At 35.1% G+C, this 57,671-nt stretch carries 57 protein-coding genes and 2 pseudogenes (1 of these 59 running past the window's edge); 19 read left to right on the forward strand and 40 right to left on the reverse strand.

From position 1 onward, the window contains the following. Positions 1-49 precede the first annotated feature (49 nt). A complete protein-coding gene (locus EK417_RS09215; RefSeq protein ID WP_136522010.1) occupies positions 50-418 on the forward strand; it encodes an iron chaperone in 369 nt (122 codons plus the stop codon). Between the two features lie 43 nt (positions 419-461). Here the strand turns inward: EK417_RS09215 and EK417_RS09220 are convergent, their stop codons facing one another. The 4 genes from EK417_RS09220 to EK417_RS09235 form a co-directional block, all read right to left on the reverse strand. Next, entirely contained in the window at positions 462-764 is a 303-nt protein-coding gene (locus tag EK417_RS09220) for a hypothetical protein (protein ID WP_136522011.1), read from the reverse strand. A gap of 239 nt (positions 765-1,003) precedes the next feature. Continuing rightward, positions 1,004-1,492: a YkgJ family cysteine cluster protein gene (locus tag EK417_RS09225; protein WP_076596486.1), complete on the reverse strand. Its 489-nt coding sequence runs from the start codon at positions 1,490-1,492 to the stop codon at positions 1,004-1,006. Further along, positions 1,493-2,464 (reverse strand): ion channel, encoded by a 972-nt coding sequence (locus EK417_RS09230; protein ID WP_110366583.1) that lies wholly within the window; start codon positions 2,462-2,464, stop codon positions 1,493-1,495. A gap of 282 nt (positions 2,465-2,746) precedes the next feature. Beyond that, positions 2,747-3,739, reverse strand: coding sequence for a hypothetical protein (locus tag EK417_RS09235; RefSeq protein ID WP_136522012.1), 993 nt, complete (start codon positions 3,737-3,739; stop codon positions 2,747-2,749). A 211-nt stretch (positions 3,740-3,950) separates the two neighbouring features. Between EK417_RS09235 and EK417_RS09240 the strand changes: the two genes are divergently transcribed. Next, positions 3,951-4,331 carry a group III truncated hemoglobin gene (locus EK417_RS09240; protein WP_076596489.1) on the forward strand — a complete coding sequence of 127 codons (381 nt, stop codon included), beginning with the start codon at positions 3,951-3,953 and terminating at the stop codon, positions 4,329-4,331. A gap of 64 nt (positions 4,332-4,395) precedes the next feature. Here EK417_RS09240 and EK417_RS09245 read toward each other — a convergent pair whose 3' ends face one another. From EK417_RS09245 to hflX, 9 genes are all read right to left on the reverse strand, one after another. Continuing rightward, positions 4,396-5,466, reverse strand: a complete 1,071-nt coding sequence (locus EK417_RS09245; RefSeq protein WP_110366585.1) for a calcium:cation antiporter — start codon at positions 5,464-5,466, stop codon at positions 4,396-4,398. Between the two features lie 66 nt (positions 5,467-5,532). After that, positions 5,533-5,871, reverse strand: a complete 339-nt coding sequence (locus EK417_RS09250; protein WP_076596491.1) for a DUF6122 family protein — start codon at positions 5,869-5,871, stop codon at positions 5,533-5,535. Between the two features lie 28 nt (positions 5,872-5,899). After that, a complete protein-coding gene (locus EK417_RS09255) occupies positions 5,900-7,138 on the reverse strand; it encodes a hypothetical protein (RefSeq protein ID WP_136522013.1) in 1,239 nt (412 codons plus the stop codon). Then, positions 7,139-9,157: a hypothetical protein gene (locus EK417_RS09260; protein WP_136522014.1), complete on the reverse strand. Its 2,019-nt coding sequence runs from the start codon at positions 9,155-9,157 to the stop codon at positions 7,139-7,141. A gap of 17 nt (positions 9,158-9,174) precedes the next feature. Further along, positions 9,175-9,843 carry a hypothetical protein gene (locus EK417_RS09265; RefSeq protein WP_110366588.1) on the reverse strand — a complete coding sequence of 223 codons (669 nt, stop codon included), beginning with the start codon at positions 9,841-9,843 and terminating at the stop codon, positions 9,175-9,177. A gap of 133 nt (positions 9,844-9,976) precedes the next feature. Further along, a complete protein-coding gene (locus tag EK417_RS09270; protein WP_136522015.1) occupies positions 9,977-10,693 on the reverse strand; it encodes a DNA alkylation repair protein in 717 nt (238 codons plus the stop codon). Between the two features lie 6 nt (positions 10,694-10,699). Further along, complete coding sequence (locus EK417_RS09275) at positions 10,700-11,986, reverse strand: cation:proton antiporter (RefSeq protein ID WP_136522016.1); 1,287 nt, start codon at positions 11,984-11,986, stop codon at positions 10,700-10,702. 20 nt (positions 11,987-12,006) lie between these two features. Next, a complete protein-coding gene (locus EK417_RS09280) occupies positions 12,007-12,642 on the reverse strand; it encodes a DUF4919 domain-containing protein (RefSeq protein ID WP_110366591.1) in 636 nt (211 codons plus the stop codon). After that, on the reverse strand, positions 12,642-13,865 hold the full coding sequence (hflX, locus tag EK417_RS09285; protein WP_110366592.1) for a GTPase HflX: 1,224 nt from the start codon (positions 13,863-13,865) through the stop codon (positions 12,642-12,644). The genes EK417_RS09280 and hflX overlap by 1 nt, the downstream gene beginning before the upstream one ends. Positions 13,866-14,060: 195 nt before the next feature. Between hflX and EK417_RS09290 the strand changes: the two genes are divergently transcribed. Both EK417_RS09290 and EK417_RS21310 read left to right on the forward strand, forming a co-directional pair. Next, a complete protein-coding gene (locus EK417_RS09290) occupies positions 14,061-14,768 on the forward strand; it encodes a LytR/AlgR family response regulator transcription factor (protein WP_076596499.1) in 708 nt (235 codons plus the stop codon). A 147-nt stretch (positions 14,769-14,915) separates the two neighbouring features. Then, positions 14,916-15,218 carry a hypothetical protein gene (locus tag EK417_RS21310; RefSeq protein WP_181446074.1) on the forward strand — a complete coding sequence of 101 codons (303 nt, stop codon included), beginning with the start codon at positions 14,916-14,918 and terminating at the stop codon, positions 15,216-15,218. 187 nt (positions 15,219-15,405) lie between these two features. Here the strand turns inward: EK417_RS21310 and EK417_RS09305 are convergent, their stop codons facing one another. Further along, positions 15,406-15,840, reverse strand: coding sequence for an META domain-containing protein (locus tag EK417_RS09305; protein ID WP_136522017.1), 435 nt, complete (start codon positions 15,838-15,840; stop codon positions 15,406-15,408). An 86-nt stretch (positions 15,841-15,926) separates the two neighbouring features. Here EK417_RS09305 and EK417_RS09310 point away from each other — a divergent pair, with 86 nt between their 5' ends. Beyond that, positions 15,927-18,131: a S46 family peptidase gene (locus tag EK417_RS09310; protein ID WP_110366593.1), complete on the forward strand. Its 2,205-nt coding sequence runs from the start codon at positions 15,927-15,929 to the stop codon at positions 18,129-18,131. 218 nt (positions 18,132-18,349) lie between these two features. On the opposite strand, the gene EK417_RS09315 is transcribed toward EK417_RS09310, so the two are convergent. After that, positions 18,350-18,964 carry a GNAT family N-acetyltransferase gene (locus EK417_RS09315; protein ID WP_076596501.1) on the reverse strand — a complete coding sequence of 205 codons (615 nt, stop codon included), beginning with the start codon at positions 18,962-18,964 and terminating at the stop codon, positions 18,350-18,352. Positions 18,965-19,027: 63 nt separating this feature from the next. After that, on the reverse strand, positions 19,028-19,900 hold the full coding sequence (locus EK417_RS09320; protein WP_136522018.1) for a DMT family transporter: 873 nt from the start codon (positions 19,898-19,900) through the stop codon (positions 19,028-19,030). A 68-nt stretch (positions 19,901-19,968) separates the two neighbouring features. Between EK417_RS09320 and EK417_RS09325 the strand changes: the two genes are divergently transcribed. Next, complete coding sequence (locus EK417_RS09325) at positions 19,969-20,826, forward strand: LysR family transcriptional regulator (RefSeq protein ID WP_136522019.1); 858 nt, start codon at positions 19,969-19,971, stop codon at positions 20,824-20,826. A gap of 7 nt (positions 20,827-20,833) precedes the next feature. Here the strand turns inward: EK417_RS09325 and EK417_RS09330 are convergent, their stop codons facing one another. Next, on the reverse strand, positions 20,834-21,235 hold the full coding sequence (locus EK417_RS09330) for a GNAT family N-acetyltransferase (RefSeq protein WP_228402570.1): 402 nt from the start codon (positions 21,233-21,235) through the stop codon (positions 20,834-20,836). 498 nt (positions 21,236-21,733) lie between these two features. Here EK417_RS09330 and EK417_RS09335 point away from each other — a divergent pair, with 498 nt between their 5' ends. Next, a complete protein-coding gene (locus EK417_RS09335) occupies positions 21,734-22,960 on the forward strand; it encodes a spondin domain-containing protein (protein WP_110368453.1) in 1,227 nt (408 codons plus the stop codon). A gap of 300 nt (positions 22,961-23,260) precedes the next feature. Here the strand turns inward: EK417_RS09335 and EK417_RS09340 are convergent. Further along, a pseudogene (locus tag EK417_RS09340) lies at positions 23,261-23,959 on the reverse strand (YifB family Mg chelatase-like AAA ATPase); the annotation flags it as partial. 127 nt (positions 23,960-24,086) lie between these two features. Between EK417_RS09340 and EK417_RS21535 the strand changes: the two are divergent. Next, positions 24,087-24,212, forward strand: a complete 126-nt coding sequence (locus tag EK417_RS21535; RefSeq protein WP_262709819.1) for a hypothetical protein — start codon at positions 24,087-24,089, stop codon at positions 24,210-24,212. Next, the gene (locus tag EK417_RS09345; RefSeq protein ID WP_136522020.1) at positions 24,202-25,128 is read left to right on the forward strand and encodes a hypothetical protein; all 927 of its coding nucleotides are present in this window, start codon (positions 24,202-24,204) and stop codon (positions 25,126-25,128) included. Before EK417_RS21535 ends, EK417_RS09345 begins: the two co-directional genes overlap by 11 nt. 92 nt (positions 25,129-25,220) lie before the next feature. Here EK417_RS09345 and EK417_RS09350 read toward each other — a convergent pair whose 3' ends face one another. The 11 genes from EK417_RS09350 to EK417_RS09400 all read right to left on the reverse strand — a co-directional run bounded on the left by EK417_RS09350 (position 25,221) and on the right by EK417_RS09400 (position 34,799). Then, positions 25,221-27,212 (reverse strand): hypothetical protein, encoded by a 1,992-nt coding sequence (locus EK417_RS09350; RefSeq protein ID WP_136522021.1) that lies wholly within the window; start codon positions 27,210-27,212, stop codon positions 25,221-25,223. 94 nt (positions 27,213-27,306) lie between these two features. Beyond that, positions 27,307-28,365: a hypothetical protein gene (locus EK417_RS09355; RefSeq protein WP_136522022.1), complete on the reverse strand. Its 1,059-nt coding sequence runs from the start codon at positions 28,363-28,365 to the stop codon at positions 27,307-27,309. Between the two features lie 9 nt (positions 28,366-28,374). Then, positions 28,375-28,809, reverse strand: a complete 435-nt coding sequence (locus EK417_RS09360; RefSeq protein WP_136522023.1) for a hypothetical protein — start codon at positions 28,807-28,809, stop codon at positions 28,375-28,377. 13 nt (positions 28,810-28,822) lie between these two features. Continuing rightward, a complete protein-coding gene (locus EK417_RS21315; protein ID WP_181446075.1) occupies positions 28,823-29,986 on the reverse strand; it encodes an RHS repeat domain-containing protein in 1,164 nt (387 codons plus the stop codon). A gap of 57 nt (positions 29,987-30,043) precedes the next feature. Continuing rightward, positions 30,044-31,516: a hypothetical protein gene (locus tag EK417_RS09370; protein WP_136522024.1), complete on the reverse strand. Its 1,473-nt coding sequence runs from the start codon at positions 31,514-31,516 to the stop codon at positions 30,044-30,046. A gap of 127 nt (positions 31,517-31,643) precedes the next feature. Continuing rightward, a complete protein-coding gene (locus EK417_RS09375) occupies positions 31,644-31,865 on the reverse strand; it encodes a hypothetical protein (protein ID WP_136522025.1) in 222 nt (73 codons plus the stop codon). Between the two features lie 8 nt (positions 31,866-31,873). Next, positions 31,874-32,482 carry a hypothetical protein gene (locus EK417_RS09380; RefSeq protein WP_136522026.1) on the reverse strand — a complete coding sequence of 203 codons (609 nt, stop codon included), beginning with the start codon at positions 32,480-32,482 and terminating at the stop codon, positions 31,874-31,876. Further along, positions 32,482-32,841, reverse strand: coding sequence for a hypothetical protein (locus EK417_RS09385; protein ID WP_136522027.1), 360 nt, complete (start codon positions 32,839-32,841; stop codon positions 32,482-32,484). The genes EK417_RS09380 and EK417_RS09385 overlap by 1 nt, the downstream gene beginning before the upstream one ends. Positions 32,842-32,848: 7 nt before the next feature. After that, on the reverse strand, positions 32,849-33,271 hold the full coding sequence (locus EK417_RS09390; protein WP_136522028.1) for a hypothetical protein: 423 nt from the start codon (positions 33,269-33,271) through the stop codon (positions 32,849-32,851). Between the two features lie 338 nt (positions 33,272-33,609). Continuing rightward, the gene (locus EK417_RS09395; protein ID WP_136522029.1) at positions 33,610-34,293 is read right to left on the reverse strand and encodes an AbiU2 domain-containing protein; all 684 of its coding nucleotides are present in this window, start codon (positions 34,291-34,293) and stop codon (positions 33,610-33,612) included. Between the two features lie 143 nt (positions 34,294-34,436). Next, positions 34,437-34,799: a hypothetical protein gene (locus EK417_RS09400; protein WP_136522030.1), complete on the reverse strand. Its 363-nt coding sequence runs from the start codon at positions 34,797-34,799 to the stop codon at positions 34,437-34,439. 734 nt (positions 34,800-35,533) lie between these two features. On the opposite strand from EK417_RS09400, the gene EK417_RS09405 reads away from it, so the two are divergent. Then, complete coding sequence (locus EK417_RS09405; RefSeq protein ID WP_136522031.1) at positions 35,534-36,076, forward strand: antirestriction protein ArdA; 543 nt, start codon at positions 35,534-35,536, stop codon at positions 36,074-36,076. A 50-nt stretch (positions 36,077-36,126) separates the two neighbouring features. Further along, positions 36,127-36,720 carry a recombinase family protein gene (locus EK417_RS09410; protein ID WP_136522032.1) on the forward strand — a complete coding sequence of 198 codons (594 nt, stop codon included), beginning with the start codon at positions 36,127-36,129 and terminating at the stop codon, positions 36,718-36,720. Here the strand turns inward: EK417_RS09410 and EK417_RS09415 are convergent. The 9 genes and pseudogenes from EK417_RS09415 to EK417_RS09455 all read right to left on the reverse strand — a co-directional run bounded on the left by EK417_RS09415 (position 36,674) and on the right by EK417_RS09455 (position 49,555). Next, the gene (locus tag EK417_RS09415) at positions 36,674-38,632 is read right to left on the reverse strand and encodes a recombinase family protein (protein WP_136522033.1); all 1,959 of its coding nucleotides are present in this window, start codon (positions 38,630-38,632) and stop codon (positions 36,674-36,676) included. The two genes, EK417_RS09410 and EK417_RS09415, sit on opposite strands and share 47 nt — an antisense overlap. A 47-nt stretch (positions 38,633-38,679) precedes the next feature. Next, positions 38,680-39,525, reverse strand: a pseudogene (locus EK417_RS09420) (YifB family Mg chelatase-like AAA ATPase); the annotation flags it as partial. 421 nt (positions 39,526-39,946) lie between these two features. Further along, entirely contained in the window at positions 39,947-40,909 is a 963-nt protein-coding gene (locus EK417_RS09425) for a T9SS type A sorting domain-containing protein (RefSeq protein WP_136522035.1), read from the reverse strand. Positions 40,910-40,949: 40 nt separating this feature from the next. Further along, positions 40,950-42,347 (reverse strand): porin family protein, encoded by a 1,398-nt coding sequence (locus tag EK417_RS09430; RefSeq protein ID WP_136522036.1) that lies wholly within the window; start codon positions 42,345-42,347, stop codon positions 40,950-40,952. After that, on the reverse strand, positions 42,340-42,906 hold the full coding sequence (locus EK417_RS09435) for an RNA polymerase sigma factor (RefSeq protein WP_110368450.1): 567 nt from the start codon (positions 42,904-42,906) through the stop codon (positions 42,340-42,342). The genes EK417_RS09430 and EK417_RS09435 overlap by 8 nt, the downstream gene beginning before the upstream one ends. 106 nt (positions 42,907-43,012) lie before the next feature. Beyond that, on the reverse strand, positions 43,013-43,591 hold the full coding sequence (locus EK417_RS09440; protein WP_136522037.1) for a DUF4840 domain-containing protein: 579 nt from the start codon (positions 43,589-43,591) through the stop codon (positions 43,013-43,015). Between the two features lie 252 nt (positions 43,592-43,843). Then, positions 43,844-45,259, reverse strand: coding sequence for an efflux transporter outer membrane subunit (locus EK417_RS09445; protein WP_136522038.1), 1,416 nt, complete (start codon positions 45,257-45,259; stop codon positions 43,844-43,846). After that, on the reverse strand, positions 45,246-48,404 hold the full coding sequence (locus EK417_RS09450) for an efflux RND transporter permease subunit (protein WP_136522039.1): 3,159 nt from the start codon (positions 48,402-48,404) through the stop codon (positions 45,246-45,248). Before EK417_RS09450 ends, EK417_RS09445 begins: the two co-directional genes overlap by 14 nt. Before the next feature lie 29 nt (positions 48,405-48,433). Continuing rightward, positions 48,434-49,555, reverse strand: coding sequence for an efflux RND transporter periplasmic adaptor subunit (locus tag EK417_RS09455; RefSeq protein WP_136522040.1), 1,122 nt, complete (start codon positions 49,553-49,555; stop codon positions 48,434-48,436). Positions 49,556-49,599: 44 nt separating this feature from the next. Between EK417_RS09455 and EK417_RS21540 the strand changes: the two genes are divergently transcribed. Next, positions 49,600-49,731, forward strand: a complete 132-nt coding sequence (locus tag EK417_RS21540; protein WP_262484559.1) for a hypothetical protein — start codon at positions 49,600-49,602, stop codon at positions 49,729-49,731. A gap of 224 nt (positions 49,732-49,955) precedes the next feature. On the opposite strand, the gene EK417_RS09460 is transcribed toward EK417_RS21540, so the two are convergent. Continuing rightward, the gene (locus tag EK417_RS09460) at positions 49,956-50,720 is read right to left on the reverse strand and encodes a LytR/AlgR family response regulator transcription factor (protein ID WP_136522041.1); all 765 of its coding nucleotides are present in this window, start codon (positions 50,718-50,720) and stop codon (positions 49,956-49,958) included. Further along, positions 50,717-51,835: a sensor histidine kinase gene (locus EK417_RS09465; protein WP_136522042.1), complete on the reverse strand. Its 1,119-nt coding sequence runs from the start codon at positions 51,833-51,835 to the stop codon at positions 50,717-50,719. Before EK417_RS09465 ends, EK417_RS09460 begins: the two co-directional genes overlap by 4 nt. Positions 51,836-52,064: 229 nt before the next feature. Here EK417_RS09465 and EK417_RS09470 point away from each other — a divergent pair, with 229 nt between their 5' ends. From EK417_RS09470 to EK417_RS09500, 7 genes are all read left to right on the forward strand, one after another. Beyond that, positions 52,065-52,889, forward strand: coding sequence for a universal stress protein (locus tag EK417_RS09470; protein ID WP_136522043.1), 825 nt, complete (start codon positions 52,065-52,067; stop codon positions 52,887-52,889). Positions 52,890-53,191: 302 nt separating this feature from the next. Then, on the forward strand, positions 53,192-53,746 hold the full coding sequence (locus EK417_RS09475) for a hypothetical protein (protein WP_136522044.1): 555 nt from the start codon (positions 53,192-53,194) through the stop codon (positions 53,744-53,746). Between the two features lie 12 nt (positions 53,747-53,758). Beyond that, positions 53,759-54,403, forward strand: coding sequence for a hypothetical protein (locus EK417_RS09480; protein WP_136522045.1), 645 nt, complete (start codon positions 53,759-53,761; stop codon positions 54,401-54,403). 11 nt (positions 54,404-54,414) lie between these two features. After that, the gene (locus tag EK417_RS09485) at positions 54,415-55,185 is read left to right on the forward strand and encodes a sensor histidine kinase (RefSeq protein ID WP_110368443.1); all 771 of its coding nucleotides are present in this window, start codon (positions 54,415-54,417) and stop codon (positions 55,183-55,185) included. Next, entirely contained in the window at positions 55,182-55,826 is a 645-nt protein-coding gene (locus EK417_RS09490) for a response regulator transcription factor (protein ID WP_076595095.1), read from the forward strand. Before EK417_RS09485 ends, EK417_RS09490 begins: the two co-directional genes overlap by 4 nt. A gap of 263 nt (positions 55,827-56,089) precedes the next feature. Further along, entirely contained in the window at positions 56,090-56,935 is an 846-nt protein-coding gene (locus tag EK417_RS09495; RefSeq protein ID WP_136522046.1) for a caspase family protein, read from the forward strand. 73 nt (positions 56,936-57,008) lie between these two features. Continuing rightward, on the forward strand, positions 57,009-57,671 hold the 5' portion of the coding sequence (locus tag EK417_RS09500) for a trypsin-like serine peptidase (protein WP_076595097.1). The gene runs 348 nt beyond the window's last position; the window shows 663 of its 1,011 coding nt (coding positions 1-663); the start codon lies at positions 57,009-57,011; the stop codon falls past the right edge of the window.

Consider the following 57,671-nt stretch of genomic DNA (forward strand, 5'->3'; position numbering starts at 1 on the left):
AAATATTGTCTAATTTTATGTCAACCTATTTTAGGACTAGTCATATATCATGCAAAGCACGTTTACAAATATTGATGAATACATTTTCCTGTTTTCGGTAGAAATACAGGAAAAGCTTCAAGAACTTAGGAAAGCAATTCATTTACAGGTTCCGGATCTTGAAGAATATATTGGATATCAGATGCCTGCCTTCCGGTACAAAGCAAAACCGTTGATTTATTTTGCGGGTTACAAAAAGCATATCGGATTCTATCCGGGAGCTGAAGGTATCCGGAATTTTGAGACAGATTTTAAGGAAAGAAAATATAAGTTTTCTAAAGGCGCTGTCCAATTTCCAATTCATGAAGATCTTCCACTGGATCTCATTACTAAGATCCTGCTGTTCAGAGTGGAAGAAATTGAACAAAAAAAATCCTGAAATACAAGATTTCAGGATTCCGGCTGGTGTTTGCTAAAGTGCTTTACTTTTTCTTCTTTTTGTCTTTCTTCTCTTCTTTAGGAGCATCTGCAGGTTTAGTAGCATCAGTAGGCGTTGTACTTACTGATGGATCCGTTGCAGGTGCAGTTTCCATTGTAGTTGCAGGTGATTTTTCCTGTTGATTCTTTGGATCCGAATGACTTGTAGTCTGAGTATTCGGTTGTTGAGTTTGAGTTGTCGCAGGGTTATTAGTAGAAGTATCGGCCGGCTTTTGTGGTGTTGATTGTGCTGATACTCCGATTACTCCGACTAATGTAAACGCTGCCGTTAAAAATAACTTTTTCATAATATAATATTTAAATGATTGTTTAACTAAAACGAAGCATCATTTGTGAAATTATATGTAAAAAGCTTATTTAACGGACTTTATAATTATTTAAGAGGAATTTGCAAAAAATAAGTTCGGGTGATTTGGTTGGAAGACTGATGCCGGAAGCTGGAAGTTTATTCCGGTTAAAAGACTTTAATTAAACCGTTTTACTCTCAAAACTTCCCTCTCCCTCCTCCTGCTTCCATCCTTGAAATCTACTTCTCTATATTCTTCATCATTTTTTCTACAAATTCAAATGCTGCAGGACAGATAACCGTATTTTTAAGCATCAAATTATTGATCTGGTAAATCTTCTTACGGTCTGTATGGGGATATTCCCGACAAGCTTTTGGTCTTACGTCATAGATAGAGCATGTATTATCACCATTCAGAAAAAAACACGGAAGATTTTGCAGAACTTTATCATTATCTTCATCCACTCTTAAAAACTTTGCTTCAAAGTCTGCAGACTTCATTCGGAGATGTTTGGCAATTCGCTCAATATCTTTTTCAGTATAGAGAGGACCGGTTGTTTTGCAGCAATTAGCACATTGCAGACAGTCTATTTCTTCAAAAACTTCATCATGGGTTTCCTGTACTGCATAGTCGAGGTTTTTGGGTGGTTTCTTTTTTAATCCGTCCAGAAATTTCTTATGCTCTTTCTGCTTTTGTATCGCTTGTTTTTTATAAAAATCTAAATCCATTTATCCTTTGTTTATCACTGAATCCGGGAGTTCTTCTTTCTTATATTCATTGATTTTATCCAGATCCAGTACCGTTGAAAGATTTTCTTTGTTTGGATAATACATCGGAACAAATTTAGCTCCATATACAATTTCTCCTGTAGTATACGAAGACCTTTGAACCACCGTATTTGAAAACACTTCATCAAACGCGCGTACCTGTACGATAAGTTCCATATCCGTATTTTTAAAATCTTCCTCAGAAAATCCGTAAAACGGAGAGTTTTCATCAATTTTATGCACCACAGTCCAGTTGAGAGCCAGCGTATTGATTTTGCTCATCTGTGTCGTAAGCCCGTAAAAATTACTTTTGGCTACTCCGTTTTCTATCACCTCAATGGCTACAGATACAATAACGTCTGCATCCGTCAGCGCATTATTCTTATAGGGAGCAAGCCTGAACATTAATGCCGAAGATTCCTGAAAAGGAGCAATAACGGCTATATCAGAAAACCTAAGATAGGCACGGGGCCTTGAAAATCTTCCGTAAAAAAGCCCTGTTGCAATGGCAAAGGTAAGCAATCCCAGAAAAGCTTCAAAAGTAGCCACAAGACTTGCCAGAAAACCTACAGGAGCGATTCTTCCATATCCAACCGTAGTAAATGTCTGAGAGCTGAAGAAAAAAACATCAATAAATTCATTAAGCGGATCACTCTTATCAATCCCGGTAAGATGTTCTACACCAATAAGATAATAGATCATAGCAAACAAAAGATTAATGATGATATAAGCAATAACCAGATAAGATATAAAACGGAATGAAGAGAGATTCAGCATGGTGTGATACCAGCTTAGCCTGTTAAAAACGTTCACTCCTCTTCTCTGAACATTCGGGAGACCATCTTTATTGATAAACCTTCCTGAGGCATTGGTTCCGAAACCACTGTTCTCCGCATTTTTCTGACGGATCTTTTTTCTGAGTCCTCCTGTCATTTGTTAATCATTTTGACTTTGTTATATTATAATTTTCCTCTATCAGTAAGCCATCTGATGATCAGCTCTTTTTTCAACTTACAGATATTTAAAAAGCAAAGTTAAGAATAGAATCCATTAAGATATCAATGCTTTTTAGGAATCATCCTTTAATATTCATCATTCATATGACAGATTGCTTTATCAAAGGGCTTTATTGAACTTTCATTCAAAAGAACTAAAACAAAAAAACAGCAGAAATTTTGAATATCTGCTGTTTATACAATCTTTATTAAAATAGTTTTATATAGGTTGTGCCGGTGATTCCATTACCGTAACACTTACATTGCTGACAGATTTTACAATCCCCGATTCTCCATGTATATTGGCAAGAAAATCAGGAAAGCTTTCGATAGGAAAGGCCCAATAATAATGTCCATCTACAGGAGAAGGAAAGTTGGCTTGCAATCTTCCGGTTAATTTCATAGGTACAAAGTATTCAACAGATGATCCTTTCAGTTTCGTAAGGACAGAAATAGACTTTTTAGAATGGGCAGGAACGATGGTCTTGTAGCTGCTGGTCTCCGTAATTTCTTCAGAGTTTTCTGTTCCTTCCGTTGTATCTCCTCCCACCACAACTTTTGTGCTTGCCGAAGCTTTTGCCACTAACGGAATATCAACGGATACTGATGCTGCCACTTCAAATGAACCTGAGACAGTACGTTTCCAGGAGGTAGAATATCCTTTTTTATAAGAATAGGTTACCGTAATTTCACTTTCTCTGTCGCCATTATTAATCGCCTCCGTGGTATAGGCATTATCCGGTAAATCCACCCCATCTGTTTTTATGGATACCTCAGGAGTTCCCAGAACAATGGAAACATTAGGATTAGGAGCTGTATTCCGTGTATCTCCATCTACAGAAAGGTCAGGATTAAAAATAATTCCATCCGGAACCTGACCAGAGTAAGCAAAAACATTTTTCAACCTCGTTCTTTCTCCGGAATAACTAATATCATATCCCATATCTTTCAGATGATTGGGCCTGAATGGAATTTCACGCTCTTCATTAGATGAACGATAGCGGGCACTCAGTCCATTATTACCTGACAATTTAAACTCATCTACAATTTTCCAGCCTTGCTGAAGCATTTTCGCCTCTGTAAGCTGCGAATTCTTTACTTCAGAATAATTCACTTTTTCTGAATCATCATTAATAGTACTCACTTCATCCCTTGAACATGACACCGAAAACATCAGTAAGAGAATACAAATAGAATTGATTTTTTTAGTCATTTTAATAATTTTTTAGTGTTTAATAATTAAATTTACAAAAAATGGATTCTTTTAAGGTGTTTTTTTGCGAATTAATCAAATTTTAATCTTTCCCAATTTTTTCATTTTATACTTCTATATTTTTACAGCACGGGTTGTAAAATACTGTCTATATGAAATTTATCAATTTCGGGACTGGAATTTTTAATGTGAATTATATTAAATTTGAACTATGAAAAAGCTTGAATCAAGAGAAGATATTGAATACCTTGTCAATTCATTTTACAACAAAGTTGTTAAAGATGAAACCATTGGATTCTTTTTTAATGATATTGCTAAGGTAGACTGGGATCAGCATCTTCCTAAAATGTATTCTTTCTGGGAGTCTATTCTTTTCGGGCAGATGACCTATAAAGGAAATCCAATGGGTGTACACTTCCCGATTAACGAGATACAGGCGATGGAACAAAAGCATTTTGACAGATGGCTGCTGCTTTGGCGCACTACTATTGAGGAAAACTTTGTAGGAGAAAATGCAGACATGGCAATCTACAAATCCGAAAATATAGCCAAACTTATGGCTTTCAAAATGGAGCTGGCCAGAAGGCTCTAAGTGCTTTGAGTTCCGGTTTTGAAGTTTTCGGGAATTGATTTCAAATGGAATTCTTTTTGCTTTTTTAAGGAACTATTACTGTAAAGATATAAGCTGCCAGATTTACCAACAGAACAGTACCATAAAGAACATTTGTCTTACCGCGACTTAAAGATAACATTACAATAAATACGGATAAAGAAAGCAGAATAATGTCTTTTTTGTCCAAACCTAATACAAGTGGAATATCATACATAATGCATACCGCTGAAACTGCTGGAATAGTAAGACCAATACTTGCCAGTGCAGAGCCTAATGCCAGATTTAAGCTGGACTGGATTTGATTGGCTCTTGCTGCACGGATCGCAGCAACCCCTTCAGGAAGAAGAACTACGGCAGCAATAATTACCCCAACCAGGGATTTTGGAGCTCCAAGACTCTGTACCATACCTTCTATGGTATCTGATAATCCTTTCGCCATCAGTACGACAATAACAAGACAAATCACCAGAAAAATAAAGCTGATAAGCGTTTTTGGTAAAGAAGGTATATAATGTTCTTCAGGATGCTCATCAGGAACAATAAAGTAGCTTCTGTGACGAACCGTCTGTACCATCAGGAAAACCCCGTAAATGACAAGACATGCTATGGATATAAAAATAAGCTGTGCTTCGTTATAGAATGGTCCGTTGACACTTGATGTAAAATTGGGAAGAACAAGGGTAAGTATCAGAATGGAAACAATACTCACCAGATAAGTAGTTGCTGAGGTTCTTGCGAAGAACTGCTCATGATATTTAAAGCCGCCTGCCAAAATACATATTCCGAGAATTCCATTAAGAATAAGCATTACAGCAGCAAAAACCGTATCTCTGGCCAGCGTGATCGCCTGATCTCCGCCGGCAACCATCAGCGAGATGATGAGTGCCACTTCAATAATGGTGATGCAAAGAGCCAGAATGATGGTCCCAAAAGGCTCTCCTACTTTATGAGCTACAACTTCAGCATGATGTACTGCTGATAAAACACTTCCGATCAATAAAATACCGGCAAGAATATCATTAAAGACACCGCTTCCCATAAAACCGGAAAAATAGTACCCTACTGCCAGAATAGGAAAAATATAGGTATAATGTAAAAGTTCTTTTAGTCTCATATCGTGACTACAAAATACAAAAAATCTATAATAATTTCAATATTAAAAGAAAATATTAATAATATTTTAATGAGGCCAGAAGTTAAAATCCTGATAATCTGTGAACATATGAAACAGAAGCCCTATTCCTATAATCCTGATATTTCCTTTGAAGAACAACAGCAAAAAATACACCGCAATGGCGTAATAAGAATGTAAAAAATGAAAACCTATGCTTTCTCTTGAAGGATCAAAAACAGGATTGGCAAAAAGATGGTCAAGATCTACCAGCATCGTAGCGAGAAGAATGAAATATGCCTTTTTCCAGTTTTTACGATAAAAAATCAATGCGATAAAAACAGGAAAAACAAGATGCAAAAAATAATGCGTAAAAGTTTTGAGCAATGCGATGTCTGATGAAGCCATTTATGAAAATTTTATTCGGGTTCTTTGCTTACCACCGTAAAATTAAGGGTAATTCTCCTTTCTTTGCTTTTATTTTTATCCAATAATGACCGGATTGATTTCCGTACAATACATAATCGATATCTGAGATGATTCTTTTTTCAGTGATACTCAGTGTTTTCAAAGAAGAATACAACAACGCATTATTTCTGATTACAATATAGTTTTCATTTAATCGGGGCGGCATTGCTATCGGATTTCGGGTTGATTTTATCGTAACACCGTTATCATGCTGAATGATTTTATTAGGTTGAAAAGGAATTGCTGTGAATTGATTTTCGTTGTTGATCCATTTTTCGGACTGGAAATACTGCCAGGTTTTCTCAGGATCATTACTCAGAATATCGACCATATAGCTGGGCTGGATGATCTTTTGAACCGTCTTTTTTTCAACTTCATTAAAATTATCATCATATTCATACGTGACGATGGTATCATTGATCTGTCTAAGATCTGCAGCAGCCTTTAAAGATGTTATCTGTGAAGAATCTGCTATACTTTTTTTGAAAAAACGGGTAAAATTTCTGATGTTTTCTTTGTCTAATTCAAGTTCTAGAAAATGATTTCCTTTCTCAGCTTTTGAAGCAATCGTATTAAGAATCTCCGGATTTGAATTATTATTGATTTCAATTTCATCCTCATTTAGCTCAATGGAAAAGTTTCGGATCTTATGTCCTGAAATGAATGAAATGCTTCCCAGTGTATTTTGAATAAATTTATCTGCATCCCAAACATGATATAGAGAACTCTGTAGAAGTTTTTTCTGAATAGTTTCAAAAGCATGATCTGAAGTTCCCGCAATGCAATAATTTCCTTCTATCATAAAGAATAACTGATCCTTCTGAAAGCTGTTCTTTCCTTTATATTCAACCTTTTGACTTTTTAAAAAACCAATAAACTTCTGTGGGTCTTTAAGTTCCAAAACCGTGTACCATTCGGACAGCCTGGTGTTTTTAATATGGAAGACCTGCAGGAAATCCGGTATTCTGATCCCTGAATATTTTACTGATCCTGAACTTTTACTCTTTCTTTTACTTCCGGACCATTTTGAAGGATGAGTTACTAAACTGAAGAGGTACTGTCCCGTTAATTTCTTCGTGTCAATTAAGACCACTGCATCTGCATTATCAGGAATATATTGAAGGCTTTTATCTTTGTGAAAAGCTACAAAATATACTGCAACAGCCAGCAATAAAAATAACGGGATAATAATCTTCCTTTTTTTCATCTATAAAATTTGAGGCTTCTTGTCTGTTTCCTTTGTTTTAAAAATCTGATCGAATATATCAAAGAAATACATTAAGCTGTTTTCCGAAGAATCTTTGATGTTATAATTCATCTCAGTCTGGATACTTTCTCCTTTTACTTCTGTTTTATAATACAATTCTCCAACATTTTTTTTGATCGCCTCCAATGTTTTTCTCTCTTTCGGACTTTTGAATTCTTTATCTAATCCTGTTAAAAGTTTCCGGATATCCAGTCTTCCCGACAAAGGATATTTCGCTGAATCTTTTGCCCATTTTCTGGAAATATCAGATTGGTCTACCGGCAGAATATTATCTGCTGAACTCATAAGATACACTACTCCATCTTTCACGCTAAAGAATAGCTGATCCACATAGCCTCCATTTTTTTCTTCCTTAAATGTGTACAAATCTCCTTTTTTAGAGAATCTTTTAGAAAGCTTTTTATTAGTCGTCAGCATATCAAAAATACGGTTCCAGTAGCCTTCGTTCTCTGTTGCAAAAGCGAAAGTGAAGTTGGGAACAGCAATCTCTTTGGTTTTCTTTACTTCTTTTTCATTGAAATCTGCATCGTATTCATAATCGGTGTATTCTACTGTTTTAGATTTCAATTCGTTTAAAACAAAGATTCCGTTTCCGGGTGCAATTTTGGTAATTGCTTCTTCATCCAGTACAATTTTCATGGTTTCCATGATCAGCTCCATTTCTTTTTTGTACTCATTTTCTCCGGAATTCTGAAGAAGGCTGTACATCATGTCAAAACATTTTGCCCCGTTAACATTCATGGCATAGTAACCGACACTTTTTTCATTGATCAGTTGCAGCAGCTTTTTGTTTTTCTTTCCTTTATAAATGGCAGAGATATTCTTTTGAATGTCATTATTTCTGTGCTGATAATTATTCACCAGTCTTACTTTGTCTTTATCAAAATACAGATTGTATGTATAGTTGGAGTTGTACATGTTTTTGAAAAACTGTCCGTAGCCGTAATACTTCGTCATTTTTCCGTAGATACCTTCATTTACAATTCTTCCATAATCTGTGTACACAAAAACATCGGAATTGGCATCTCTGAATGTAAGCATCTCTTTTGGAACTTCAATTTCTAAATTTGAACTGAAATATTGGTCAAAACGATCTTCAGCGTTCTTTTTAACAACCTTAAAGTTTTCTCTTCGGATAGAGTCCTGTTCTTTCTGATAGGCTTTTTCTTCTTCCTCATCATATTCTGCATCAGGCATTTCCTCTCCATTTTCAGAATTCTCAGCACTTTCTTTCTCTGCAGGATATTTATGGTGTTTCTCCAGGTATTTGATATCTTTCTGGATTCTTGCGATCTCGTTATTATTATCTTTAATACTTTCTTTCAGATACTTGATATCTTCCTTCAGGCTTTTGATTTCTTCTTTGTAATCAAACGGCTTTTCCGGCTCTTCGGTATACACTGTATCTCCCGGCTCTGCGTAAGCGGAGTCCACCACTGCAACTGCTGTACTGTCTGCAACTGCTTCCTCTGCCCAAAGATCCTTATACGGTTTTGTATAGCTGATCATGCTGAGAACAGCACGGCTTCCGTTCCATGCTACAAAAATATCATCATTGATATCTACATAAGAATAGTTCTTTCTGCTGGAAACTTCCTGTCCTTTTTTCTTTACAGAATTAATAAACTCCTGAAATTTTTCCCTATTATCAATGATAAAATGGGTATTATAAGCTTTAATCGAGTCATTAAAACTTGCATAGTGATATTGAACAGCATCATATTTGATTCCTGTTTTGGAATAATCTGTCCATGAAAGGTTTTCTTTGCTCTTTTTGCTGAGCTCATGCAGCAAAGGGTTCAGTTTATTCCAGTTGATTTTATTATTAAGCTGTTTTCCGTTAACTTCCATATAAAATACGGCATCGGAAGGAATTTTCATGCTGTTTTGAGCTAAACCCCATGTAAAGCCAAAGAGAACGAAAATAATGGTTTGCGTTTTTAATAAGATAGATTTCATGACTATAGTTTAGAAATTTATTGAAAAAGAATGGTGTTTTGAATTTGTTTTTTTTGAAGGATCAGATCCAGAATATCAGCCTCCAGCTTGAGTGCTTTTTTATTGGGAGAAAGCACATACGTATTATTCGTTTGTGATTTCACCGTGCTTTCAAACTGCATAATGGAAGTATATTTCGCATCGTTAAAAACCTCCTTATCAGCCTTACTCATCTTGTCATAATCTGTTTTGAAGGTATTTACTTTATTCCTTGTTAATATCTTTTTTTCAAGATTTTGGCTGTATACTTGTGTTGGAACCACTTTGCCCAATATTTTCTGAGCCTTTAGTTTTTCCAGACCGGCATTGATATTTTCTATTTTCTTGAAATTGCAGCTCAGTTTGATGATGTAATTATCAAAATCCATGGAGGTTTTCACATTGCTGATTCCCGGAGTTGCTTTAAAAATTCTGGCAGCTTCATTGATTTTATTTTCAATTTCTGACTTTTTAGGAACTTTTTTTCCGTTGATGGTTTCCATCTTGGAAATTGAAGCCAGCCGTGTTTTGCTTTTACTGGCATTAAGAATAATAGTATATTCTCCTGTACCATCTGCTTTTACGTTCACCTTATCCAGAATATCGAAACAGCTTGTTAAAAATAACAGGGGAAGCAGAACAAGAAATAGTTTTAATATTTTTTTCATGATTAGGTTTAAAACCACAAAATTACTTAATTCTGACCTTAAATCCTTATAATCTTTGATTTTTTGGACATAAATAGCTGTTTCCCGGTACTTTTTCAGGGAAAAATACGGTACTTTTTCCGTTTATTATTTTTTAAATACGTCCTTTAAGGTAGTCCTGACGAAGATCTTCATCCAGTTTTTCAATAGCATACCGAAGGCAGGTTCTGGGCATTTCTTTATAATACTGATTCAGATAACGGATCAGCGCTCCTTCATTTTTATTTCCCATTTCCCTTAGCAGCCATCCATTTGCTTTGTGCATCAGATCATGTGGATGTTTCAGATTTCTGGTGACGAATTCTTTTGTCAGCTCAAATGACCCTTTTTTTATATAATGCATTGTTCCGACAACAGCAATCCTTTTATGCCACATCTCATCAGATTCTGAAAGATCTCTAAGAAGATTTTCTTTCTGATTTTCAAAAGCATATCTGCCTAAAATTTTATAACAGGTTGAATCTACCAGATCCCAGTTATTAACATAGGGAAGATGATCCAGATAAAAAGCGATCACTTCTTCTTTTACTGCTTTATCTTTTGTTTTTTCGAACTTTGAAATCAGCATAAAAAGAGCCGTCAGTCTGTGCTCATGATATTTTGAAGAAAGTAAGGTGCTGAGTTCTTGTAAATTTATTTTCGAGTAATATTCTTTGGCTACAGAGCGTTGATCCGGAACTTTTACCCCCAGAAAAAAATCACCCTCACCATATTCTCCTTTTCCCGTTTTGAAAAATCTTGGAAAAAATTCTGCCTTTTCAGGAATGGATAAAACAGCAAGTGCTTCCTGTATTTCTTTAACAATACTCATAATAAATTAAGCTTTCTCTTCTAAAGCAATATTTTCCTGCTCTCCCTCCTCTTCTGCAATCTGTTTAGGGTTCGCCACTTTTGCAATAGTAAGCCCTTGAACAATGATCGAGAATACTACTACACAATAAGTTATACTTAAAATAATCTCACTGTATTCACTTTTAGGAACAGACATCGCCAATGCGATGGAAACTCCTCCGCGGATTCCGCCCCAAACGAGAACTTTTACCGTCTGTGGACTGAAACTTCTTCTCAGAGAAGTAAATTTTGTAGGTCCCCAAATAGAAATAAATCTTGCAAACAGAACTACCACAATGGCAACTAAGCCGGGAATCATGAAATGTCTGAGATCTTTAATCATCAAAAGTTCAAAACCGATGAACAGGAATAGTACAGCATTCAGAATTTCATCAATCAGCTCCCAGAATTTAATCAGATAGTCCTGCGTCACTGATTTCATTTTGAAACTTCTGTTGAAGTTCCCCATAAACAATCCTGCGGCCACCATTGTCAATGGTCCTGAAATATGCATCTGACGGGCAATAAGATACCCTCCCATTACAACAGAAAGTGTCACCAACACAGAGATAATATAATCATCCACTTCACGCATCAATCTTGAAGTAACCCATCCTAACAGAACCCCGAGTAAAAGACCTCCTCCGGCTTCTTTAAGCAGAAGCAATCCGATGGTTTCAACACCCAGATCAACTTCTTTTCCGACCGCCAGCTGTAAGATCACCGTAAATACTACAACCGCCATACCGTCATTAAAAAGAGATTCTCCGGCCACTTTTGTTTCCAGTGATTTGGATACATTGGCTTGTTTCAGTACACTCAGAACCGCTACCGGATCGGTAGGAGAAATCAAAGCACCAAAAACAAGACAGTAGATAAAAGGAAGCTTTATTCCTACATAAGGAAGCAGATAAAACATTCCGAATCCTACAACAAAGGTAGAAATCACAACACCTACCGTGGAAAATATCACTACAGGTCTGAACTGTTCTTTCAGATCATTAATATTAATATGAATTCCTCCTGCAAAGAGCAGAAAATTAAGCATGGCCCCCATCAAAACTTCTGTAAAATCTATGCCGTTCATCAGTTTATGAAGATGTCCGAAAGTTCTGGGAAGAACCGTTTCTCCGAACAGGACCAGAAAAATAGAAACCACAATGGCAATGACCATAATTCCGATGGTACTCGGAAGTTTTAAAAATCTGTAGTTAAGATAGGCAAATATTGATGCTAATACGATTAATGCTGAAAATGAATAATATAATTCCACTAAGTGTTTTTATTTTAAGATTAGTTAGTGAGTTCCAAATACAGTATTTTGATATAAATCTGCTTCCCATCCTTTTCCCATATATCAAACATCGCATCTTTAGAAGCTTTTGAACTCCTGGTATAATCCTGTCCTATATTCAGAATATTGAGAAGAATATACTCATCTCCCACGGAATTAACGATATAAGCTGTTTTCTCAGATTTTCCGTCTCCTGAACTTCTTATTCCTTCAGTAAGGGTACGGAACTGGTTCAGATGATGGATAAAGTTATTTCCATCTTTTACAGAATCATAAGCCCTAAGAAGAATTAACAGAATATCCAGATTGGTCGGATCTTTACCATACAAAGCTTTCCCCTGTTTGATACAGTCTGCAAAATTATTTTGCTTAAAAGCTTCTACAAGACTTTTAAAGCTGTCATCTGATGTACTTATTTTATCGTTCCTAAAATTTCTTCCGTAATATAGATATTGAGCTTCTATACTGTCCAGAGACTTTGGATATCCTTTAAATTTGAAAATAAGTTTTTCGTAATTGTACGGAGAGTCGGAAGTCCTGAGACTTTTCTCAATAGCTTTTAAATCAATTTTTGATTTCTGGCTGAACCCAAAAACCGAAAACAAGATGAATAAAAGGAAAAAGTAATACTTCATTAATTGTTGCTTTCTTCCTCATCATTGTCGAAATATTCGAAAAGGAAATCGTTGTATGGGAATCTGGAAATATGAATCTTCATAACCTCATCATAGATCATTTTCTTCATTTCCGGGAAGTTTTCTTTCGTTAGTGCAGAGATGAATACAGTTGGATATTTTGATTTTGCCATCCACGTCTTTTTCCATTCCTCAAGAGAAATATTTTTACGGGTTGAAGGCGTAAGATCATCTTCATCCTTTTTCTCATAGCTGAAATCATCAATTTTATTAAAAACCATAATCATCGGCTTCTGATGAGCGTTAATTTCCATCAGGATATGATTAACAGATTCTATATGGTCTTCAAAGCTTTCGTGAGAAATATCCACCACGTGGATTAAAAGATCAGCTTCGCGAACCTCATCCAATGTAGACTTGAATGATTCTACAAGCTGAGTGGGTAATTTTCTGATAAATCCTACGGTGTCTGTCAACAGAAAAGGTAAATTTCCAATTACCACTTTTCTTACTGTGGTATCCAGTGTAGCGAATAATTTATTTTCAGCAAAAACTTCAGATTTTGAAATGGAATTCATCAGGGTAGATTTCCCTACGTTGGTATATCCTACCAAAGCTGCACGAACAACTTTCCCTCGGTTATTACGCTGGGTAGCCATTTGCTTGTCGATGGTCTTCAGTTTCTCTTTCAGCAATGTAATTCTGTCACGGATAATACGACGGTCAGTTTCAATCTCTGTTTCTCCGGGACCTCTCATTCCAATTCCCCCTTTCTGACGTTCAAGGTGGGTCCACATTCTTGTCAGACGTGGCAAAAGATATTGATATTGTGCCAGTTCCACCTGGGTTCTTGCATATGAAGTTTGTGCTCTTTGGGCAAAAATATCAAGAATAAGATTGGTACGGTCCAGGATTTTCACTTCCATATCTCTTTCCAGGTTTTTAAGCTGCGAAGGAGAGAGTTCATCATCGAAAATTACGGTTCCGATCTCGTTTTCTTTTACATATTCTTTTATCTCAATAGCTTTACCGCTACCGATAAAGGTTTTGGAATCAGGCTGAGTTAGTTTTTGGGTAAAACGCTTTTGTACGGTTGCTCCTGCTGTGAAAGCTAAAAACTCCAGTTCATCTAAATACTCCGTCAGCTTTTCTTCATCCTGATTCTGCGTGATAACACCCACCAGGACCGCTTTCTCATAGTTATGTTCTTTCTTTTCTAACATTAAGGTCTGTCTATGTTTATGATTTTTACAAGTTAATATTTTTCGGAAAAAAAACAAAATCAATTTTTATTTAATAATATATTTTAATATAAATTTAAGTTTGCCAGTGAGTTATATTCCAAAAAAATCAATAGCTTTATATAATAAATTTCTGATTTTTAATTATTTAAATCAAAAGCTAATTTCCGGAATATCATGATTATCCCTATCAGATGTATGATTATTGATGATGATGAACTGGACAGGCTGGTTCTTCAGCATTACATCAGGCAATATCAAAACATTGAAATTGTCGCTACTTTCGATGCTGCAGAAAAGGCAGTTCCCTACCTTGATATTCCTGTTGATCTCCTGATTACTGAAACCAATTTAAAAGGAATGAGCGGTTTTGAATTCCGTAAACTGGCTCATAAAATACCCGCCTGTATTTTCGTAAGCTCACATCCGGAGCTGGCGGCCGGAGCCTTTGAGATTAATACTTTAGATTTTATTACCAAACCTCTTACTGCAGAACGCTTTCATTATTCTATGGAAAAACTTTTTGATTTTCTTGAAGTAAAAGAAAAATGTGAATGCTATGACGCTATGCTGGGAGAAAACTGTATCAAAATAAAAGAAGGAGGTCATGTTTTTCAGATTAAAATGAAAGATATTCTTTATCTGGAAGCTCTGAAAGATTACACCAGGATTATCACTCTTGAAAAAAATTACTGTATTTTAAATTCACTGGGAAATCTTCTGCAAAAAAATTTTTTTGATTCTTTTATCAGAATACACAGAAGCTATGCTGTTCCACGCCATCTTATCCGCGGAAAAAGCTGTCACGAAATAGAGCTTGCACATCACATCAAGCTTCCTATTGGCCGAACCTATAAGGATAATCTTTCTTTTTTCAATCCTTAAAAAATATATTCGTGATTTACAAGATGCCATTGGTCTATTATTTCTGCCGTTGGTCTATAATCCTGTCATTCAATGGAGATAGTTGGTAACTTAGTCTTCCCAAATTCCTCAGGAAAACACATCTATTAATTACCAAAACTGTTATCCATGGAAAGAACATCTATTTATTGTATCATTCTGTCTGTCTTTTTCATCCCCATACTGCACACACAATCTGCAATTTTGGAAGCCGGACCGGATGCATCAGGAGCGAATGGTTTTGTTTGGTACAGCGTAGGTCAGACAACCTATCTGGAAAAAGGAACAGGAAATGTCGTTACTGCCAATGCAGAAGGAAGCGGATACAGAGAGAAAGCAAAAGCAGCGGCAGACAATTCAGAAAAACATCTCACTAATACAGCAGACATAAAAAAACAATTCCCAACAGACAGGCATATCATAATACTATAAATTCTAGGAACACAAAATGAATGTTACCAGGCTGCCCAACACAGCAACCCTGGAAGAAATAAAAAAACCATTCCCAAAAACTAATGACTCTCAAAAACTGGTAACCTTAAAAAGCTGATAACCAAACTAGATTTTTCAAACAAAGAAGTCCGCTATAAGGCGGACTTTTGTATGATAAGAGAAAACTTTAATCCCAATCAGCAGCTACAAATTTCATTGAATTTCCTTGATCATCGGATAAGGTAAGAAAATGTCCCTCAATAGAATAATTAGTCATGGTCTCTACTTTTTTCTGAAAAGAAGTTTCAAGATTCATATCCTGGCAGGCTTTCATTGTGCTTACTCCTTTTGAAATGCTTACTCTTCCACCTTTTTTAAATTCCGAAACAAAAGACATCCTGTTACATCCCATATAAACACGTGCCTGAATTTTACCCCTTACCTTATTGGCGGTCAGATTCATTTCAGCATTATTGGCTGTTAATTGATCTTTTGAAAAGCCATCAAAAGAAATAAGCATCCATTGCCTTTGAAGAAAGGGATCCCTGGTGGGCACTGAGGAACAATTTAAAACGAGTCCTAAAAGCAAAACGGCAAAAAGTGGTAATAGTATCTTTTTCATGCGGATTATCATCCCATTTTCATACCAATCCGGGACAGAATCTCGTAAAAATTAGTAAATTAGCGACACAAAAATTATTTTATAAAATGAAAAGACTATTTCTACTATTCACTTTCTTGCTGGGCTTTGCTCAGATGAGGGCGGATGAGGGGATGTGGCTGCTAATGCTCATCAAAAGACTTAACGGTGTTGATATGCAAAAAGAGGGTCTACATCTTACGCCTGAAGAAATTTATTCCGTGAACAATTCAAGCTTAAAAGATGCTATCGTAAGTTTCGGTGGTTTCTGTACAGGTGAAATTGTTTCGGATAAAGGACTTATATTTACCAACCACCACTGTGGTTACGGTGCTGTTGCTGCGGCTTCTACACCGGAAAAAGATTATTTGAAGAACGGTTTCTGGGCAATGAAACAGAAAGACGAATTCAATGCAAAGGATCTTTATGTAAGATTTTTAGTGAGAATGGATGATGCTACACAAAGAATCAATTCTAAACTAAACAACAATATGACCGGAGCAGAGAGAAAAGCTGTTATTGATGCTGAAACTAAAGCCATCCAGACAGAAAACTCTGAAAACGGGAAATATACTGTTGTAGTAAAAGATTTCTTCAACGGAAATGAATTCTACTATTTCGTATACCAGGATTATAAAGATATCAGATTGGTAGGTGCTCCGCCTTCATCATTAGGAAAATTCGGAGGAGACACAGATAACTGGGAATGGCCAAGACACACTGCAGACTTCACCGTTTTCAGAGTATATGCTGATGCTGCAGGTAACCCTGCTGAATATTCTCCAAGCAATACTCCTTTGAAACCTAAGCATTTCCTTCCGGTTTCTCTTAAAGGAATTAAGCCTGGTGATTTCTCAATGATCTTAGGTTATCCTGGAAGAACGAACCGTTATCTGACTTCTTACGGAATTCAGCAGATGGTAACTAAAGATTACCCGGCATGGGTGGAAGCTTCTAAGCTGGCTATGGATGTCATGAAAAAGTACATGGACAAGGATAAAGCAACTCAGCTTAACTATGCTTCTCAATATGCTTCTGTAGCCAACTACTGGAAAAACAGACAAGGGACTATCGATGCAGTAGAGAAAAACGGAACTATTGCTGATAAACAAAAAACTGAAGACATTTTCAGACAATGGTCTATTAAGTCTGGAAATGAAGCTTATGATGGTATTCTGGAAGATATTGCAATGTACTATAAGCAGGTTTCTGAGAGAAATGTTGAAAGAAACTATGCTACTCAGTTTTCAAGAAATGCAAAATATATTACCCTTGCATTACAGCTAGGATCTGCTCTTAAAACATATGCTGCTCAGGACATGCAGGGAAGATTAGCGATGAAAGCTAAAACTGAAGCGGCAATCAAAGCGGCTTATGAAAACTTCAACCCGTCTTTGGAAGGAGAAATGCTTTCTTCTATGGTAAACCTATACCAGATGAGAGTTACTAATAAAGAAATTGCTTCTGCTACCATTTTAGGATTAGATGCTAAAACAATTTCTAACCTGGCCTACTCTTCTATCTTCGCCAACAAAACTTCTGCAACGAATTTCTTATTGCACCCTGATGCCTTGAAGCTTGATGCTGATCCGCTTTGGAAAGCGGCCAACGGGATTGTTGCTGATCAAAAAATGAGTACCGAAAGATATGCTAACGTAGACGACAATTTTGCAAAAAAGAATCGTATGTTCTTAGCTGGTTTAATGAAAGCTATGCCTGAAAAGAAATTCTACCCGGACGCAAACTCTACTATGAGATTAACTTACGGTACAGTAGATAAATTACCTATCAGAAATGACAGAAACTATTTCGGAATTACTGATAATTATTATACAGATATGACTGGTCTTGTTGGAAAATACAAGAAAGGGGATGAAGAATTTGATCTTCCTCAAAGAGTGATTGATCTTTACAACCTTAAAGATTTCGGTCAGTATGCTGATGCTGCAGGTTATATGCCTGTAAACTTCCTTTCTAACAACGATATTACAGGCGGTAACTCTGGTTCTCCGGTAATTGATGGAGACGGAAATCTTATTGGTATCGCTTTCGACGGAAACAGCGAAGCATTAAGCGGTGATATCGTATTCGAGCCTGAATGGCAGAAAACGATCAATGTAGACGTTCGTTTTGTTCTTTGGACAATCGATAAGTTTGCTGGAGCCAGAAGATTAGTGGATGAATTGAAGCTTGTAAGAGATGAAAACACTCCGGCTGACACAAAAACTAAAAACTCAGGTACTACAACAACACCTAAGAAAGTTAAAAAGTAATCTTAACTGATATATTTTGAAACCGTGAAAGTAAATTTCACGGTTTTTTCATTTTTGACACTTAAAAACATTTCATGATTCCTGAAGCTATTATCCAACAAAACGAGGAAATACAACAATGTTATCATTTACATGATCTTCCAAATTATATTTTTCAAGCAAAAATTTACTTTCTTTCACTTTCCGAGAACAAAAAGTTATCAGGTCATACCTATAAATTAGTTCCTGACAATTGGAACATGAGCTGCAGAATCGGTGGATAAATGCCCTGATAAGCGTGGGTCAGGATGGACTTCAACTTTTACAGCATAGGGTTTAAATCCATTCCTTAAATAAAATTTCAGTGCATCGGGATGATCAAAACTGCAGGTATGCAGCCACATACGTTCAATTCCGGAAGACCATGCAATCTGAAGGGCCTTATTCATCAAAATACGTCCCAACCCGTTACCCGTTACACTTGAATCAAGACCCAGGAATACAAGCTCACAGGTATGCTTCTCACTAAAATCAAGCTCAAGCAATCCTATTTCAACTCCGTTTTGCTTTACTACAAAAATTTTTGTGCTCTCCCTGTTAAGAATATCATATAACTCTTCATCAGATATAATAAGGCGGGAAAACCACAGCCAATCAGCGCCGATTTTACGGAATAACTCCCTGTATGCGCTGAGATCAGGATTCTTTAATAAGTCAAGAGAGATACCTTCCGGCATTAAAAGATCGGAAAGGACTGGTCTTTTTGTCATTTCCAGACAAGTTACAATGCTTGCTATATGGCCTGGTTCAACATTTGAAAGACCAAGCGGAAGGGTGTATGATTTTGAATTCATTTTAAACTGTTTTATATGATTGATATATTAATGTGAGAAAGCGGATTAAAAGTATTATTCAGGCTATTCTAAATCGATTTTTCTGAATTTTATTTCCAATAGTACAGTAGCTGCTAAAATGAGACTGCCCCCTACCACCAATCGCAAGGAAAAGCCTTCATTCATAATAAAAAATGATGCGATGGCTGCAAAAACGGGTTCAAATAAATAGATTAAAGCTACCTTCTCTGCACTGATATAGTTTTGTGAGATATTGGAAACAGAATACACGTAGGCAGTGGAAAAAAGACCACAATAAATGATACCCAGCCAAAATTCATTTTTTACTGGGAACCAGTTTGCTGTACTATCAAATAGTGAAATGACAAGCATTATAAAGGCAACCGTCCAAAACATAGGAATAAGTGAAGACACGATATTTCTTTCCCTGGCCAAATATTCCACTTTAATTAAGTAAAAGGCAAATCCCAGCGTACCGGTTAAAACATAGAGATTAGCTGTACTAAATGTAATTTCTTTTGTTATTGAAATTACAAACAGTCCTGATAATGCTACAAACCCAGCCAGCCAAGTTTTTAAATCTATTTTTGTTTTGTACAATACAAGTTTCAAGAGCGGAACAAGGACAACGCTCATCCCCGCTATAAATGAACACTCTGAGGCAGAGGTATGTTTTACCAGCCCCAACGTTTGAAAATGAATACCAAATGCCAGAGGAAGAGCTAAGGTAACCCCTGCTTTAACAGATGAAAGACTTATACTTCTTAAGTTTTTAAAGAATATTAATGTTATAGCAAGGGCGGCTACAGCAAAACGATAAAACAGAAACGTTGATTGCGAAAAACTACCGATTGAAAATTTAGTAACCGGAAATGAGATTCCCCAGAACGCAACGCCCAGAATCAGCAGAAGTATAAAAGTATTTTTTTTGCTCATAATATTAGAATTTTAATAAAATGTAATGAGTTGATTCATTCATTTAAATCATTAAATTTGTTTGATTTATGGATTTACATCAGTTTAAATATTTCTTAGCCTTATCAAAAGAATTGCATTTTTGGAATACAGCTTCAAAAATGCACATCACGCAGTCTGCACTGAGCCGTCAAATCCAGTCTTTGGAAAATGAGCTCGGATTACAACTTTTCTACAGGGATAAGCGGAATGTCAAATTAACACCTGCAGGAAAATTTTTACAGGAAAAATGGGAAATAGAATTAAATCATTTAAATTCTTTACACCAGCTTGCTAAGCAGATTCATCTGGGTGAAAGTGGTTCCATAAGATTAGCTTACCCTGATTCCATCTCCTCTTCTGTACTTCCTGAATTCATTAAAAAAATAGTTCATCTTTATCCTAAACTTAAAGTTGAATTACTTCAGTTGACCACAGAGAATGAAGAGGAATACCTTAAAAACTATAAGGTTGATATTGTGTTTACACGGGATTTAACCTCATCTCCTACTATTAACCACAAGAAACTTAATCATGAAAACCTTTCATTTGTAGTTCCTGACCATCATGTTTTCAGATCTTTAGAGGATATAACAGAACAATCTCTGAAAAAAGAAAAATTAATTCTTACAACACAAGATCATAATAGCAGTTATAATGATATTGTTAAAGAAATTATTACGTCTTATAATATGCAACCAGACTCTTCCATACAATGCGAGTTTGGCTCAACAGTGATTTCTCTTATAAAAAATGGTTTGGGCATTTCGATTTTACCCTACTCCTACAGCTTACATCAATATGTGGGAATACGATTTATTCCACTCCCTTTTGTCACCGCACTTTATATCAACTGGCGAAACGATGATCCTAATCCGATTCTCAAAAATATACTCAATCTGATCTAATCCTTAATTAAGGACATACCATCTCAATATGAAGTATTCCATCTTCTTCGTATAGATCTCCTTCTTTTTTAAAACCTAATGATGTATAAAATTCACACAGATAGCTTTGTGCACTGATACGAATTGGGGATTTAGTAAAAAACTTTCCGCAGCCATCAATTGATTTTCGCACCAACGCTCTTCCCAGACCCAATCTCCTGTATGACAATCCAATAACAATTCTCCCAATGGATGCATCATCATAAGAAACTCCCGGAGGAATAAGTCTGGTATACCCCGCAATATCACCATTAACTATGCACATGAGATGATAACTCTCCAAATCTTTATTATCAATATCCTGATATACACAATTCTGTTCAACGATGAAGACCTGATTTCTAAGTTTCAATATTTGATATAGCTCCATAGAATTCAGTTCTTGAAAAGATTTAATTACATGCTTTACTTCCATATTACTGACTGGTAAAAATTATAGGGGCAAAATTAACCCAACTTGTAATACCGAAAAATGCTGTTTTTTGATAAACTAATTCGATTTTAGCATTAAACGAGGTGAAAATACCTCTAAAAAATCTGATCTGTTTTGAAACCATGAAATTTGCTTTCGCAGTTTTTTATTTTTGATGTGTAGAAACATTTATTTGATGCAATGAGCTACACACAAAGGAATACATCCGCTGGATAGAAGAAGCTAAGAAACCTGAAACTATGGAAAACAGAAAAAATAAAAATGATCCAGACGATTCTGGATGGGAAAAAGGGAAATAAATCACCCTTATTTTTCACTCTTAAAAGCTGTACAACAAAAAAATTGAATCAAGAAAATATTATTTTGTCAGGATCTCAAAAAGTAGCCGACTATAGTTACAGATATCAATTTATAACTATAAAAAAAATTACTTTTATGAACAGGTTTATTTTCAGAACATCATTTTTAGCAGCAGCAACTGTAGCCGCATTTACTCTTTCTTCATGCCGTGATTCGGATGACGACATGATGATGAATTCCTCTTTCCAAAGAACCATTACTTTTGAAAATGTGGTAACTCCGAAAGATTTTGTAGAAAGCGGAAGTTTTCAGGGAACAGGAACTCCTCCCATTATTTTACCGGGACAATCTGTTTCTGTAAAATTCAGTGCAGGAAAAGCACAGGCTTTAATGTTCGCAACGATGTACGGAGCTTCAAAAGATTGGTTTTTTGCCTCCCAACAGCCGGGTATCAAATTGTTTGACAACAATGGAAACGCTATTACCGGTGATGTTTCTTCAAGTGTCCGATTATGGGACAACGGTACAAAAGATGATACAACAGGACAGGTAGAAAGCAAACCAATTATGCAGGTTTCTGGTGTCAATGCATCTCAGCTTATGAAACTCAACCTCGCTTACAATGATGTAAAATCAGAGTTTACCCTCACTATTACCAATACCTCTGGTGGAACTGCCAATGAAACTCCTTTTTCTCCCGGTGTATGGGCAGTTTCCAATTATAATGGATCTCAGCTTCTAAACAATGCTCCGTTCTTTACTCCGAACGCTTTATCAAATCCGGAAATCACAGATATTGCTCAAATGGGAAATATCAGTAAAATGATGACAAAACTAAATGCCAATACAGGAATTATGACGGGTCTTTCTCCTGCCCTGGTAGTTGTTTACCATGGTGATAAAAATCCAATTTACGAATTGGGTAAATTAGACAATGGTATGGGTCTGAAAGATATTGCACAGTTTGGAAATGCAGCCAAGCTTCAAAACAGTTTAAAATCTTTACCTAATGTAAAAGGGGTATATATTGCCGGAAATGCTCCTGTAGCTCCGGGAAGTAAGGTTACAACAAATTTTAATGCTGAGCCAGGTGATAAAATTGCCTATGCAACAATGTTTGGTTTTTCCAATGACTGGTTCTATGCCAATGAACAAAATATTGATGCCAATACCACGGGAGATCTTAGTTTGAAAACTTCATTATTTGATTCCGGAACGGGTATTGATCAATATCCGGGTGCTGGAAATCATCAGGCTTTGTTTGGGGGAACTCCACAAAGTGAAAATATGATTATTTCAAAAGTGGGAACCCAATATCCTGTTCCTGCTGTACAGAATGTGATTAAAGTAACTGTTAATTAATCTTCAGATAAAGAAAAGGTCAGACAATACTGTTTGACCTTTTTCAATTATTCAATACTATTTATATTCATGACATTCGAAAGGAAGGAAGAAGCATAAAATATACTTTTCGGCACTTGGATATATTTTTATTCTGTATTTAAAAATTTGATTTTTATAATTTAATATTTTAAGTAATCCGGCAATCAAATTTAACATAATAATTTAAATTACACGTTACATGGTTGCTCAGTTTATCCTGGTTAAACTTATAAAAGACAGCGTTATATTTATTTTAAAATCAACTAAATAACAACAAAATCAGCCATTCCAAAACTCACGGTCTAAACTTCTGTACTGTATGGCTTCGGAAATATGATGAGACAGGATATTTTCAGATCCTTCAAGATCCGCTATCGTTCTGGCGACTTTAAGGATTCTATCATAAGCTCTTGCCGAAAGATTAAGTTTCTCCATAGCTAATTTGATGAGACTGAAGGAAGTTTCATCCAGTTCACAATATGCCTCAATTTCTTTAGGCCCTATTTGGGCATTACTGCTGATATTGAGATTCTCATATCTTTTATTCTGAATATCTCTTGCTTTGAGAACGCGGTCTCTGATTTCTTTACTTTTTTCTCCTTTTCTTTTTTCGGAAAGCTGTTCAAATTCTACTTTCTGCACTTCGATATGGATGTCTATTCTATCTAAAAGCGGCCCTGAGAGTTTGCTCATGTACCGTTGCATTTCGTAAACAGATGATGTATTATTAGGATCATCGGGGAAAAAACCGCTTGGGCTTGGGTTCATAGAAGCAACCAACATAAAACTTGCCGGATAGTTGACCGTAAACCGGGCTCTTGAAATCGTTACTTCACGATCTTCCAAAGGCTGTCTCATTACTTCGAGTACTGTTCTTTTAAATTCCGGCATTTCGTCCAGAAACAGAACTCCGTTATGAGCAAGAGAGATTTCTCCAGGTTGCGGGTAACTTCCTCCTCCTACGAGAGCAACATCAGTTGTTTTACTAAATGTAGGGGTATATTAATAAACACATAACTTATTGTGAAACAGAACAATAAATCAAAAGCATTAAAATAATTTTAACATTTTTTGTCATTCCAAAATCGCTCACTAAAATTGCTAAATGAAGACAAAGAAAAACAAAGAAATGCTAAAAAACGAGGAACAATTTTATTTCAAAAATAAAGGTTGGAAAAGTAATCAACAATTATTCTCTGTTAAACCTAAAAAAAGAAGCTATGCAGGATAATTTGAGAGTTTATTTTAAAGACAAAATACATTTTGAAAGTCTAATTAAGAAAAATAGAAAATTTAATTGTACTATTGACAGTGAGGATCTAAAAAACGATAACCCAGATGCCCCTTATTATCCGATTAAAGGAAAAATTGGATCATTAGTGTATGTCATAAACCCTCAAAGTGCTTATATTGAAAATTCTATACATAAATATCATAATTTAATTACTTCAGGGAAAGAATATAATTATAATGATTTTTCTTATTGTGATCTGGTGCAAACATTAGATGAATTATTAAATGAGTTTCCTGAATATGATTTCTTAGATACTAAAATTACATCATTGGAATTTGGGTTCAATCTTGCAGTGGATATAAATGTAAAGGATCTGATTGAAAAAAATGTTTTATTATATAATTTTAAACCTCATTACGTTTTTGAAGGTAACAAAAATTTTGTGCTTAAAAAATTTAAATCAGGAAATCATATCTTTAAAATTTATGATAAAGGCAGACAAAATAAGTTAGATTATGAACTATTAAGAATCGAATTGAAATATAACACTAAGGAGCTAAAAAAATTAGGTATAATTAATTTTTTTGATTTATACGACCCTCATAAAAACTTGGGGCTATTTAATGATTTTATGAAAAAATTTGAAGATCTTATTATTATTGATGATAGATTTACTGAGGGACTCTCTCAAGAAGAAATTGCAAATCTTGGCAATAAATTGGAATATTCATATTGGAAAAGAAAAGATTTTTCAGAATCTACTAAAAGTAGACATAAAAAGAAATTGTTGAAGTTTATTGAAGATAAAAAAATGGATAAGAAATTTATATATATAAAAAATATGATTATTCAGAAATTTAACCAGTTATTTGAAGATTGTAATAAATCTTACCCTGTATCTATAAGTTATTAAAACTAAAAATGAAGGGTTTTACTATAGTGATATGGATAGTAAAACCCTTCATATATCATGTTAAATGTTAAACATATATTGATTTATTCAATTTAGACAGTTGGTAAGTTAAGTTTCTCAAAAAGGACTTTATTTCTGTTCTTAGAATCTCTTATCAATTTATCAAAACTGATTATTTCTACATATAAATAATAATTCCTATTGTAATTAAAATAACCATCATTATCAGGCAGAACAGTGAAGTTTTGATCCTCCGCAAATTTTCTCATATTAGGTGTTAAGTCACAAACTATATATGCATATATCGGCGTTTTATCCTTAATATCAAAGGGTCTTCCATCCTTATCCAATACCTTATTATTAATAATTTCCCTAACATAAGTATTTATCTGGTTTATTGGATTTTCACTATCTGTATAATCATTCCTCATTGGTCTTTTAAACTCCACGATAATTATTGATGAATATGGTTTTTCATCGTCAGTTAGCAAGTGAGCCTTGTTAAAAATTAATAAATCCGTTTCCTTAGTAGATTTTGATTCGGTACGTTCATTTGATTTAAAGGTCTTATCAGATGCTAAATAATCGTGAAAAGACAATTTATCATCAATCACCCATAAATTGTGTTCATCAAGGGAAATTTCATCCGAGGTTTTACGAAGTGGAAATATTAAGTTATGTATAACTTCTTCAGTAGAATATTTATTTTCTTTTTTTCTTAAATTTAGTTCAAGTAGATCCAAAATATGTTTTCTATGTAAAATATATTCTGAAAGTTTAGCATTCCCAACATCCAAAATTTTTTCATACAAACCATCATTCATTTTATCCTCTTTATTTTCAATACCTTGTAGCTCAACTTTCGTTTCATTTAAAACCTCTAATTCAAGTTTTTGTTGAATTTTAAATAATTCTACTTCAAGTTTTGAATCATCATTTGAATTAGATATTTTGAGAATATCATTGGGCTTATATTTCAATAAATGTCTATATCTTGGATGAGAAGTAACAAAGGTTCTAACCCTATTAAATTTTTTCTCGGAAAACTCAACCAAATGATCTTTGAAATGTTCTCTAATGATTTCTGCTACTCCATCTTTTAGGTCTTGAAATGTCACAGCTTCTTCAAACATACTTTCTTCATTATCAAAAATAATTGCTGTTCTTTCTTCATTCACCCTCCCATTTTCGTCAAAATAATCTCCAGACACATATATGCTTATTGAAAATTTTTGTCCAATTTCATCAACAAAATAATCAGGAATTTCAGGAATTGTATCTGAAATCGGGTAATTTATAACTTCTCTTTTATGTGCAAGTAAATGTACTTTATTATCTGTTTTTGTGTTATATAATTTAACGATATCAAGATCAAACTTGTTTGTATTAATAGTAAATGGTTTTCCTTCAACTGCTTTATTTATATACATTGAAAAATAATCATTTACCACAATAGGTTTATTTACATCTTTTAAAACAATTGTAGGACAATTAGAATCTAAAAAAAATGAAAAACAATGTTCTATAATTTTAAATGCAATATCTTCGGAATTATTGTTACACCATCTTCTGTAATTTTCTTTTAAGTTTTTTAAAATTACAATTGTTGACCAAAAATCTTCTTTACTTTCGATTTCAATTAAAGATTCCTTTTCAATTCCCTTTTTAGTTGGTACAAAATTAAATGTTCTCTTTTTAAATACTTCCCCTTCTTTAAATTGACTTTCAATTATTGCCTTTTCAAAAGCTCGTAGCCAAGTAATACGTCCTATTCCCTTTCCTCCTCTTTTTTCAAATTTATATGATGAGTGAGCAAAATTGAAAGAATCATAATTTTCTTCATTAAATCCAATGCCATTATCCTTTATATGAAAATCAATAATAGGCGGTAATTTTTGTAAATCATCATAAGGGAACTCTTCTTGACTTAGCCTTATTAAATCAATTTCAATTAGCCCTTTCTCACTTAATTTTGCATCTTCAATTGCATGTATTGAATTAACTATTGCCTCATATAAAGGCAGTAGGACATTATTATGAGCAAGTTTTTTTTCTCTTACTTTTCCAGCAATATCAATTTGCATAATATTAGTTTTTTATTAAATCAGATGTTTCAAAGATACTAAATTGATGTTCTGAAATTAAAACATATTTTCTCTATAAACAACCTGACAGTTATTAGTTATGTAATCTTGTATCTTCATATCTTGATCGTTCGGTTTTCAAAGATACCAACCAATCTAAATACATTTCTTCTGGCATACTGCGATAACCTATTTTGTGAATATGGGTATATTCTTTATTCATTATATCAAACAGTTCTTTAGCCTTTGAATTACTTAATGTAGCCTGAATATCTTTTGTATTCTGCTCTTTCATCAGTTTTTGGAATTGCTTTGTATGGGTTTCTGCCTGTAACAATAGGGCATTTGCCAAATAAGGATAAATTTGTATTGCTCTTTCAGCACATTTTAAAGCAAAACTTCCGTCATTCCCTGGATAATTTCTATTATATGCATTAGCTAAATCAACCAATAGCAGAGCAAGACTTTCTTTATTATTTAAGGCTTTCATAAATACACCATTTTTAATGGCATCCAAATGAATGAATCCAGAGGCAGATAACCACGCATCAATTGGAAAAATACCACTTGTAAGTTCTGTATTGTACCATCCAATAGATTTAATGTTATGCTTGATGTAAACGTGGTTCGGTGCAAGTGCCAAATTGGCATCTACTCCCAATTCTTCTGCCAAAATCTTGTAAAGGTATGGCATTGAGTTACAATTACCTTTTTGTGTATTTAATAATTTTGATACAAACAGATTAGACAGTTCTGTATGTCCGAATACGTCCACAAAATCATAAGCGAATGGTTTATATTTTAAGGTATCATTCTTCATAATTACTGGGGTTGCTTCACACATTACTGTATAAATAGCTGCATATTTATTTACTTTGGCTTCATCCTTATCAGTATAAGTTAGTTTTCTATTTTTCAACAAAAGATTACAGAAATGTTTTAAGAACTTAATCTTATTGTTTAACTCAACTGTATCATATTTCCCCTGATAGTAAGCATTTTCAACAGCAAAAACCCCTTCTTTGAAACTATATTTCTGCTTATCATTAAGCATATTATCTATGGTTTGGTAAGCATCAGAATAGAATTGGTTGTCTTGAGCTTTTGAAAAAATCCCGATAAAAAAAATACTGATTAATATTATTTTATGCATGATACAGAATTAAGATTTTTTATTAAATGGGAAAAGTTTTCTCTTATAAAGTCGAAAAGGGATTTCCAAAAAAATAATATATCCAGCCAAATAAAAAGAAAGATTCATAATAGGATTGACAATCCAATATTTATTAACAACATTAATACGGATATAGGATGATAATTCTAGCCCTAAAAATATGTCATAATATATTTTTTCAGCCATTTTCTCTGACAAAAACATTGGAGAAAAATTTAAAATACATATTGCTACAGCATATAACAACAGTATTACAGAAAAAATACTTTTTTCTATTAGCAAAGAAATGATTAAAATAATTGCCATTATATTAGTAATATCAATAAAAAATTTATCAATAGATATATTTACATAGCTATGGGCAATAAACTGTAAAAAAAGTAATATAATAAATAAATACCTGATAAATTTAAAAATTTTCATAACGCAAGTGATGTTATTTAGTTTTAGTTTTATTCCAATAGCCTACACTTTGTCCGTATTGCTTTTTCAGAGCAGATGTTTGTTCTATTTTAGGATTGACAAATAAACCATTTTTTGAAAATGTATATTCTGTCCCATTTTTAGAAGTACCAAGATAGGTAGCAGCATGATTTAAACCTTCCTCACTATCCTTACCGTTTCCGTTGAAGGTAATTACTGTTTTACCAAAAATTTTCTTATCAGCCTTGTCAAAACCCGCTTTTAAAAAACTTTGAAATTCGGTTGGAGATAATTCATAAGAAAAATGGTCATCTTTTAAACCTTCACCACTTGCATTTCTAAAAGCACAAGCAAAACAATTATAATTTTTATCAGATAACCAACTTCCATTATAATCTCCAGAGTTCATAATAGCATCTGTGATTGCAGCATTGATGGGAGCAGCAATACTCTCAGGAACATCAATAGATGTTTCTCCACTTTTTTGCATACCAGCAAATAACTTATCAGCTTGTTTCTGGTCTATATTCAATGTTTTAGCAAGTGTTTCGGCAGTATCCCCCTTTTCCATTTGTAAAGCCAAATGTCCTCCTGTTAATTGACCACTTTTATTTTTATCAAATTCTATGGTAGGTATCCATTTAGATTCTCTTCCGTCTGGATCTATTGCATTAATAGGGTTATTGTACGCATAATGGTAAGGTGACCAACTTGAAAATTCTTCACTTAAAGGATCGGGAGACATCCAACGTCCGTGAGTATCACCAATAGGCTGTGCATCAGGATCAGATAAATCCACTTCCCTTACTTCAATAATATTTCCTCTTTTAGTATTGTATCGGACAGAGCCTATAACCACAATACTGTCCGTATCGTGAAATTCCAGATATTTCCCTTTGCTGAGTGTAGCAATCTTTGGATAAACTCCATACTTTGCAAAAGGATTCCCAATAGCAATATTCTTTCTACGTCTTTCTGCTTCCTGTGGTGTCAATGAATCTTTTGTCTTTAGTACCTCATCCATATACGGACGGCTTCGTTCTTCTTTTGTCAGCTTGACAGGATTTACCCATTTCTTTTCTGTTTTGGGATTTTGTGTAATTTGAGTTTTTTTCTTGACCTGTGACTGTATAAAGCCTGTTATTACTACAAAAGCAATCACTAATATTTTTTTCATAGTCATTTGGTTACTTGTTAAAGTTATTTATTAATTTTTTATAATCAATCATTTGTGTTATAATTTACTCGGATCAATCGGAATATATCTCGGTTTTTGTTCCTGCTTTTTCTTTTCCTGTGCTTTTTTGACAGCTTCTTGTTCCTGTTTCTCCTTTTGTTTTTGAAGTTGATACAATCGCATTTTTTCTGCGAGTGCTTCACTTTCCCGTTTGTTCTTTTCTGTTTTCAGACTTCCGAGCCATGATTCATAAGCTGATGCAGGCATTTCGGCATATCCTAAATTATCAATATTGTTAAACTGTTCGTTGGTTTGATTTAGCTGTTCAATTGCCTTTGGAAAATAGCCGATTCTCTGTAAATCTCTTTTGTCTTCGGGATTAATACCTAATTGCTTCATCACATAGGCAAATCTTACCTGACTGATATTTGCCTTTTCCATGTTCGGTGCTATTCCGTTCGGGTAAAGCTCCAATGCTTTGTCAATAACTTTGTTTACAAATTCATCATACCCAAACTTGCTTACATATCCTCTCGCCAAATCAAAATAAGCCATTCCCAACAATTCCTTTTTGGTAAGGTTTTCCAAATAAATTTTATTTTGCAAGGCCTCTGATTTGATATATCCTGATTCCAAAAACGCATTATCAGTAGGAAACATCCCATTGGTAAGTTCCATATTTCTCATGGTTCCTTCATCATCCATAAAACGGACATAGGAATGATTAGGAGCTAAAGACAAATAGGCTTCTGTTCCCATTGCTTCTGCCAATATCAGATAGTACAGAGGCATGGAATGGCATTGTCCCGAGCCTGTTTTAAGGAGTTTGGAAACAAACATTTTGGAATAGTCTTTTTGCCCCATATAGTCCTTAAAATCATATTCAAAGGCTTTGTGAGTTGTGCCGTTCAATTTCATATCCTTAGAGAAATACTCGAAAATCATCAGGTTTTTGGAAACATTACTTTCTGTGTCCTGTTTCCGTTCTTTCATTTTCTGCAACAGTTGTTTTGCTGTTCTTTGTATTCCTGATTTAAATTGTTGTAAATTCTGCTTGTTATCATAAAAAGCATTCTCAACAGTGAAATTGACATCAGCTAATGAGTAATTGTCGGAATCCATTGCAGAAAGTTTATCAAAGGCATCATAATATGACCCAGTTCCTGCTTTTCCTGAAAGTGAAGGCAAATCATAAGGTATATTCCTGCCATTGTTTATCCATTCACGGAATTGCATTTCCTTAACTTCTGCCATATCCTTATCTATCTCACGCAAAAAAGCATCATTTTGTGATCTTCTTTGCGTTTCATAGGTATTATGTTGCCCGATTGAGTTTGAGGATTTTTGATATGCACTCGACATTGAAGGGGCATAATTTCTTTGGGAACTTCTGCCATTTGTCGGACTGCCATAATTATTACTGGAATAATTACCCAAACCACTTGCTTGTGGAGTAGGAAAGTTCGGGATTTGACCGAAACTCACAATACCTAAACAGAATAAGGGAAAAACTTGTAGTTTTTTCATCATGAATATTAATTTTTTGACTTGATTTGTGTTTCCTGCAATTTACAAATTTTCAATGAAGGGTGAAAATAGCAATCTGTTTACATTTTTGACAAATGTACTTAGGGGTCACGTCAAAACTTGACGTGTTTTATTTTAAAATCTGATTTTTTAATAATTCCTCTAATGGATTTTGAGGTTTGCTCGTAATGACAGTTTTTAAATTTCTTTCAGACAGTTCAGCAAACTCGATTGTCTTTAGTATTGAGAATGCAACATCTTTTAATCCTAACTTTCGGAGTGCTATCCGAATTTCCTTGTCAGTAGGAAACAGACTGTCATTTTGTTTTAAATGGATTTTGTGATTTTTCATATTGGATTTTAATTCTTTTTAGGGTTTATATTTTCCATTTTTAATAGAAGACTTTGCAAACTCAAATTACTTGAATTGTTCTCCTCTGTATAGGCTTTATTAAGTTGATAAAAAACATTGTTAATAACCTTTTCTGTAAGGCTTTCTTCAATCATATAACCTTTTGCAAATTTTTCTTTTATCTTCAAAGTTTTTATGAAATAATGATTAAGCATGTTTTCATAAATAAACTTCAAATCATCACTGTTTTTGTATTTGATTGCTTTTATATCTTCTTTTAAATAGTTGGAGATTGTATGATTAAGATCTGAGATTAATTTATTCACATACTTATCTCTGATATGACTTAAATCACTATATACAGGCTGTTGAGGGTAAGTTTTTCTAATAATGTGAAATGCTTCACTAATAATAGCCTGTATTCTGATTTTAGAAATTTGGATAGTTGTTGAAAGTTCATTAATTGATTTATTCCAATATTTTTCGTAATCTGAAATGAGTTCAAAAGTAGATTTATAGCTCTTTTTACCTATAAAAATTTCCTCCAGATCTGCCACGAGACACTTTTCAACCATTTGAATGATTGTCTCTTTTAACTGTAACTCTGCGTTATTCATTACTTTGCTACATCAAAAGGATTTTCCCCTGCACCCATAAAAACACTGCCCATACGTTTATATTTCATTGGCTTTCCTGCAACGCAAACGGAATACATTCCATTTCCTTTCTGTTCAGAAATTCTTAAAAAGATCACATCTTTCTCGTTACAGTCATTTTCTACTGCAATATGTTTTCTTAAATCCTCAATAGTGGCATCGGCTCGTTTTAACCAAGACTGAATTTTTTTGTCTGGTTTGGGTTCCTGATAATTGGAAGGCAAATCACATTCTTTGACAGTTTGTTTTTGATTTTCTGTTTGTTGTGCAAAAGTCATTGCTGAAACAATTATCACAACTGCTGTTAAAAACTTTTTCATGATATTATTATTGTTTAGTTAAATAAAATGCACCCACTGTCGAAGCATAAGGATAATTTACCCACTCAATTGTGGTAGAATTGACCTTTTTGAATTTGTATTCAGCATTGGCTGAACCTGATTTTATGGTAAATTCATAAACAGTTTCAGAAATGTTTTCGGGAACACTTGAAGAAGCTCCTAAACTTGCACCTTGCTGTAATATGGATTTATAGCTAGTTTCGATGCTCCCTGCAATGGTATAAAAATCATCATTGGTAAATTTATACAGTGCCGTACCGTCTTTCTGCCATTTCCCTTGAATCCACGTTGGAGGATGAAAATACTGTGTTGCTACTGGATTGTTTGTTGTTTGTGTGTTTTCATCATCGTGATTTGAACAACCAATGAATAATAATGCTGTAAAAACTGTGAATAATAGTTTTTTCATAAGATGAACTTTAAATTCACCCGAGCCTGATGTGATATTGTTATTTGGTATAATAGAAAAAGGACGTAGGCTCGTAACTCTTATTTACCAATAGAGGCTCTGGTAAGCCATAAGGAATAAATAAGCGAAACCCACGCCCATAGATATACAGGACGTGAGCGTTCAACTTACTATTCTACTCCTTATTTTGAATTTACCAGATTCCTATTGGCAGAATAATTATTAACGCTTTTTCGTTTTCGATAAAATTTGAATTACAAAGATATTAATTTTTGTAATCTGTGCTTAATAAGCAAAAATTGTTCCTAAACTGAAAGTGATTTTGGGTTTATTATTCATTAATTATCTTCTAACTCTTTAAGCATTCTTGTATAATTATCATAATGTTCATTAATTATTGTAAACATCGTATCCATGTGCCAAAGATTGACAAAAAGAAAAGTTGAATTATTAAATCCCCCAAAAAATCTCTCATAAATTCTCTGTGCTAATGCTAATAGCTCATTAATTTCCGACAGGCTTTCAACTTCTATTTTGTCTTTTTTATCAGGGTCTAAATGGGCATAATAGGAATCTCTTCTTGCTTTTATTTTTTCAATCAATTTTTCTGCATCGGAAATTTCTTTCCTTGCAACTATAATTTCTTTTTTTATATCTGCTTTATTCTTGAATAAATAATCATATTCTCCATTACTGCCACTTTCAAAAGTTTCTGTATTTTTCTTTAATAAATCTTTCAATTCTTTATCATAATCATTGTTTTCAAGTTTATTTAAAAACTTTTTAAAACTTCTTTTTTCTTCCTGAATGAAAAGTTTTGATAAGGTTAATACTGAATATGAATAGCATAATGAAACATAATGCCCTAAAAAAGGATTTAAAAACTTTATTTTTTCTGGATTATCTTTATTTTGCTCAATAATTGTTTCAACATTTGTTGTACAAATTACTAAATCCAAAATCATGTTTCTAAATGATTCAAAGAAACTATCCATTTCATTTTTTGTAATACAATCTCTCATGATAAGTAGATATTTATTTTGGTGGGACAAATGTCAGCCTTATCAATCAACATGTTAGCTATTGGTTTGATGAAACTTTATTTGACAGTTTGTTTTGCAACATTTATAATTGTCTTCTGAAAGAAAAACTTAATAAATGTTAATTATTTAGAAATAAAATGTCCTGAATTTCCATTCAGCATTAAGACACTCAAAATATTTGTGCTTATGACCCTTACAAAATGATTCTCCCTATCATCTGGAATGAATTGCATATTTTTTAGATAGCCTAATTGTCCCTCTCTACCTTTATAGCCAACAACATAAATTTTTGTAGTAGAAAGATTAAAAAATTCCAAATCAATTGAAGGCTCAGAACTTACAATAACCTTGAAAACTGCTTCTGAATATTCTTTACTTCCTAAATTTTCAATAGTGTCAATTTCTTCATTGTTGAGCGAAGTAATTATTCCTTTAATAATATATTCTTCTAAATGTAATTCAAATGTTTTATTAGTTTCTTCCATTTTTTTAATTTTCTTAGCAATTTACAAATTTGTATCTACTTATAAATAGTTGAATTGAGGCATTTGAATAAGCAATTATCAAAAAAACTTTTCTTTATTTGGTGAAAAAATACATTGGTGAATCTCCTCCTACAAATTATCCCCTCTAAATAGCTCTCAAAAAATCAAATAATCCTTTATAGTAGAGTTTACGACAATTTAATACCAAAAAATATAATGAGTGTACGGACATGACCTACTACCTCCAATCAGCACCCCTCCAAAGTTCCTTTTTAGGTAGCCCCCCATCAACTGTCAAATCTTTTCTCAAAAGTAGATTTTGTTTTATTTGGTTTTTGTGGATCTGTTTTTATTTCCACTTACTCTTTTTTAATCATGATATTCTTTTAGACTGTTGGTTTTATGGTTGGATTTTATGACAGTTTTTGTTTGTGGCGGTTTGTGCTTAAAAATATTTTTAAAACTTTAATTTTAAAGTTAAAATCTCTGTCAATTGGCATGAATATTGACTTTATAAATGTGACAAATATAGATTATACTCTAAATGAGATACAATTTTTTTCGATTAAATTAATTAAATAGGATTTCAAGCCTGTATCAAACATGACTATGTCAGATTTATTACACTTTTATAGTCATTCATAAAATTAGATAATAAAAAAGCCTTGAAGTGTTGGAGCACGACAAGGCAAAATGTTAATAAATGTTCAACCGTTAAATTAAAACTTATCAACATGGCAAATTTACAAAATTGTCTTCAAAACTGTAGTATCTATGTCGCTACATACAGAAAGTACAACGAAGGAAGCATCTTTGGAGAATGGTTAACCCTCTCGGATTATTCGGATTACAATGAGCTTTACGAAGCTATGAAAGAACTTCATAGAGACGAAGAGGATCCAGAGTATATGTTTCAAGATTATGAATTTCCTAATTTTTTTATCACTCAAGGTTATATTAGTGAGTGCCATATTTCAAATGAGATATATGAGATAGCAGAAAAAATCAATAATTCAGCACTGGATTTTGAAATTATTGAGGCTTATATTGATTGTAGGGGGAGTTATTTTCAAGATATAGAGGATTTTTTACATGAGGTTTCAGACTCTTATTATGGCGAATATAATTCCGATGAAAATTTTGCACAGGAAATATTAGAGCAAGAAGGCAGTATTCCCGAAAACTTACCCACATACATTTACATTGACTGGGCTTCTACAGCAAAACATATAATGTATGATTATTCCGAATCAAATGGATATTATTTCAGAAATTAAAATTAACCTTGCGCCCTGTAAATCAGGGTGCTTTATACCTTTACTATAAAATGAAAGCAAGATATATAAGAGTTTCCACAGCCAACCAAAAAACAGAAAGACAATTACAGAAAAGTTATCCCGATGAAAAGCTATACATTGATATTATTAGCGGAGCAATTCCATTTAAGGAAAGAGAAAAAGGAAAAGAACTAATAAAAGATATTGAGAAAAAAAACATAGATTATATTAGTGTTCATTCCATTGACAGACTTGGCAGAAATTTATTTGATATTTTAGATACCTTAGAGCTTCTTAATAACAAACAAATTACTTTGAAGGTAGATAACCTCGGAATTGAAAGTTTAGTCAAAAACAAGCCTAATTCTGCCTTTAAATTAATTATCTCTGTTATGGCTAATATTGCAGAAATGGAAAGAGAAACATTGCTTGAAAGGCAAAGGGAAGGTATAAAGATTGCTGTTGCTAAAGGTGTTTATAAAGGTAGGCTTAAAGGTTCTGTTGAAACCAATGACCAAGTTTTAGAAAAATACAAGGATGTTGTCAAATTTTTAAACAAAGGGCAATCCCTCCGAAACACAGCTAAACTATGTAATGTTAGTTTAGGGACTGTTCAGAAGGTGAAAAAAGTGCTTGGTTCTTAAACCATTTTTTAACCCAATCAGCTAGAGGTTTATTTTTATATATTTTATATTCTTTGCAAAAGAAAGCATAAGATTCTTTTTCTTTAGCAACTGATAATGTACTTAATCCTGAATCTTTGCATAGTAATTCAGGATTTTTACTATAAAATTCAATTATTTTTTCTGAAGTCCAATCTTTGATGTTTCCATAAGGATATATAGAGTTACTAATAATTTGTAAATTTTCTCCCTTTTGAATAAAAGGAGGTAAAACAAATTTTTCCTCAGATGGTATAAGGATAATTTTTTCCATAATTGGATTCTCAATAATGTTTATGATGTTTTCTGATTTACTATTAAAATATTTTGAAAATAAAAGTTCATTATCTGTAATGGAATAAAGTAAATCTTTTTTTCTAAAGAATAAATAATGTTCTTCTTCTAACTTGATTTTAAATTTTATAATCAAAGAATATACATCTTGATTTTTTTCAGAAGAAAAAACTTTTATATTCTGGATGTATTTATTAACTATTTCTTTTTGTTCTAAAAATGAAAGCGAATCTGTAAATTGCTCAAATTCTTCAACATAATTGTTTATTAACTTGTCACTATTAGCTACATTACTTAGTTGTAATTCATAATCTTTCAATAAAATATTAGCATCTTTTATTTCTGAATCAATGCTATTTTTTTGCTTTTTTATTTCTTCTTCATTTAATAACCCCTTTGACACAGCAATAATTAAGTTATCTTTCTGCTGTTGCAAATTTGACAATTGTTTTCTTACTTTCAAAATATTATCTGAAATGGATTCTTTATTATCTCTTTTCATTAAAATATCTTTCTGTAAAAGACTTATCAAATCAGAACCTTTAAAAAATCTCGACCAAACTATTCCTTCAATTTTATCAATATTGATACTCCTATTACCGCAACTTTCTCCTTTATACCTTTTTGATGAGCATTGATAAGCATGGTCTTTTTTGTTCTCTCTACTTCTTCCAACCATATTCCTTCCACACTTTCCACAACGGATTAATCCTTTTAGTAAATATCTATAATTGACCTTTTTTCCAGTATTATTAGAGTTGCTAGTAAGGTTTTCATTTACTTTATCCCAAAATTCCTCTGGAATTATAATTGGAGCTTCAAAAATTTCATCTTTCCATTTTCTTTGTCCTTTATATATGGTATTTTTTAAAATGTTTCTTATTGTATTCCCTCTCCATTTTGCATCTATTTTCTTTAATTCTTTAATCTCCCCAGTGTATTTATTTTTTGTTGTATATACACCTTTTCCAATTTTATTATATGATGTTGGAATATTCTCATCATTTAAAATATTTGCTATATTATCTGTTCCCTTTCCATCTAATGACAAACTAAATATTTTGTGAATAATTGCTTGTTCTTGTTCATCAATAACCAAAAAGCCTTCAGAATCTTTTTTATATCCGTAGGGTGGTATAGCATGGACTTTACCCGCCTCTATATTTCTCTTTAATACACTTTTAATCTTTCTGCTACCATTTTTGATGTAGAAATTGTTCATTAAAGAAAGCATGTGTGACTGTAGATAATTTTCATCACTATCAAAATCAAATTCTCCAGTAGTATTAAAGAAAAGTTTAATTTTTTTACTTTGAAATAAATTGTAAAGTTTCGCCCAAACATCCTTATGCCTTTCTAATCTTGATTGATCGAAAGAAAAAACATGAGTTATTTTATTATCGAATACATCTTCAACTAATTTTGATAACCCTGGACGATTGTCTATATCAAGAGCTCCAGAATAACCTTCATCGATATATATGGTGTAACTAATGCCTAATTTACTAGCTAAAGTTTTTCCCAATTCAACTTGGTCATTAATTGACCTATCTTTACCTTCTTCTTTCTCTCTTGATATTCTTGCGTAAATACCTAACATACAATTAATTTTACACAAATATACAATATGGTTACATTCTATACAATAACATCGGAAATAGTATGATGTGGAGACCTGAAGGGACGAACCGTCATTAATGATGTTTCAGTTCCTATTTTCCCGGTTACGGAATGAATTTTGGTTGTTTCCAAAGCTTCCTTCAATGTCAAAGGAGGTAAAATACTGGGTACTCTTTTGGCCAGCATTGTTTTTCCGCTTCCGGGCGGCCCGATCAAGATAATATTATGTCCGCCTGCTGCTGCCACTTCCATCGCTCTTTTGGCTGTTTCCTGACCTTTAACTTCGGAGAAATCAAAAGGAAAATCGTTGATCTTTTCATGAAATTCTTTTCTGGTATCCAGTGTCATTTTTTCAAGTGCTTTTCCCTCGTTAAAAAAATCAATAACTTCTCTGATATTTTCTATTCCATATACTTCAAGATCGTTTACAATAGCTGCTTCTCTGGCATTTTGTTTTGGAAGAATAATTCCTTTAAAGCCTTCTTCTCTGGCTTGGATGGCAATGGGCAAAACACCTTTAATGGGCTGTAGGCTTCCATCCAGAGAAAGTTCTCCCATAATAATATAACTCTCAATTTCTTCTGCCAGAATCTGATCTGAAGCAGCCAAGATCCCGATTGCAATACTAAGGTCATAGGCAGAACCTTCTTTTCTAAGATCTGCGGGAGCCATATTAATAGTAATTTTCTTTCCGGGAATTTTAAATCCTACATTCTTCAGGGCTGCAGAAATTCTGTAGCTGCTTTCCTTAATAGCATTATCAGGAAGACCTACGAGGTGGTATCCTACTCCTCCGGTATCTACATTCACTTCAATAGTAATGGTCTGTGCAGCCACTCCATGAATGGCACTTCCATAAATTTTGATCAGCATGGTGTGTTTTTGGAGTAAAAGTAATGAATATACTATTTTGAAATTCTGATGTTTATGTTAATGAAATTCTAGTCAGACAGAAATATTAAAAAAGAAATTCAAAAATTTTCAGAATAAAAAAACCGGTACAAATTACTTTGTACCGACTCAACCATTATTAAAAACTAACGAAAAAGATTATGCCGTCTGAATTACTGAAAAATCAAGTGTAAGTCAGGAAGCCGGATGCCGGAAAGAGGAAATTCCTTTTTGGGGGTAATTATGACCGTCATTAGATTAACAAGGATGAAATGCATCTATGATCGTAAAGTATTAAAATAAATCACTTCAGTTCTTCTTCAATACAAGGAACATCCCTCCTCAGACATCCCATCTTCCTTCCCACAATCAATTTTTAACCTCTTCAGACTTTATAATCCTATTATTTTTTTATAAATCTGTTTTTATATTCAATTCCATCTGTGCTCTTAGAAACAATGATATAATTCCCCGGTACCAGACCGCTTACATCAATCGCCTGATTATATCTGTGATCTACTTTCTTAAGGACAAGTTTTCCGGACATATCAATGATGATAACTTCCTTATAGATTTTATCCGATTCTTTCCCAATATAAAGATGCTGTGCAGTAGGATTAGGATAAATTTTCAGAGTATTATCTTTCATTTTTGTCTCTCCTGTTCCCAAATTGCTGCAGAACTCCCAATCTCCGAAATTCAGTTCTACAAATGCAAACGGATCTAACATCTCACACTGATCCGGACAATATTCCGTACAGGCATAAAATCCGTATTTCCCTGAACTTGTTGCAACATAGGTATCTCCTACTACTCCCGGGATAATACAAGGATCTCCCATCGCCGGCGGATTACTGCCTGGCACACATCTGAACCAGGTATGTTTACCATATACAACAGGAAAAATATTATCAAACTGTACAGAAGCTCCGTTGCAGACGTTCACTGTTCCTCCATTTTCCTGATACGTACCCGGTGTATAAGTAGTCATCATCGCCGGCAGCCCATATACAAAGCCATCTGCAAACGCTGCAGGACTTTCTGCTGTACAGTCACCTTCAGAAACGACTACTTTAAAATAATTCAGCTGATCACTACCACTAATGATTAATTGCTGTGAAGCAGCTCCCGGAATGGCGACCCATGGGTTGTTATTGGGTGTCTGCCAGGTCCATTCCTGTTTGTACCACTGATAAGTTGCATAAGTCTGTGTAGTGGAAAGAATTTCATCTTCCGTATTACAGAATAAAATCGTTCCGGGATATTTTTGCCCAAGTCTCGCACTGGTAATTGTAGGAGTACATTGTGCTTTTATATTCAAAATACCGAATAGTAAAACCACTAAAAAAGTTAGTTTTGTTTTCATATATAGATTATTAAGTTTGGTGTTGCAAAAATGGTCTGCCTTAATCCAGCAGTACTCGTATTCCGAATTTCATATTAAACTGAAGAGGTTTTTCTTTGTAAATGGTATTAGGAGCATTTTCTTCTTTAAAATGATATCCGATTCCCGGTTCTGCATAAATTCCGACCTTATCAATGATTTTCAGCTGAAGGCCTACCGCCGTATTCACAGAAAACTGGAAAGGTTTTGGCTCCAGGCGTTCCTTTGAGGATTCTTTTATCTCATCATTCACAACATACGTTGTTGTAATATTACCTGCTACTGGTTTTTCCACCAGGGCCCCACCTGTAATATATCCTGTAAATTTTCCTTTTTGAATGATATTATAATTAATCTGTACAGGAATTCCTATATAATGAACTGTCTGATTTCCTTTTATATAATTATTACCACTTCCGGAATGCAGTTCAGAAGAAAGTTTGGTATAATTCAGTCCTGTTCCTATTCCCCATCTTTTCCCCCAATTATAGTAAACGGAAAGCCCAAACGTTACCGGTACTTTATGCCTTATTCTCGCTTCTACGTGCTGACTTTGATTGGCCAGTAAAATGGCTTTCAGAGGATCATCATGATATTCAGAAGTAGTCCATACCTGTTCAATATTCATTGCTTTTCCAGTAATTGAAGCATATCCCGGAAACTGCTGTTCTGCAGAATTGGAAGCCATATTGCCTGTAAGCATACCCAGCATCCATGATTTTTTGTCTCTGGATTTTTGGGTATGATGCGCTGTATGTTCGGCGTATACTTCTTTTATTTTCTCCTGCTTAAAAAGCACCTCATCATTTTTGTTTTCTACAACCGGTTCTTTCACTGTATCATCAACAGGAAATGTTTTCTGGGTGATCTTACTTTCCTGCTGAAAAGACTCCGCTACTGTCGGAAACTTGAAGACATCCTGGTTTTTATGATTGCTTCCAGCATGATTTTCTGCTCTATTACGAGCATATCTTTGTGTCAACATTTTCTCCGGAACGGCGTTATTCAATCTATTTTCAGCCAAAAAAACATCTATTTTTGATTGGCCTTCACTGCCTGAAATATTCTCAGTTTCTGTAGTTTTTAAATATTCTTTTTCCTTTTCTCCTTTCACATCTGCCGGTTTCTGAGACAGAGTTTTTCCAGTATCATTCCGGGGCAGTATTTTGATCAGCAAAAACAATAATGCAATGGCCGCTGCAATCCCTCCAACGCGATAAAATATGGATCTGTTTCCCACATTTGTTCCCTTTTCTTTCTTTGTTCCACCTTCGGGAACTTCAGGAATAAATCCGGGAATGCTGTTGTTTTCTTCTCCGGAAAATAATTCATCTTTAATGCCATCCCACAACCCTTCCGGAACGTCCTCTTCATGGTCATCCATTCTGCTTCGCAGATTATTTAGCCATTCGTTATTCATATTGTGCTTTTTTTGACATTTTAAATTCTTTTATTTTCCGGGCAAGCAGCCCTTTCGCTCTGTGAAACTGAGATGCAGATGAATTTTCTGCAATTCCGAGCAGCACGGCAATTTCTTTATGGCTTTTTTTCTCAAATACGAACAGGTTAAAAACAGTTCTGTAGCCATCAGGAAGAGCTCTGATCATCATCATAATATCATCACGGGGGATTTCTTCAAAATCCGGTTCTTCTTCATTAGGAATATCCGGAAGGTCATCTACTTCTACAGCAGATTTAAAGTCTCCTTTCTGTTTAATATGCTTCAGGGATTCATTGACTGTAATACGGGTCATCCAGGCTTTTAAAGAACCATTACCTCTATACTCAAAAGATTCTATCGAACGGAACATTTTGATAAAACTGTTTTGAAGCACATCATGAACATCTTCTTTTTCTGCCACATAACGGGAGCACACATAAGACAGATTTCCGGAATAAGCCCCAAAAAGCTCTTTCCAGGCAGCCTCTTCCTTTTTCAGAAGGTGCTTTACCAAAATCTGTTCTTTACTTTCTTCCATATGATGCAACTGCCTCCGTATCCACCGGGATGTTATAAAACCGTCAAGCAAAAACAGATTGCATCTTTTTAATAAAGCGCAATCCATTGATGATACTAACTATTCATTAATTTTTTATACTGAACGGAAAATTATAATCGATCACTTCATAAGGAGTAACCACTGTTCCGTCTACTGTAATTTTGTCTGCTGTGAGCGCATATCTGAGCGTTCTATCCATCCCTACATAATATCCTTTTTGCTTAGAAACGAATTCCACAACTGTCTTTTTATTCACTCCGTCTACCGGAATCTGAAGCTCCATTGTTTTTGGGGTAAGGGTAAGCTCTATCACATTATTTGCGGTATTGATCACTGCTGCATATTTAATATCATAGTTCACCTTTCCCATTGATTTCATGGCATTTTCTGCTTTTGCAGGATCCTTTACGACTGTTTTTACAATTTCACTTATTGGAAATTCGGCAAAAGAGATCGTATCTTTCTTTACTTTGAATTCTTTTATTCCTTCTCTTTTGGTATTTCCCTGTACAATAATCAGTTTTCCTTTATAGTTCCCTGGTAATTCTTCCATTTTTACAGGTGGAATGTCTGGTCCATCGTTATCATTACAAGAGAATAAGGCCAATCCTGCCAAAACCATTAAAACTGTCATAAAAAATCGGGGTACTGTTAATTTTTTCATTGCATTACATTTTCGTTAAACATTAATTATTTTCGAGTACTCATCTATATAAATCATGTTTTCTGAAAATCTTGCATACTTTTTTATAAAAAAGAGGAAAATTTTTATAACCGATTGATTTTGTGAATGTAAAATTTCATCACTTCATTGCAAATTCTGTACCTGTTGTAAAAATTGAGTTGTATTGATGCCTCAAAACAGCAAAAAGGAAACTACATACCATAGTTTCCTTTATTATTTTTAAGGTATATTTTACTGTACTCCACCGCCAAGTGCCCTGTAAAGATCTACCTCAGCATTTAATTTTTCAAGGGTAACGTTGATGGCTTCCAGATCATTCTGAAGTTTATTGTTCTGGGCGGTAATAACTTCCAGATAGGTTGCCATACCACTTTTATACAGCTTCAGTGCATCATTGATTCCTTTGTTCAGAATGGCTGTTCTCTGTTCTAAAAGCTGCAGTCTTTCTGAAGAACCTTTAGATTTCGCCATAGCATCGGAAACCTCTCCCACGGCAGTCATTACAGATTGCTTAAAACTGATGGCTGCTTTTTCCTGTTCAATCAAAGCTGTTTCGTAAGCTGTTTTCAGTTCTTTTTTCTGAAAAATCGGTGCGGCCAGATTGGCTGCGATTGCTTTGGTAATAGATCCGGGAATATCAAACCAGGAGCTGAACTTATTGGAATTTACTCCTATTTGCGGGCTAAGACTTATACTTGGATACATGGCTGCTTTTGCCAGTCCGGTTTTGGAGTTTAAGCTGATCACGTTGAACTCTGCCATTTTCAGATCTGGTCTTCTGCTCAGCAGCTGTGCCGGTAATCCTTCAGACAATCTGTTTTCAGGAATCATTGTTTTAAGGTTTCCTTCTCTTTCTACTTTTGCCGGATATTCTCCACAAAGAATACTCAACGCATTTTCCTGTATAGAAATATTCTGTTTTGCCAAAGGGATCAGCAGCTCGGCTGTTTTCTTCTGTGCTTCCGATTGCTGAACGGCCAATGAATTAATCTGTCCTGCTTTAAACTGAAGGTTCATCATTGTAAGCGTGTTATTGCTTAACTCAATATTTTGTTCTGCTATTTTCAGTTGTTCGTCCAGACTGATCAGATTATAATAAGCCTGAGCTACCTGAACTACGATTCTGCTTTTGATGGCATTTAAATTTTCTTTTTGCCCAAAATATTCTGCTGCTGCGGATTCTTTCTGCATTTTAGCTTTTCCCCAAATGTCTACTTCCCAGGAAAGCCTCAGTGCAGCACTGAAATCATCTATGTATTTTGTTCCCACAAACTGTTCGTTCAGAGATCCGTTAAGCGTATTGGCAGATGCCCAGCTTCTGTTTGTTCCTGCAGTGAAGTCCAGTGTTGGCATCAGGCCTAATTTAGCCTGTTTATAGATCAGATCCAGCTGTTCTATGTTTTTCAAAGCGACATTTACTTCGTTGTTTCTTGAAAGGGCTTTATCTATTAAGCCAATCAGTTTGGGATCTTTGAAGAACGTTTTCCACGGAAGCACTACAGTATCTCCTGTTACCTGTACAGATTCTTTGTAGGTTCCGGGAATCTGAAGATCTGTTCTTGTATATTTTTTTCCTACGGCACAAGACATCAGCAGTGATGCCATTGCGACTGAAATAAGGAAATTCTTTATATTAAATATTCTCATTGGTCAATTGATTTTCTATCGTATTATACTTCTTTTTGGCAGAGAACTTCTCATCCAGATACTGAAAGAACATGTAGAGTACAGGAATTACAAAAACACCTAAAACCACTCCGCTCAACATTCCCATGGCAGCACTTGTACTGATGGATTTATTTCCTGAAGCCATTCCTCCTGTAGAAATCATCAGCGGAATCATTCCGGCAATAAAAGCTAGTGAAGTCATGATAATGGGACGTAATCTTGCCTTTGCTCCTTCCAATGCAGAATCCAGAATGGAAAGCCCTGCTTTTCGCCTTTGTATGGCAAATTCTACAATCAGGATTGCGTTTTTGGCCAAAAGCCCGATAAGCATGATCAATCCTACCTGTACATAGATATTATTATCCAGCCCGATTGCTTTTATTCCTAAGAATGCTCCTACAATTCCTGTTGGGATGGAAAGCATTACGGCCAGAGGAAGAATATAACTTTCATATTGAGCTGCCAGCAACAGATATACAAAAAGCAAACACAGTCCAAAGATGGCAATCGTCTGATTTCCTGCTGATTTTTCTTCCAGACTCAAGCCTGTCCACTCATAACTGTAGTCAGATGGCAATTTGCTTAAGGTTTGTTCCAGTTTCCCCATCAACTCTCCGTTACTTACTCCGGGTTTTGGTGATACGTTGATATTTAATGAGTTGTAAAGGTTATAACGCTGAACGGATTCCGGACCGTAGACTTTTTTCAAAGTGATTAATGTATTTACCGGTACCATATCTCCTTTTTCATTCTTTACGAAAATATCGTTGAACGCCTGCTCATCCATTCTGAAAACTCCGTCCGCTTTAATATTCACTCTGTAAAACTTCCCGAATCTTGAGAAATTCTGAGACTGATCTCCTGAGAAATAGGTCTGAACGGTTCCCAACAGGTTTGAAATACTTACTCCCAATTGTTTTGCTTTATCTTCATTTACTTCAAGCTCCATCTGAGGATAATCTGCCCTGAACATGGTGTAGGCAAATGCCACTTCCGGAACCTGCATCAGCTGGCCAATCAGTTCATCGGCTTTGGCTTTAAGAACCTGAGGATCTCTTCCCATACGGTCCTGAAGCACTATTTCTGCGTCATTTGTCATTCCGTATCCTTCTACCGGAGGCATTCTGAAAGTCATTACACTTCCTTCTTTAATCACGCCCAATTTTGCAGTTGCCATATCTACCACTTCCTGAATATCCTGAACTTCGCCTCTTTCTTTTTTAGGTTTCAGCTTAACAAATCCCATCGCATACGCGGGTCCAGCACTGTTGCTAAGAAGGTTATATCCTGTAATGGAAGTATTTTCCTGAACGGCATCTACTCCTTTTAAGATTTTATTGATCTTGTTGGAAACTTCTGTCGTTTTGGTCAATGCTGTCCCGGGAGGCATGCTTAAAGTGTACATAAAGAATCCGTCATCTTCCATTGGTACAAAACTTTTAGGGGTGCTTGACATCAGCCAGCCAGCAACACCGATAACGGCTACAATTAATCCTCCTGCAATCCATTTTCTTCCTATTAAGAAACGGACTCCTTTTGCATAACGGTTAGTCATATTATTAAACCCTGCATTGAATGCTACCGCAAATCTTTGCCCGAATCCTTTTGGTTTCTCTCCTTCTCCTGCATGGTTATTTTTCAAAAATACCGCACATAAAGCCGGAGTTAACGTCAATGCATTGACCGCTGAAATGATAATGGCAATTGCTAATGTATAGGCAAACTGCTTATAGAATAACCCTGCTGAACCTGACATAAATCCGATTGGAATAAATACTGCCGACATCACCAATGTGATTGAAATAACCGCTCCTGTAATCTCACTCATCGCCTTGTGAGTAGCCTCTCTACCTGAAAGGTCTGTCCCTTCCATATTACTGTGGACAGCTTCTACCACTACAATAGCATCATCCACCACAATACCGATGGCCAGCACAAGGGCAAAAAGCGTCAAGACATTAATGGTGAATCCTAAGACCAGAAGGAAGAAGAAAGTACCGATAATCGCCACCGGAACTGCCACTGCAGGAATAATGGTAGATCTGAAATCCTGCAGGAAGATAAACACGACTATAAATACAAGAATAAATGCTTCTATCAAAGTAGATTTCACCTGTCCTGTAGCCTCATCCAATCTTTCTTTGGTACTCATAACCTTTGTGTATTTGATACCCGGAGGGAATGATTTTGATAACTGGTCAAGGGCTTTGTTTACGCCTATCTCAATCTGATTGGCATTGGATCCTGTAGTCTGCATGATCGCAACAGTAACCGCATTTTTCCCATTGGAAAGGTTATCTCCCGTATTTGAAATGGCTCCGAATTCCACACGGGCAACATCTTTAAGCCTGATGACCTGGCTTCCGGTATTTTTAACAATAATATTTTCATATTGTTCCGGCTTGTTCTTTTTTCCTTTATAGCGGATTACATATTCTAAGGCTGCATCAGATTCTTCTCCCAGTTTACCCGGAGCGGATTCCAAACTGTGGTCTGCAATCGCTCTGGAAACATCTGCCGGTTCAAGCCCGTACGATGACATTTTCTGAGGATTAAGCCATATTCTCATGGAATAATCTTTAATCCCGAATACCATGGCCTGTCCTACTCCCTTTACCCTTTTTACCTGTGGAATAAGGTTGATATTCGCATAGTTCTGAAGGAAAGTTTCATCGTATTGCTTATTATCTTCAGTATAAATATTGAAAATCAGCACCATACTGTTCTGCTGCTTGGAGGTGGTCAATCCCATCCTCACTACCTCCTGAGGAAGTATCGGGGTAGCCTGCTGTACTCTGTTTTGTACGTTTACCGCTGCCTGATCGGCATTCACTCCCTGTTTGAATATAATGGAGATGGAAAATGTACCATCATTACTTGCTGTGGATTTCATGTATTCCATGTCTTCCACTCCATTGATCTGCTCTTCCAGCGGAGTTACCACGGAACGGATCACGGTTTCACTGTTTCCTCCGGGATACGATCCTGAAACGGTGATGGTAGGCGGAGAAATGTCCGGAAATCTGGTTACCGCCAGCTGGTTTAATCCTATAATCCCTAAAATAACAATAATAAGGGATATTACCGTCGCCAGTACAGGACGGTCTATGATCTTTTTTAACATTTTTGAATTTTCTAAGAATGGTTATACAACTATTTCAAAGGGACGGTATGTGCCACCACCTGTGCTCCGTCTATAAGAGCATCAATTCTGTTAATGGCAATCTTATCTCCTGCATTCACTCCTTCTTTGATAAAATAATCCTGCGATGTACTTCCTGAAACGGTAATCTGAGTCATTTTCACTTTATCCTTACCATTCAGTTTATAGACAAAGAATCTGTCCTGAATATCTTTCACGGATGTTTTCGGAAGTTTAACCACACCATTTAAGACATTGTGAATCATCACTCTGGCTGTTCCTCCGGCTCTTAATAGTTTATCCGGATTTTGAAAAACGGCTTTCATCTGAATACTTCCGGTATTTCTGTCGAAGTTTCCGCTGGCATGTTCAAGTTTTCCTTTAAGAGAATAGGTGGAACCGTCTGCCAGAATAAGCTCTACATTTTCTGCTGTATTTCCTGATGCCGATGCTCTGCTGTGGGCAATAAAATCAGCTTCATTCATTGAGAAATACACATTCACGCTGTTTATGCTTGAAAGTGTTGTCAAAGGAGAAGCATCAGACGGACTGATGAGGTTTCCTACTCTGTTTGGAATCCTTCCTATGTACCCACTCACCGGTGCTTTGATGTAGGTAAAACTGGCATTGATTTTTGATGACCCCAATGATGACTGTGCCTGTGCTACCTGCGCTGATGCTGCTTTATAATTTGCCTGTGCGGTTTTCAGCTGCATCTCGGAAACTACTTTTCCTTCTACCAGAGGTTTCAGTTTTTCTACTTCAAGTTTTGCTGTTTCCTGTGCAGCCAACGCTGATTTCAAGGCTGCTTCGTTGGTATTTACCTGCTCATTGTATACGGATGGGCTTATTCTGAAAAGGGTCTGTCCTTTGCTCACATACTGTCCTTCTTTGATATATACTGCTTCCAGATAACCAGTCACCTGCGCTTTAATATCCACATTGTCCTGCCCTTCTATGCTTCCTGGATATCCTGTAGACACGTCTGCATCTCCGGCCTTCACCTGGATAAAATCTGTGGGCAATGCCTGCTGCATCTGCTGGGCATTTTCCTGGCCGTTCCCGGAACCGCATGAGTACAATATCGCTGCTGCAGTAAGAGAAAGTACCAGATATCCTTTTCTGTAATTCATAACATTGGTTTTTAAATTTTACAGGAGCAAAATAACTTCATCTTATGGTGATATTCATTCAGAAGTTGGGTGAAGTGTCATTAATCGCAGGTGAAACGTATGATAGGAAAAATGAAAGGAAAGAAGCTATTTTCCTTTATAATTATGATAAAAAAGAGATTTTCATGTGGAAATAAGAGTGAAATTATTAAGGATAAACTAATGGATTTCACAAGTAAAACGAAAAAGAGGGTGTCTCAAAAGTGTCATTCTGAACACAGACTGAAAGTCTGCGAACGAAGTTCATAAATGTAGTGAAGAATCTCATGTATTTGGATATTAATGAGATTCTTCCTTCGTCAGAATGACATAGGTCAAATTATTTGACTTTTGAGACAGTCTTGTCTGTATTTTTATGAAATTAATAATCCATCCAGGATTTGAAAATGGAAGCTTTTTCTCTGCTTACAATGACTTCCATCTCAGGGTGTTTCCTCAGCTCCAGTTTTAATTTTCCATTAAAATGATTAAAAATCTGCTTTACGGAATTGATATGAATAATAAATTGTCTGTTGGCGCGGAAAAAGAATTTAGGATCCAACTGTTTTTCAAGTTCTTCAAGGGTTTGCGGAACATTCTCAACGACTCCGGTATTCAGCATGGCTTTGCTGATTCCCAATTCGGTATAGAAGTATAGGATGTCTTCCGCCAAAACGGTTTTATATCCGTCTCTATGGGCAATCAGAAAACGTTTTCTGTAGTCTTTAGGCTGGATATAATTAAGAAGTCCCTCAATAGCTGTTCCTACTACCGGAACGGCTTCCATAAAGGTCTCGTAGCGTTTTAAAGCAGCATCCAGTTCTTCTTCCTCGATAGGTTTCAGAAGGTAATCTACACTGTTGTATTTGAATGCCTGTACTGCATATTCATCATAGGCTGTGGTGAATATGACTGCACTTTTAACTTCATGCTTATTAAATATTTCAAAGCTGAGGCCATCGGCAAGGCGTACATCCATCATGATCACGTCGGGAACGACATTATTTTCCAGCCAGTGTACTGCTGAGGTTATTGAATCTTCCACGGACAGGATTTCAATATGGGGTCTTAACTTCAACAACAGTCTTTTTAATCTGTCTGCATTGGGTCTTTCGTCTTCAACGATTAAAACTTTATTAATCTTCATATCAATGGGAGTTTTACAATAAATTTATCTTCAGTTTTTTCTATCACAGGTTTAGGATATCCTAAGATTTCGTACCGTGCAATGATATTGGTAAGCCCTACTCCTGAGGAATCCGGCTTATTGATCAAAGGCAGAAATGTATTAGAGACTACCAGCTCTCCTTCAGGGTTTGTATAAACGTGAATTTCCAGAGGGTTTACTTTGGATGTCTGATTATGCTTAATAGCATTTTCAACAAGCAACTGTAAAGACAGCGGAAGGGTAAATCTGGATCTGTACTCTTCCTGAATATCTATTTTGAATATAACGCCTTCACCTATTCTTTTTTCAATCAGAAAGATGTAGGATTCTAAAAACTTCAATTCCTCTTCTACTGCGATTATGTCTTTTTTGGAATTAACCAGCAGGTACCGGTATACTCTCGCAAATTTCTCGGAATAATCGTAACCTAACTGTTGATCTTCCAGAATAAGCTCAGAAAGAACACTTAAGTTATTGAAAATAAAATGGGGATCTATCTGAAGCTTAAGAGCCTGAAGCTCTGCTGCCATGGCTGCCTGTTTATGTTTGGAAGCTCTCAGTTTGTGCTGGGCAGCTTCTACTGCTGTTTTTTTCCAGTTTTCCAATAAATAATCCACGGTATTAAACGCACTGATAATCAATGATATGACAATATTAGTTGCAATCCATTGTCCCAGAAGTGTATATTCTTTGCGGGTATCCATCTCAGGTAACGTGACTGAAGTACCGTCTACGATTGCATTAATAATAATCACAATCAAAACACTTCCCACGATCTGAAGCAAACATTGGATGAACAATCGCTTTATGGTCCTGTTTCTCCAGGGAAGCCACTTATTGAGTGTTCTGTCTATAAATATACTTACCTCCGAAATAATGATTGAAAAAAAGATAATCCATGTAGCATCTTCCAGAATCATCTTTAGCGGAGCATCCAGATAGCCTTTCCAAACGGGATCAAAGGGATCGATAAGGTAAGAGAAAACACAGAAGGTAACCACTGCAACCGCCCAGATCACCAGCCTTCTTTTCATGGTGGAAAGAATCTTCTTATTCCGTACTATATTTTTTCTGATGGTAGAAATCCTATTCATATCCGGGACTTTATGAATGTAAATATAGAAATAGATTTTCTATGAGTATCTTCTATTTTAGACGAGACCGCCAAAACGATACCTGAAACGTAAAATAGCAGCGTTAAAATGAATGTGACGGTTCATCACCTGAAAAAGACATTTCATCATCATTTTATGCAACATCACCCTATTTTTATAGTAAGGTAATGACGGTCTATCATAGTTTTGTGGTATTAAATCCGGTACAATGAAAACAATAATTGTCTGCACAGATTTTTCCCAGGAAGCTGAAAACGCCACTCATTATGCTTCTTCTATGGCTAAAGAAAATACATACAGGATTGTGCTTTTCAATCTTCAAACTGTTTCCATCCATGCTCTGAACGCACAGGTTTCAGCTGATTTTTTCTACGCTCAAACGCTTAAAAATCAGAAAAAAATAGAGGATAAGGCCGCGGAGCTTAAAAGATTATATGCTGTTGAAACCCAATATCATCTGGCTTCCGGTAATTTTATTGAAGAGCTTGAAAAATGTATACAGCTATGCGGATGTGATTTTGTCGTGATGGGAATGGCGGAGAAAACTTTGGAACAAAAGCTTTTAGGAAACCGTGTAACGAAGGCAATTCACAGAATTAAAAAACCAATACTCATTGTTCCTGCGCACATAGAATACACAGGGATCAGAAAAATTCTTTTTGCATATGATACGCACAAAAGTATGACCTGGTCTTCTATGAATGACATTTATTATTTCATTAATGATTTTAATGCTGAAGTTGAGGTTTTCAATGTAAGTGAAAGTTTAGAAGATTTTACTGAGGTTATTCATGATATCGACCTGAATTCCGGGTATGATCTGGATGATATTAAATACAGCTTTAAAATGATTCAATCTATCGAAGTGATTAAGGCGATTGAAGAGGAAATAAGACTGAGCAGCCCAGACCTTTTAACCATGATTCCTTATCAATACAATTTTGTAGAATCTCTTTTCCATAGAAGCAAAACAGCCATCATGGCCTATAAGAATAAAATACCATTACTATCAATTCCCTTAAACATAGATTAAGAATCAATAAAAATCTGTTCACATTTGAATTATCCTTTTGCCTGTAAAGGCTAAATTTTACACTTAATCTTGTTTAGCAGGACCGGAAATTAACTTTCCGGTCTTTTTTTAAGCAAAATATCATAAGACTTATTTATGATGACCGATACAATGGGAATATTTTATAAAAATAAACCAGTACATACTATCCCCCTGAATATCAAAAAGTCGTAAATTTAGTAAAGGATAAAAAACAGTGTTTTCCCTCTTTTTTATAGTTGTGCCGTTAGCTAATTTTGTTCAATAAATTAAACACCATAAAAATGAAAACTTACTTTTTTACTAAGATTTTAACTCCCTTGTGTGCAGCGCTTACTCTGGCTTTTTGCCTGCTAAGCTGTACCGGTTGCTCCGAACCACCTAAAGAACCCGTTAGCAATAGTTATAAAAAGAAACTGATCAGCTATCGTGAAGGCCGGGTTCTTTTTGATGAATATACCAGAACCAATCATGAAATTCTCATGAAGTACAGAAACGGCGAACCCGATTCACGATGGTACTGGTTCTCGCTGGAAGATATGGAAGGATATATTAAATACGTAAAAGAAAATGCCAGAAAACAAAAATTAAAAAATCCAGGAATCAGAATTTATATGGGGAAATACCCGATGAATCATCCTAAAAACAGAATGGCAAAACCCGAATATGCAGGCTATCAGACTATATTTTTAGTTCCTACGACCCAAAAAAGAGAAAGGGAGAAAGCGATGTCCAGGTCAGCTGCCACCGAAGAAAATACAGATGTATCTTCTATAGAATCTATGAACATGACCAATCTGGCGCCGCCGCCAAAAACATTGTCAGGAACAATGCCATAAAAATACAAAATTATGAACTGGAATATTGAAACAGGGAAACAGATATCGATCGTCATATCCATTGTCGTGATGATTCTAATGATTATAAAATATAGAAAAACCGGAAAGGAGAATTTATTTTTTATCATAGGATATATGTTGTTTTCCCTGATTGATGTTTCCTGTTACTTCTATTTCAGGCTGACCAATCTGCCTACGGATATATTTTATGTAATTGGCTTTTTAATGATCGTATTCTTTCTATACTTATTTTATTATTACCAATTACTGTATGTTCCGATACTCAAAAAGATACAGGCCATCATTCTGTTTCTTTTTTTTCTCAATATTGTGGTTATGTTTTACACAGAAGATGATCTGCTTCATCATTTTTCTTTTACTATGCTGTATGTAGATATTCTTCTGTTACTATTTTCAATTATTTTGTTTCTGTACCAAACTTTTAACTCCGATAAAATACTAGAAATTAAAAACTATTTACCATTCTGGATATCAGTAGCTTTACTACTATTTTTCATTGGAAGTATTCCGATATTTTTTTTCAGAACTACTGTTTCGGAGACTATTTATTTCTTTATTTTATTTATGCTGAATCTGATCAGTAATGGGATACTCATATTAGGTTTAATCTGGAACAAACAGGAAAGAATAAGATAAATCCTTTTCAAATGGAAGAGAATAATCTGGTCATCATCTTTACGGTTACTTTATTTATCATCGTTTTAACAATGATCTTCATTTATGCGGTCTTTATCAAGAAAAAAACAACGCTGCTGATTGAACAAAAAGAAAAAGACCTACGGTTTGAAAAGGAACTGGCCACTTCACAGGTAGAAATGAAAGAACAGACTCTTAATTATATCGGCCAGGAATTGCATGATGATCTGGGTCAGAAGCTTTCCGTAGTTCGTTTGCGCCAAAACCAGCTGATTACCAAGCTCCGGAATTCAGAAAAAGAAGACCTCATCGAGCTGAATGAATTATTGGGAGAATGTATACAGGACATAAGAAACCTGTCTAAAACATTAATCACTGAACAGATCATTCATTTCGGACTGGCAGAATCCATTGAAAGAGAGGTTCAGAGGATTAAAAAACTGAATTTATTACAAATAGAATTCATCACTCAAAAACAGGATATTGATATTTCTCCAAAACATGGCCTGATCCTCTTCAGGATTATCCAGGAAAGCATCAACAATGTGCTGAAACATTCCAGAGCTAAAAATGTTTCCATACAAATGGAGGATGACTGTGAAAAATTACACATCAGTATCTCCGACAACGGAAGAGGCTTTGATACCAACAGCATTCAGGATGGCTCAGGATTAAAAAACATGGAGCTGAGAGCCAAACTGATTCATGCTGAACTGTCTATACAATCAGAACTGAATAAAGGAACACAAACCTTGATAACCTATCATAAAAATTTATTATGAAAACTATTCCCATAGCGATCGTTGATGATCATACTTTAATCTCCAAAGCACTGGAGAATATGATCACAGAAAATACTCAATATCGGGTCATTATGAATCATCCCAATGGAGAAGAATTTATTGCAGATGTGGAAAAGGCTTCTGAATTACCAGCTGTGGTACTGATGGATGTTAATATGCCTTATAAAAATGGTATAGAAACTACAGAATGGCTTACAGAACATTACCCTGATATTAAAGTCATTGCCCTGACAATGGATGATGATGAAAGAATACTGATTAAAATGTTAAAGGCAGGCGCTAAAGGCTATCTGCTGAAAGACATGCAGCCCTCCATTCTTTTCCAGGCTATTGATACGGTATTTGAAAAAGGCAGCTTTTATACTGATTTTGTGGCTCAAAAGTTATTGAAAGTAAAAACAGAAGAAGCTAAAAATGCCTCTTTACTTTCCGAGCTGAAAGACAGGGAGAAAGAATTTATCAAATGGGCCTGCAGTGAACTCACTTACAAAGAAATAGCTGACAAAATGTGCCTCAGCCCAAAAACAATTGACGGCTACAGAGACTCGGTTTTTGTAAAGCTGGATATAAAAAACAGAGCAGGTCTGGTACTTTTTGCTTTGAAACATGATCTGTGCTAACTTAATTTTTAATCTTATTTATTACCAGAAAAATAAACATCTTTACATTCTATTTACCTATCCGGCAGCTTTTCAAGCTGCCGGATTTTCATTACATAACTCACTCATATGCAAACAAAAAAGGTGTTTTTCCTTTTTCAAAATACAGTTTTTCCCTCTGTTTTTGTCTTTCAGAATGACGGAATTTTGTCATAGAAAAAAACACAGAAAGGCAGCACCCGAAAAGCCGGAACAGAGTAGGGAATATTTTTAAAACTAATACAATGAAAAAAGCACTTATTGTAGGAATTAATGATTATGCACCCATAGGATACGGAGGTCCGGACCTTAATGGCTGTGTAAATGATGCGCGAGATATGGCAAATACGTTGGTGATCTGTGGTTTTAGTCCCGCGAAGATTAAAATCCTGACCAATCAAAATGCAACAAGAGCGAATATATTGAACTATCTGAAATCCATGATCAGCACAAGTGTAAAAGGAGATTCTCTGGTTTTTTATTATTCAGGACACGGAACCAGAGTGGCCAATATCGGATCTGATCTTGAACTGGATGGTCTGGACGAAGCGGTCTGTCCGCACGATTATGCCAGTAGTGGAGTTATTCGTGATGATGATTTTAAAGCAGTTCTCAGCAAGCTAAAAGCAGGGGTGAATATGGAGGTTATCTTTGATTGCTGTTACTCCGGAACAGGAACCCGAAAAATAGATCTGGGGCTGGAAGCAGATTTTCTCAACGAAACCGCCCGTTACATTCCTCCTATGCTTGAGGATGAATTTTATATGACTTACGCCAGTGAAATGGAAGTTTCTAAAAGTTCAAAAAAATCAACTGTGCTTACTAAGGCTCTCGTTCCTGTTGCCGGAATGAATCATACATTATGGGCTGCAGCGAAAGACAACCAGGTATCAATGGAAGGCAATATGAGCGGACAAATACGAGGGTATTTCACCTATCATTTCTGTAAAATATTGCGTGCTACCAATGGAAACATCGTCCGAAAAACGCTTGATAAACAAGTTGCTATGGCACTGGCTGCTATGGGAGCAGCCCAGATCAACCAGACAGAAAGCATCACTGCAGAATTTTCACAAAAAATATTCACTTAACCAATAACCATTACCGGCGGAATCCGAAAAGCCATCAAAAGAGTAGGAATATACCAGATTAAAAATAATAATCATGTCAAAAATTGAAAACAACAACCCAATGACCGCTGAAGAAGTGTCAAGACTCCGAAATGTTAAAGCAAAATCGGCAGAAAAACCTGAAACAGTTGAAAAACTATTTAAGCTGGCTCCCGCTATGGAAACCATTAACGGAAGAACTTTTCCTAAAGGGATGAAAACAATAGGAATGCCTATGGACGAAAAAACAGCAGAAAACCGAGCACTGGAAACGGATCACTTCTACCCTAACCATGCTGATTTTGAGTACAATCCAAAGCTTGAACCGAAAAGAGACCGTAAACCCAAATTCATTGAAAGGGATTCTTTCCTTACTCCAGAGAATGCAAGAACTATTTTCGGAGCAGATCAAAGAAAAGTATATAATTCTACTGCTTATCCATGGAGATGTGTTGGCAGAGTAGAAAGCTCTCTCGGTTCAGGAAGCGGCGTGATGATTGGCCCAAGACACCTTCTTACGTGTTCTCATATCGTTGACTGGCAGCCTAATAATACAACAGGATGGCTGAAATTCACTCCGATGTATTACAACGGAAGTGCTCCTTACGGAACTGCCTGGGGTACCTTAACGTACTACAAATATAAAGTTGCCGGACCTTCTATTGACTCTACAGAAATACAATATGATTATGTAGTGATTGTATTGGACAGACCTATC

The sequence above is a fragment of the Chryseobacterium candidae genome (assembly GCF_004916905.1).
Lineage (GTDB): Bacteria > Bacteroidota > Bacteroidia > Flavobacteriales > Weeksellaceae > Chryseobacterium > Chryseobacterium candidae.

Coding starts and splice junctions, on each gene's coding strand:
- EK417_RS09460 (WP_136522041.1), bottom strand. CDS start 50,720: ATGAAGATTAATAAAGTTTTAATCGTTGAAGACGAAAGACCCAATGCA.
- EK417_RS09415 (WP_136522033.1), bottom strand. CDS start 38,632: ATGTTAGGTATTTACGCAAGAATATCAAGAGAGAAAGAAGAAGGTAAA.
- EK417_RS09360 (WP_136522023.1), bottom strand. CDS start 28,809: ATGAAAATTTTTAAATTTATCAGGTATTTATTTATTATATTACTTTTT.
- EK417_RS21310 (WP_181446074.1), top strand. CDS start 14,916: ATGGAAAGAACATCTATTTATTGTATCATTCTGTCTGTCTTTTTCATC.
- EK417_RS09320 (WP_136522018.1), bottom strand. CDS start 19,900: ATGAGCAAAAAAAATACTTTTATACTTCTGCTGATTCTGGGCGTTGCG.
- EK417_RS09430 (WP_136522036.1), bottom strand. CDS start 42,347: ATGAATAACGAATGGCTAAATAATCTGCGAAGCAGAATGGATGACCAT.
- EK417_RS09240 (WP_076596489.1), top strand. CDS start 3,951: ATGAAAAAGCTTGAATCAAGAGAAGATATTGAATACCTTGTCAATTCA.
- hflX (WP_110366592.1), bottom strand. CDS start 13,865: ATGTTAGAAAAGAAAGAACATAACTATGAGAAAGCGGTCCTGGTGGGT.
- EK417_RS09440 (WP_136522037.1), bottom strand. CDS start 43,591: ATGAAAAAATTAACAGTACCCCGATTTTTTATGACAGTTTTAATGGTT.
- EK417_RS09260 (WP_136522014.1), bottom strand. CDS start 9,157: ATGAAATCTATCTTATTAAAAACGCAAACCATTATTTTCGTTCTCTTT.
- EK417_RS09315 (WP_076596501.1), bottom strand. CDS start 18,964: ATGAATTCAAAATCATACACCCTTCCGCTTGGTCTTTCAAATGTTGAA.
- EK417_RS09385 (WP_136522027.1), bottom strand. CDS start 32,841: ATGAAAAAGTTTTTAACAGCAGTTGTGATAATTGTTTCAGCAATGACT.
- EK417_RS09370 (WP_136522024.1), bottom strand. CDS start 31,516: ATGATGAAAAAACTACAAGTTTTTCCCTTATTCTGTTTAGGTATTGTG.
- EK417_RS09450 (WP_136522039.1), bottom strand. CDS start 48,404: ATGTTAAAAAAGATCATAGACCGTCCTGTACTGGCGACGGTAATATCC.
- EK417_RS09485 (WP_110368443.1), top strand. CDS start 54,415: ATGGAAGAGAATAATCTGGTCATCATCTTTACGGTTACTTTATTTATC.
- EK417_RS21540 (WP_262484559.1), top strand. CDS start 49,600: ATGGTGATATTCATTCAGAAGTTGGGTGAAGTGTCATTAATCGCAGGT.
- EK417_RS09400 (WP_136522030.1), bottom strand. CDS start 34,799: ATGGAAGAAACTAATAAAACATTTGAATTACATTTAGAAGAATATATT.
- EK417_RS09445 (WP_136522038.1), bottom strand. CDS start 45,259: ATGAGAATATTTAATATAAAGAATTTCCTTATTTCAGTCGCAATGGCA.
- EK417_RS09250 (WP_076596491.1), bottom strand. CDS start 5,871: ATGGCTTCATCAGACATCGCATTGCTCAAAACTTTTACGCATTATTTT.
- EK417_RS09390 (WP_136522028.1), bottom strand. CDS start 33,271: ATGAAAAAACTATTATTCACAGTTTTTACAGCATTATTATTCATTGGT.
- EK417_RS09470 (WP_136522043.1), top strand. CDS start 52,065: ATGAAAACAATAATTGTCTGCACAGATTTTTCCCAGGAAGCTGAAAAC.
- EK417_RS09345 (WP_136522020.1), top strand. CDS start 24,202: ATGCAGGATAATTTGAGAGTTTATTTTAAAGACAAAATACATTTTGAA.
- EK417_RS09405 (WP_136522031.1), top strand. CDS start 35,534: ATGGCAAATTTACAAAATTGTCTTCAAAACTGTAGTATCTATGTCGCT.
- EK417_RS09335 (WP_110368453.1), top strand. CDS start 21,734: ATGAACAGGTTTATTTTCAGAACATCATTTTTAGCAGCAGCAACTGTA.
- EK417_RS09290 (WP_076596499.1), top strand. CDS start 14,061: ATGATTATCCCTATCAGATGTATGATTATTGATGATGATGAACTGGAC.
- EK417_RS09330 (WP_228402570.1), bottom strand. CDS start 21,235: ATGGAGCTATATCAAATATTGAAACTTAGAAATCAGGTCTTCATCGTT.
- EK417_RS09225 (WP_076596486.1), bottom strand. CDS start 1,492: ATGGATTTAGATTTTTATAAAAAACAAGCGATACAAAAGCAGAAAGAG.
- EK417_RS09355 (WP_136522022.1), bottom strand. CDS start 28,365: ATGCATAAAATAATATTAATCAGTATTTTTTTTATCGGGATTTTTTCA.
- EK417_RS09425 (WP_136522035.1), bottom strand. CDS start 40,909: ATGAAAACAAAACTAACTTTTTTAGTGGTTTTACTATTCGGTATTTTG.
- EK417_RS09310 (WP_110366593.1), top strand. CDS start 15,927: ATGAAAAGACTATTTCTACTATTCACTTTCTTGCTGGGCTTTGCTCAG.
- EK417_RS09235 (WP_136522012.1), bottom strand. CDS start 3,739: ATGACTAAAAAAATCAATTCTATTTGTATTCTCTTACTGATGTTTTCG.
- EK417_RS09220 (WP_136522011.1), bottom strand. CDS start 764: ATGAAAAAGTTATTTTTAACGGCAGCGTTTACATTAGTCGGAGTAATC.
- EK417_RS09230 (WP_110366583.1), bottom strand. CDS start 2,464: ATGACAGGAGGACTCAGAAAAAAGATCCGTCAGAAAAATGCGGAGAAC.
- EK417_RS09465 (WP_136522042.1), bottom strand. CDS start 51,835: ATGAATAGGATTTCTACCATCAGAAAAAATATAGTACGGAATAAGAAG.
- EK417_RS09435 (WP_110368450.1), bottom strand. CDS start 42,906: ATGGAAGAAAGTAAAGAACAGATTTTGGTAAAGCACCTTCTGAAAAAG.
- EK417_RS09410 (WP_136522032.1), top strand. CDS start 36,127: ATGAAAGCAAGATATATAAGAGTTTCCACAGCCAACCAAAAAACAGAA.
- EK417_RS09495 (WP_136522046.1), top strand. CDS start 56,090: ATGAAAAAAGCACTTATTGTAGGAATTAATGATTATGCACCCATAGGA.
- EK417_RS09305 (WP_136522017.1), bottom strand. CDS start 15,840: ATGAAAAAGATACTATTACCACTTTTTGCCGTTTTGCTTTTAGGACTC.
- EK417_RS09475 (WP_136522044.1), top strand. CDS start 53,192: ATGAAAACTTACTTTTTTACTAAGATTTTAACTCCCTTGTGTGCAGCG.
- EK417_RS09270 (WP_136522015.1), bottom strand. CDS start 10,693: ATGAGTATTGTTAAAGAAATACAGGAAGCACTTGCTGTTTTATCCATT.
- EK417_RS09325 (WP_136522019.1), top strand. CDS start 19,969: ATGGATTTACATCAGTTTAAATATTTCTTAGCCTTATCAAAAGAATTG.
- EK417_RS09490 (WP_076595095.1), top strand. CDS start 55,182: ATGAAAACTATTCCCATAGCGATCGTTGATGATCATACTTTAATCTCC.
- EK417_RS09380 (WP_136522026.1), bottom strand. CDS start 32,482: ATGAATAACGCAGAGTTACAGTTAAAAGAGACAATCATTCAAATGGTT.
- EK417_RS21315 (WP_181446075.1), bottom strand. CDS start 29,986: ATGAAAAAAATATTAGTGATTGCTTTTGTAGTAATAACAGGCTTTATA.
- EK417_RS09480 (WP_136522045.1), top strand. CDS start 53,759: ATGAACTGGAATATTGAAACAGGGAAACAGATATCGATCGTCATATCC.
- EK417_RS09215 (WP_136522010.1), top strand. CDS start 50: ATGCAAAGCACGTTTACAAATATTGATGAATACATTTTCCTGTTTTCG.
- EK417_RS09280 (WP_110366591.1), bottom strand. CDS start 12,642: ATGAAGTATTACTTTTTCCTTTTATTCATCTTGTTTTCGGTTTTTGGG.
- EK417_RS21535 (WP_262709819.1), top strand. CDS start 24,087: ATGAAGACAAAGAAAAACAAAGAAATGCTAAAAAACGAGGAACAATTT.
- EK417_RS09350 (WP_136522021.1), bottom strand. CDS start 27,212: ATGCAAATTGATATTGCTGGAAAAGTAAGAGAAAAAAAACTTGCTCAT.
- EK417_RS09375 (WP_136522025.1), bottom strand. CDS start 31,865: ATGAAAAATCACAAAATCCATTTAAAACAAAATGACAGTCTGTTTCCT.
- EK417_RS09455 (WP_136522040.1), bottom strand. CDS start 49,555: ATGAATTACAGAAAAGGATATCTGGTACTTTCTCTTACTGCAGCAGCG.
- EK417_RS09255 (WP_136522013.1), bottom strand. CDS start 7,138: ATGAAAAAAAGGAAGATTATTATCCCGTTATTTTTATTGCTGGCTGTT.
- EK417_RS09245 (WP_110366585.1), bottom strand. CDS start 5,466: ATGAGACTAAAAGAACTTTTACATTATACCTATATTTTTCCTATTCTG.
- EK417_RS09395 (WP_136522029.1), bottom strand. CDS start 34,293: ATGAGAGATTGTATTACAAAAAATGAAATGGATAGTTTCTTTGAATCA.
- EK417_RS09265 (WP_110366588.1), bottom strand. CDS start 9,843: ATGAAAAAAATATTAAAACTATTTCTTGTTCTGCTTCCCCTGTTATTT.